Origin of the sequence: Amantichitinum ursilacus, assembly GCF_001294205.1 — a bacterium.
Classification (GTDB): domain Bacteria; phylum Pseudomonadota; class Gammaproteobacteria; order Burkholderiales; family Chitinibacteraceae; genus Amantichitinum; species Amantichitinum ursilacus.
On sequence record NZ_LAQT01000001.1, the window covers coordinates 346,029 to 403,699 of the forward strand.

The 57,671-nt window shown below is 60.7% G+C and carries 50 protein-coding genes and 1 tRNA gene (2 of these 51 cut by a window edge); 17 read left to right on the forward strand and 34 right to left on the reverse strand.

Annotated features, from left to right (window positions below; translation table 11 throughout):
* From cysS to WG78_RS01490, 3 genes are all read left to right on the forward strand, one after another.
* Nucleotides 1-558, forward strand: the 3' end of a protein-coding gene (gene cysS / locus WG78_RS01480) for a cysteine--tRNA ligase (protein ID WP_053936003.1). 819 nt of this gene lie to the left of the window's left edge; only the last 558 of its 1,377 coding nucleotides appear in the window; its start codon lies off the left edge, out of view; it ends in the stop codon at nt 556-558.
* Nucleotides 559-681: 123 nt separating this feature from the next.
* Nucleotides 682-1,434: an enoyl-CoA hydratase/isomerase family protein gene (locus WG78_RS01485; protein WP_053936004.1), complete on the forward strand. Its 753-nt coding sequence runs from the start codon at nt 682-684 to the stop codon at nt 1,432-1,434.
* Nucleotides 1,435-1,619: 185 nt separating this feature from the next.
* Nucleotides 1,620-3,935, forward strand: coding sequence for a serine/threonine protein kinase (locus WG78_RS01490; RefSeq protein WP_053936005.1), 2,316 nt, complete (start codon nt 1,620-1,622; stop codon nt 3,933-3,935).
* 308 nt (nt 3,936-4,243) lie between these two features.
* On the opposite strand, the gene oppF is transcribed toward WG78_RS01490, so the two are convergent.
* The 8 genes from oppF to WG78_RS01525 form a co-directional block, all read right to left on the reverse strand.
* Nucleotides 4,244-5,236, reverse strand: coding sequence for a murein tripeptide/oligopeptide ABC transporter ATP binding protein OppF (gene oppF / locus WG78_RS01495; protein WP_053936006.1), 993 nt, complete (start codon nt 5,234-5,236; stop codon nt 4,244-4,246).
* Nucleotides 5,229-6,227, reverse strand: coding sequence for an oligopeptide/dipeptide ABC transporter ATP-binding protein (locus tag WG78_RS01500; RefSeq protein WP_053936007.1), 999 nt, complete (start codon nt 6,225-6,227; stop codon nt 5,229-5,231). Before WG78_RS01500 ends, oppF begins: the two co-directional genes overlap by 8 nt.
* Nucleotides 6,228-6,234: 7 nt before the next feature.
* Complete coding sequence (locus tag WG78_RS01505) at nt 6,235-7,149, reverse strand: ABC transporter permease (RefSeq protein ID WP_053936008.1); 915 nt, start codon at nt 7,147-7,149, stop codon at nt 6,235-6,237.
* A gap of 7 nt (nt 7,150-7,156) precedes the next feature.
* A complete protein-coding gene (oppB, locus tag WG78_RS01510) occupies nt 7,157-8,092 on the reverse strand; it encodes an oligopeptide ABC transporter permease OppB (protein ID WP_053936009.1) in 936 nt (311 codons plus the stop codon).
* 144 nt (nt 8,093-8,236) lie between these two features.
* Nucleotides 8,237-9,853 carry a peptide ABC transporter substrate-binding protein gene (locus WG78_RS01515; protein WP_053936010.1) on the reverse strand — a complete coding sequence of 539 codons (1,617 nt, stop codon included), beginning with the start codon at nt 9,851-9,853 and terminating at the stop codon, nt 8,237-8,239.
* A 186-nt stretch (nt 9,854-10,039) separates the two neighbouring features.
* On the reverse strand, nt 10,040-10,252 hold the full coding sequence (locus WG78_RS22270) for a hypothetical protein (RefSeq protein ID WP_152969012.1): 213 nt from the start codon (nt 10,250-10,252) through the stop codon (nt 10,040-10,042).
* A gap of 284 nt (nt 10,253-10,536) precedes the next feature.
* Entirely contained in the window at nt 10,537-11,949 is a 1,413-nt protein-coding gene (gene gnd, locus WG78_RS01520; protein WP_053936011.1) for an NADP-dependent phosphogluconate dehydrogenase, read from the reverse strand.
* 525 nt (nt 11,950-12,474) lie between these two features.
* Nucleotides 12,475-12,548 (reverse strand) — tRNA-Gly (locus WG78_RS01525).
* Between the two features lie 166 nt (nt 12,549-12,714).
* Here WG78_RS01525 and WG78_RS22800 point away from each other — a divergent pair.
* A complete protein-coding gene (locus WG78_RS22800; protein WP_152969013.1) occupies nt 12,715-13,338 on the forward strand; it encodes a hypothetical protein in 624 nt (207 codons plus the stop codon).
* A 52-nt stretch (nt 13,339-13,390) separates the two neighbouring features.
* Nucleotides 13,391-15,580, forward strand: a complete 2,190-nt coding sequence (locus WG78_RS01535) for a prolyl oligopeptidase family serine peptidase (protein ID WP_161805047.1) — start codon at nt 13,391-13,393, stop codon at nt 15,578-15,580.
* Between the two features lie 21 nt (nt 15,581-15,601).
* Here WG78_RS01535 and WG78_RS01540 read toward each other — a convergent pair whose 3' ends face one another.
* Both WG78_RS01540 and WG78_RS01545 read right to left on the reverse strand, forming a co-directional pair.
* Entirely contained in the window at nt 15,602-16,390 is a 789-nt protein-coding gene (locus WG78_RS01540; protein ID WP_053936014.1) for a heme ABC transporter ATP-binding protein, read from the reverse strand.
* On the reverse strand, nt 16,390-17,379 hold the full coding sequence (locus WG78_RS01545) for a FecCD family ABC transporter permease (protein ID WP_236691960.1): 990 nt from the start codon (nt 17,377-17,379) through the stop codon (nt 16,390-16,392). Before WG78_RS01545 ends, WG78_RS01540 begins: the two co-directional genes overlap by 1 nt.
* Nucleotides 17,380-17,677: 298 nt before the next feature.
* On the opposite strand from WG78_RS01545, the gene WG78_RS01550 reads away from it, so the two are divergent.
* Nucleotides 17,678-17,971 carry a hypothetical protein gene (locus tag WG78_RS01550; RefSeq protein ID WP_053936015.1) on the forward strand — a complete coding sequence of 98 codons (294 nt, stop codon included), beginning with the start codon at nt 17,678-17,680 and terminating at the stop codon, nt 17,969-17,971.
* A gap of 247 nt (nt 17,972-18,218) precedes the next feature.
* Here WG78_RS01550 and WG78_RS01555 read toward each other — a convergent pair whose 3' ends face one another.
* The gene (locus tag WG78_RS01555) at nt 18,219-19,361 is read right to left on the reverse strand and encodes a metallophosphoesterase (protein ID WP_053936182.1); all 1,143 of its coding nucleotides are present in this window, start codon (nt 19,359-19,361) and stop codon (nt 18,219-18,221) included.
* A gap of 67 nt (nt 19,362-19,428) precedes the next feature.
* Between WG78_RS01555 and WG78_RS22275 the strand changes: the two genes are divergently transcribed.
* The 3 genes from WG78_RS22275 to WG78_RS01570 all read left to right on the forward strand — a co-directional run bounded on the left by WG78_RS22275 (nt 19,429) and on the right by WG78_RS01570 (nt 22,573).
* A complete protein-coding gene (locus WG78_RS22275) occupies nt 19,429-20,280 on the forward strand; it encodes a Rossmann-like and DUF2520 domain-containing protein (protein ID WP_053936016.1) in 852 nt (283 codons plus the stop codon).
* A 99-nt stretch (nt 20,281-20,379) separates the two neighbouring features.
* The gene (locus WG78_RS01565) at nt 20,380-21,387 is read left to right on the forward strand and encodes a LacI family DNA-binding transcriptional regulator (protein ID WP_053936017.1); all 1,008 of its coding nucleotides are present in this window, start codon (nt 20,380-20,382) and stop codon (nt 21,385-21,387) included.
* Nucleotides 21,388-21,406: 19 nt separating this feature from the next.
* Nucleotides 21,407-22,573, forward strand: a complete 1,167-nt coding sequence (locus tag WG78_RS01570) for a glycerate kinase (RefSeq protein WP_053936018.1) — start codon at nt 21,407-21,409, stop codon at nt 22,571-22,573.
* Here WG78_RS01570 and WG78_RS01575 read toward each other — a convergent pair.
* The 3 genes from WG78_RS01575 to WG78_RS01585 all read right to left on the reverse strand — a co-directional run bounded on the left by WG78_RS01575 (nt 22,555) and on the right by WG78_RS01585 (nt 28,343).
* Nucleotides 22,555-22,764 carry a hypothetical protein gene (locus WG78_RS01575; protein ID WP_053936019.1) on the reverse strand — a complete coding sequence of 70 codons (210 nt, stop codon included), beginning with the start codon at nt 22,762-22,764 and terminating at the stop codon, nt 22,555-22,557. The two genes, WG78_RS01570 and WG78_RS01575, sit on opposite strands and share 19 nt — an antisense overlap.
* A 3-nt stretch (nt 22,765-22,767) precedes the next feature.
* Nucleotides 22,768-25,386 carry a DNA ligase D gene (gene ligD / locus WG78_RS01580; protein ID WP_053936020.1) on the reverse strand — a complete coding sequence of 873 codons (2,619 nt, stop codon included), beginning with the start codon at nt 25,384-25,386 and terminating at the stop codon, nt 22,768-22,770.
* Nucleotides 25,387-25,538: 152 nt separating this feature from the next.
* Entirely contained in the window at nt 25,539-28,343 is a 2,805-nt protein-coding gene (locus WG78_RS01585) for a glycoside hydrolase family 3 protein (protein ID WP_169788451.1), read from the reverse strand.
* Between the two features lie 353 nt (nt 28,344-28,696).
* On the opposite strand from WG78_RS01585, the gene WG78_RS01590 reads away from it, so the two are divergent.
* A complete protein-coding gene (locus tag WG78_RS01590; RefSeq protein WP_053936022.1) occupies nt 28,697-29,557 on the forward strand; it encodes a PEP-CTERM sorting domain-containing protein in 861 nt (286 codons plus the stop codon).
* Nucleotides 29,558-29,691: 134 nt separating this feature from the next.
* On the opposite strand, the gene WG78_RS01595 is transcribed toward WG78_RS01590, so the two are convergent.
* From WG78_RS01595 to WG78_RS01635, 9 genes are all read right to left on the reverse strand, one after another.
* Nucleotides 29,692-30,030, reverse strand: a complete 339-nt coding sequence (locus WG78_RS01595) for a hypothetical protein (RefSeq protein ID WP_053936023.1) — start codon at nt 30,028-30,030, stop codon at nt 29,692-29,694.
* A 221-nt stretch (nt 30,031-30,251) separates the two neighbouring features.
* The gene (locus WG78_RS01600) at nt 30,252-31,619 is read right to left on the reverse strand and encodes a chitinase (protein WP_236691961.1); all 1,368 of its coding nucleotides are present in this window, start codon (nt 31,617-31,619) and stop codon (nt 30,252-30,254) included.
* A gap of 256 nt (nt 31,620-31,875) precedes the next feature.
* Entirely contained in the window at nt 31,876-32,964 is a 1,089-nt protein-coding gene (gene yjfF, locus WG78_RS01605) for a galactofuranose ABC transporter, permease protein YjfF (protein ID WP_053936025.1), read from the reverse strand.
* 3 nt (nt 32,965-32,967) lie between these two features.
* Nucleotides 32,968-34,005 (reverse strand): ABC transporter permease, encoded by a 1,038-nt coding sequence (locus WG78_RS01610; RefSeq protein ID WP_053936026.1) that lies wholly within the window; start codon nt 34,003-34,005, stop codon nt 32,968-32,970.
* Nucleotides 34,002-35,528 (reverse strand): sugar ABC transporter ATP-binding protein, encoded by a 1,527-nt coding sequence (locus WG78_RS01615; RefSeq protein WP_053936027.1) that lies wholly within the window; start codon nt 35,526-35,528, stop codon nt 34,002-34,004. The genes WG78_RS01610 and WG78_RS01615 overlap by 4 nt, the downstream gene beginning before the upstream one ends.
* 112 nt (nt 35,529-35,640) lie before the next feature.
* Entirely contained in the window at nt 35,641-36,603 is a 963-nt protein-coding gene (locus WG78_RS01620) for an ABC transporter substrate-binding protein (protein ID WP_053936028.1), read from the reverse strand.
* Between the two features lie 634 nt (nt 36,604-37,237).
* Nucleotides 37,238-37,633 carry a hypothetical protein gene (locus WG78_RS01625; RefSeq protein WP_053936029.1) on the reverse strand — a complete coding sequence of 132 codons (396 nt, stop codon included), beginning with the start codon at nt 37,631-37,633 and terminating at the stop codon, nt 37,238-37,240.
* A 133-nt stretch (nt 37,634-37,766) separates the two neighbouring features.
* Complete coding sequence (locus tag WG78_RS01630) at nt 37,767-38,153, reverse strand: type II toxin-antitoxin system VapC family toxin (RefSeq protein ID WP_053936030.1); 387 nt, start codon at nt 38,151-38,153, stop codon at nt 37,767-37,769.
* A complete protein-coding gene (locus WG78_RS01635) occupies nt 38,150-38,395 on the reverse strand; it encodes a type II toxin-antitoxin system Phd/YefM family antitoxin (RefSeq protein WP_053936031.1) in 246 nt (81 codons plus the stop codon). The genes WG78_RS01630 and WG78_RS01635 overlap by 4 nt, the downstream gene beginning before the upstream one ends.
* Before the next feature lie 215 nt (nt 38,396-38,610).
* Here WG78_RS01635 and WG78_RS01640 point away from each other — a divergent pair, with 215 nt between their 5' ends.
* The 3 genes from WG78_RS01640 (at nt 38,611) to otsB (ending at nt 43,275) form a co-directional block, all read left to right on the forward strand.
* Nucleotides 38,611-39,927 carry an Nramp family divalent metal transporter gene (locus WG78_RS01640; RefSeq protein ID WP_053936032.1) on the forward strand — a complete coding sequence of 439 codons (1,317 nt, stop codon included), beginning with the start codon at nt 38,611-38,613 and terminating at the stop codon, nt 39,925-39,927.
* A 354-nt stretch (nt 39,928-40,281) separates the two neighbouring features.
* Entirely contained in the window at nt 40,282-42,510 is a 2,229-nt protein-coding gene (locus WG78_RS01645) for an alpha,alpha-trehalose-phosphate synthase (UDP-forming) (protein WP_053936033.1), read from the forward strand.
* Nucleotides 42,511-43,275 (forward strand): trehalose-phosphatase, encoded by a 765-nt coding sequence (otsB, locus tag WG78_RS01650; protein WP_053936034.1) that lies wholly within the window; start codon nt 42,511-42,513, stop codon nt 43,273-43,275.
* Nucleotides 43,276-43,357: 82 nt separating this feature from the next.
* On the opposite strand, the gene WG78_RS01655 is transcribed toward otsB, so the two are convergent.
* The 11 genes from WG78_RS01655 to WG78_RS22615 all read right to left on the reverse strand — a co-directional run bounded on the left by WG78_RS01655 (nt 43,358) and on the right by WG78_RS22615 (nt 53,623).
* Complete coding sequence (locus WG78_RS01655; RefSeq protein WP_053936035.1) at nt 43,358-44,146, reverse strand: heme ABC transporter ATP-binding protein; 789 nt, start codon at nt 44,144-44,146, stop codon at nt 43,358-43,360.
* Nucleotides 44,146-45,168 carry a FecCD family ABC transporter permease gene (locus tag WG78_RS01660; protein WP_083458691.1) on the reverse strand — a complete coding sequence of 341 codons (1,023 nt, stop codon included), beginning with the start codon at nt 45,166-45,168 and terminating at the stop codon, nt 44,146-44,148. The genes WG78_RS01655 and WG78_RS01660 overlap by 1 nt, the downstream gene beginning before the upstream one ends.
* Before the next feature lie 6 nt (nt 45,169-45,174).
* Complete coding sequence (locus tag WG78_RS01665; protein WP_053936037.1) at nt 45,175-46,011, reverse strand: heme/hemin ABC transporter substrate-binding protein; 837 nt, start codon at nt 46,009-46,011, stop codon at nt 45,175-45,177.
* A 42-nt stretch (nt 46,012-46,053) separates the two neighbouring features.
* Nucleotides 46,054-47,121: a hemin-degrading factor gene (locus WG78_RS01670; RefSeq protein ID WP_053936038.1), complete on the reverse strand. Its 1,068-nt coding sequence runs from the start codon at nt 47,119-47,121 to the stop codon at nt 46,054-46,056.
* A gap of 105 nt (nt 47,122-47,226) precedes the next feature.
* On the reverse strand, nt 47,227-49,458 hold the full coding sequence (locus WG78_RS01675) for a TonB-dependent hemoglobin/transferrin/lactoferrin family receptor (RefSeq protein WP_083458692.1): 2,232 nt from the start codon (nt 49,456-49,458) through the stop codon (nt 47,227-47,229).
* A gap of 184 nt (nt 49,459-49,642) precedes the next feature.
* Entirely contained in the window at nt 49,643-49,828 is a 186-nt protein-coding gene (gene hemP, locus WG78_RS21955; protein ID WP_083458693.1) for a hemin uptake protein HemP, read from the reverse strand.
* A gap of 196 nt (nt 49,829-50,024) precedes the next feature.
* On the reverse strand, nt 50,025-50,570 hold the full coding sequence (locus WG78_RS01680) for a hypothetical protein (protein WP_053936040.1): 546 nt from the start codon (nt 50,568-50,570) through the stop codon (nt 50,025-50,027).
* Nucleotides 50,571-50,736: 166 nt separating this feature from the next.
* Nucleotides 50,737-51,192 carry a group III truncated hemoglobin gene (locus tag WG78_RS01685; RefSeq protein WP_083458694.1) on the reverse strand — a complete coding sequence of 152 codons (456 nt, stop codon included), beginning with the start codon at nt 51,190-51,192 and terminating at the stop codon, nt 50,737-50,739.
* 148 nt (nt 51,193-51,340) lie between these two features.
* Complete coding sequence (locus WG78_RS01690; RefSeq protein ID WP_053936183.1) at nt 51,341-51,778, reverse strand: carboxymuconolactone decarboxylase family protein; 438 nt, start codon at nt 51,776-51,778, stop codon at nt 51,341-51,343.
* 84 nt (nt 51,779-51,862) lie between these two features.
* Nucleotides 51,863-53,299, reverse strand: a complete 1,437-nt coding sequence (gene pdxR, locus WG78_RS01695) for a MocR-like pyridoxine biosynthesis transcription factor PdxR (protein WP_053936042.1) — start codon at nt 53,297-53,299, stop codon at nt 51,863-51,865.
* A 75-nt stretch (nt 53,300-53,374) separates the two neighbouring features.
* Nucleotides 53,375-53,623, reverse strand: a complete 249-nt coding sequence (locus tag WG78_RS22615; RefSeq protein ID WP_161805048.1) for a hypothetical protein — start codon at nt 53,621-53,623, stop codon at nt 53,375-53,377.
* A 64-nt stretch (nt 53,624-53,687) separates the two neighbouring features.
* Here WG78_RS22615 and WG78_RS01700 point away from each other — a divergent pair, with 64 nt between their 5' ends.
* The 4 genes from WG78_RS01700 to WG78_RS01715 form a co-directional block, all read left to right on the forward strand.
* The gene (locus WG78_RS01700; RefSeq protein WP_053936043.1) at nt 53,688-53,948 is read left to right on the forward strand and encodes a hypothetical protein; all 261 of its coding nucleotides are present in this window, start codon (nt 53,688-53,690) and stop codon (nt 53,946-53,948) included.
* Between the two features lie 69 nt (nt 53,949-54,017).
* Complete coding sequence (locus WG78_RS01705) at nt 54,018-55,007, forward strand: hypothetical protein (protein ID WP_152969015.1); 990 nt, start codon at nt 54,018-54,020, stop codon at nt 55,005-55,007.
* Nucleotides 55,008-55,053: 46 nt separating this feature from the next.
* Nucleotides 55,054-56,739, forward strand: coding sequence for a single-stranded-DNA-specific exonuclease RecJ (recJ, locus tag WG78_RS01710; RefSeq protein WP_053936045.1), 1,686 nt, complete (start codon nt 55,054-55,056; stop codon nt 56,737-56,739).
* Nucleotides 56,740-56,797: 58 nt separating this feature from the next.
* Nucleotides 56,798-57,671, forward strand: partial view of a chitinase N-terminal domain-containing protein gene (locus tag WG78_RS01715; protein ID WP_083458695.1) — the 5' portion only. The gene runs 389 nt beyond the window's last position; 874 of the gene's 1,263 nt are visible here — the first part of the coding sequence; the start codon lies at nt 56,798-56,800; its stop codon lies beyond the right edge, outside the window.

Sequence of the window (57,671 nt, forward strand, 5' to 3'; positions counted from 1 at the left end):
TTCTTTACCATCCGCGAAGTGCTGCAGAAATACGATGCCGAAGTGGCGCGATTCTTTATCCTGCGCGCGCATTATCGCAGCCCACTGAATTACTCCGATGTGCATCTGGACGACGCGCGCAATTCACTGACGCGTTTGTACACCACGCTGAAAAACGTGGCTCCCGCTGCGGTCACGCTTGATTGGAATAGCGCTTATCCAGCCCGCTTTAAAGCCGCAATGGATGATGATTTCAATACCGTGGAAGCCGTGGCGATTCTGTTTGAGCTGGCGCATGAAGCCAATAAACAACAATCCGCGCAATTGGCGGGCGAATTGAAAGCGCTGGCCGCAGTATTGGGCTTGCTGGAACGCGATGCGACGCAATTCCTGCAGGCCGGCACCAGCGCGGGTGAGGGCGAATTAAGCGCCGCAGCCATTGATGATTTGATCGCGCAACGCAAAGCCGCGCGCGCCGCAAAGAACTTTGCTGAATCCGATCGTATCCGCGATGCATTGACGGCTGCGGGCGTGGTGCTGGAAGACAGCGCGGCCGGCACCACCTGGCGTCGCGCCTAAGCGTCCGTTTTATTTCGTGAGTTCCATATCAAGCCAGCTCGCCGCGCCCGGCGTTTTAAACGAACAGGCGCGGCCGAAGCTGCCATAATCGCCGGCATTTCGCTTGCCGGACGTTAATTTCCCATGCTTGAAATCATTGAACACGATGGCGCGATCCGCGAGTTGCGGATGGCGCGGCCGCCGGTGAATGCGCTCAATCCAGCGTTGATCCGCGAGATTCGCCAGCAGATTCTGGCCGCGCCACAACAAGGCGTGCGTGCGCTGATCTTGTCGGGTGCGCCTGGTTTGTTTTCTGCCGGGTTGGACGTGCCCGCGCTGTTGGCGTTAGACACAGCGGGCCTCGAAGCGGCCTTCGATGATTTCTTCGGCATCTTTGCCGCGCTGGCGCATTGCCCCGTCCCCGTCGTTGCCGCCATCACCGGCCATAGCCCGGCGGGTGGCGCGGTGATGTCGATTTTTTGTGATTACCGCGTGATGGCGGAGGGTGATTTCCGCATCGGCCTCAACGAGGTCCAGGTGGGCCTGGTCGCGCCTGATTGCGTGCAGATCGGTTTGCGCCGTCTGGTGGGGCCATATCGTGCCGAGCGTTTGCTGGTATCGGGCAGCATGATCCCAGCCGCGCAAGCGCATCAATACGGCATGGTGGACGAGCTGGCCGCCGTCGAAGGCGTGGTGCCCGCCGCCCTGCGCTGGCTGCAGGCGCTGGACAAATTGCCGCGTGCCGCCATGCTGGCCACCCGCGCTATCGCTCGCGCCGATATCCGGGCGGTCTATGCCAACGGCCAAGTGCCTGATCTGACCGATTTTGTGACGCAATGGTTTGCCGAGAGCACGCAGGCATCCTTGCAGGCGTTGGTGGCACGGTTAAAGAAATAGTCACAAACGGCGTGCCAGTCAGGCCGTTGGTTGACGTCAGCATTAACGCACGGGAAATCATAAAACCCCTCATCCCCGCCGGCGCCACCGCTTGTAAGTTTTCTGCTTTCAAAGTGTTGCAACTGTATCGGCGCTACTCGCTGTAACGGGGCAACCCGTTATGATGGCGGCATAAGGGGAGCTTTATGCCGACGCTGTTACAAAATCGGTTCCAGTTGCAAAAACTCTTGGGCGAAGGCGCTCAGGGCAAGGTGTGGCTGGCGCATGATCAACGCCTGGACCGGCAGGTTGCCGTCAAACAAGTGCGCGCCAGCAGTTACAACGCCGCGCAGACCAAGCTTGCAAGCCGCTTGCAACACGCGCACGTGGTGGCGCTGCATGATGCGTTTGATGCCGAGGGCGAACACTGGCTGGTGTTCGAATATGTGCAAGGCCAGACGCTGGCGGCGTATCTGAAGAGCGCGGGCCGGATGACGCCGTCCCAAGCGGTGGACGTGGCCATCGGCGTGCTCGATGGCTTGGCCGTGGCGCATGCTCAAGGCGTTATCCATCGCGATATCAAGCCGCAGAACATCATGCTCGACGGCGAACTGCGTCCGCGCATTATGGATTTTGGTATTGCCGCCGCGCGTGGCGCGCAAGCCAGTGCACAGGGCACGGCCGCGTATATGGCGCCGGAAGTGATCAACAATCTGCCGGTGGATGCGCAGGCCGATATTTTCGCGGTCGGCATGACGCTGTATCAGATGTTGACCGGGCAACAGGCGGTGGCGGGCGAATCGGCGTGGGCGATCATGTATCGCATTGCCACGCAGCCGATCGCACCGCCGTCCTCCATCGAATCCGCGATTGATGAAAAGCTCGATCATCTGGTGATGGTCGCCTTGTTCAAAGACCCGCGCGAACGCTTTACCGACGCCGCTGCCATGCGCGATGCGCTTAAAACCTGGCGCGGCGAACATGCGGCGCAAGAAGGACACGACGATCGCCAGAGTACGCTGGATTTTTTGCTGCGGCGCATGCGCCATACCAGCGATTTTCCGGCGTTGTCGCAGGCCATCAGCGCGATCAACAAGATCAACGAATCGGATGCCGAGCGGCTGCAAGTGCTGTCGGGCGTCATCCTGAATGATTTTTCCCTGGTCAACAAACTGCTGCGCATCGTCAATTCAGCCAGCTATGGCCAGTTTGGCGGCACCATCAGCACGATCTCGCGCGCGATTGTGATTCTGGGTTTCGACACGATCCGCAACCTGGCCATTACCTTGTTGTTGCTTGAGCATATGCACAACAAAGCGCAGGCCAACAAGCTGAAAGAGTCGGTGCTACGCGCGTTTTTTGGCGGCGTGCTGGCGCGCGAGATCGGCCGCAAAGCCGGTGCGCGCGATATGGAAGAGGTGATGATTTGCGGCATGTTCCATCACCTGGGCAAGCTGCTGACCATCTATTACTTTCCGGAAGAGCAGCAGGAAATCAGTCGCAAAGTGGAAGGTGGCGCGAAAGAAGATGTGGCCGTGGTGGCGGTGTTGGGCTTGTCTTATGACGAGTTGGGTATCGGCATTGCCAAACATTGGTTGTTCCCTGATCGCATCGTCAATGCCATGCGGCCGTTGCCGGACGGCATGCCGCGCGAGCCAAATAATCAGAATGAGCGTTTGCGGGTGTTTGCCAATCTCAGCGCACGGCTGGTGCCGCTGGTGGGGATGGGTGCGAACGAGCAGCAAAAAGAAATGACCACGCTGCTGCGCCAGTACGGCGGGGCCACCCGACTGGGCGCACGCGAGCTACAAGATGTGCTGCGCAGCGCGGCTGATGTGCTGTACTCACATCTGTCGGCCATTGGCGTGGATGCGCGCAGTTCGGTGTTCTTGCGACAGTTGGCCAAGCAAAACGCGCGCGATTTGCCCGATGGCAAAGAAACCGCGCACGGGGACTCGCTGGAAGAATCGGTGCTGCATAACGACACCGAGCAACGCGCAGATATTGCGAGCGTGCTGTCGGCAGGCGTACAGGACATTACCAATACCCTGGTCAGCAGCTTTAATCTGAACGACGTGCTGCGCATGATTCTGGAAACGATGTATCGCGGCGTGGGCTTTGAGCGCGTGCTGTTCTGTACGCGTGACGCCAAAAAGCCGCTGATGCTGGCACGCTTTGGCTTTGGTAGCGATACGGCAGAGATCATTCCGCAGTTTCAGCTGGATACCACCAAAACCGGCGACGTGTTTCAGGTGGCGCTGGAACGCAATCTGGATATTCTGATTGACGATATTGACGCGCCCGCCATCGCCGAACGCGTGCCGCGCTGGTATCGCGAGAATATTCCGGCGGCCACGTTTATCATTTTTCCGCTGAAAGTGGGCGAACGCATGATCGGGTTTTTCTATGGCGACAAGCTGGAAGCCGGCTCGCTCAAGTTTGGGCCGAATGAGCTGAATATGCTGAAGACGCTGCGCAACCAGGCCATTCTGGCGATCCGGACCAAACAAGCCGGTGGCTGAGCTTTGATAGGGTGGGTCTAGACCCACCACCCAATGCCGTAGAGGAGCATGCAACAGCAAATCTCTCGCTGGCTTTGAGTGGTGGGTCCAGACCCACCCTATGCGTTTACGCGCGGATGCTCCCGCCCCGCAGGCCGGGCCGCGATTCGTGCTGCGGCGAGATGGGTTGGCGCGATCCGGAATTAAACAAGCCGGTGGCTGAGCTTATATAGGGTGGGTCTAGACCCACCACCCAATGTAGCAAAGAAGCATGCAACAGCAAATCTCTCGCTGGCTTTGAGTGGTGGGTCCAGACCCACCCTATGCGTTTACGCGCGGATGCAGGCGACCAGCGTGCCGGGCTGCGATTCGTGCAGCGGCGGGATGGTTTTGGCGCAGTCTTCAATCGCGCGCGGGCAGCGCGTGCGGAACACGCAGCCTGATGGCGGATTGATCGGCGAGGGCAGATCGCCCTGCAGAATCTGGATGACCTTGGCCTTTTCCAGTTCCGGGTCCGGCAGTGGAATCGCCGACATCAGCGCTTGCGTATACGGATGCGTTGGCCGCGCATACAGCGCTTCCTTGGTGGCCAGTTCCATCACATGGCCCAGATACATCACCAGCACGCGATCGCTGATGTGCTTCACCACCGCCAGATCGTGCGCGATAAAGATCAGCGCCAGGCCCATCTCCCGCTGCAGTTCTTTCAGCAAGTTGATGATCTGCGCCTGAATCGACACGTCCAGCGCCGACACCGGCTCATCGCAAATCACCAGCTTCGGCTCCAGGATCAGTGCGCGGGCGATGCCGATACGCTGGGCCTGGCCGCCGGAAAACTCGTGCGGATAGCGATTGATCTGCTGCTCACGTAAACCCACGCGCACCATGATCGCACGCACGCGTTGCATCACTTCGTCGTTGGACAACTCGGGCTTATGCGTACGCAGTGGCTCGGCGATGATTTGTGCCACGGTCATGCGCGGGTTGAGCGACGCCAGCGGATCCTGGAAGATCATCTGGATATCTTTGCGCGCGGTTTGCCAGTCGCCATGGCTGGCGCCACGCATTTCCTTACCCAGCCAGACGATGCTGCCCGCCGTGGCCGGAATCAGATTCAGCATCGCGCGCGACAGCGTGGATTTGCCGCAGCCCGATTCGCCCACCACGCCCAGCGTTTCGCCGGCGTACAAGTCAAACGACACCCCGTCCACCGCCTTCAGCGTGCGCGAGGGCTGCCACGGCCACGTATTGCCCTGGCGTACCTGAAAGTGCACTTTAACGTCGCGCACCGACAGGATCAGTTCTTTGTTTTGCTCAGCCATGGGCCACCTCTTTCAAGCGCAGGATAGGCTCACCGGTTTTGTGACAGGCGCGCAGCACGTGCGGCTTGCCCTCGGCCGGCAGCAGCGCCGGCAGCACCTGGTGGCAATGTTCGTCAGCCAGGCTGCAGCGTTCGCAGAACGGACAGCCCGCTGGCATATGCGCCATATTGGGTGGATTACCCGGAATCGAAATCAGCTCAGCGCCATCGTGGTCCAGACGCGGCAGGGCGTTCAGCAAACCGATGGTGTACGGGTGGGTGGCGTCGTAGAAGATGTCGCGCGCGCCGCCGTACTCCATGGTGCGGCCGCCGTACATCACCATGACCTGGTCGCAAATGCCGGCCACCACACCCAGATCGTGCGTGATCATGATGATGGCGGTGCCAAAGTCGCGCTGCAGTTCTTTCAGCAGCGTGATGATCTGCGCTTGCACGGTGACGTCCAGCGCGGTGGTGGGCTCATCGGCGATCAGGATTTCCGGTTCGCACAACAGGGCCATCGCGATCATCACGCGCTGACGCATACCGCCGGAGAACTCATGCGGATACATATCCACGCGGCGGGCGGCTTCGGGAATTTTGACCGCGTCGAGCAACTGGATGGCACGCACGCGGGCGGCCTTGCGGCTGAGGCCCTTGTGCAGTTCCAGTACCTCGGTCATCTGGCGTTCTACCGTCAGATACGGGTTCAGCGACGTCATCGGATCCTGGAAGATCATCGAGATGCGGTCGCCGCGCACACGGTTCAATTCTTTGGCGGGCATGGTCAGCAGGTTTTTGCCTTCAAACAGCGCTTCGCCATTGGCGACGCCGTTTTTGGCCAGCAAACCCATCATCGCCAATACGGTCTGGCTTTTGCCCGAACCCGATTCGCCCACGATGCCGATGGTCTGGCCGCGTTCCAGGCTGAAATTGACGCCATTGACGGCACTGATTACGCCATCGGGCGTACTGAACTTCACGCCCAGATTTTTAACTTCAAGCAGACTCATGGCGTCCTCACCGGTCTTTCGGGTCAAATGCATCGCGCAGGCCGTCGCCAATATAGTTGGCACAGCTCAGCGTGGCGCACAGGAACAAGGAAGGGAACAGCAGCATCCACGGTTGCTGGTCCATTTTGCCCACGGAATCACCAATCAGCGCGCCCCAGCTGGTCATCGGCTCTTGCACGCCCAGGCCCAGGAAAGACAGCACCGATTCGGTGAGGATGACGCCAGGTACGGTTACGGTGGTGTAGATGGCCACGATGCCCAGCAGATTAGGCACGATATGGCTGAAAATGATGCGATGCGTCGGCACACCGATGGCGTGCGCGGCTTCGACAAATTCGCGTGACTTGAGCGTCAGCGTCTGGCCACGCACCACGCGGGCGGTATCCAGCCACGAGAACACGGCAATCGTAATGATTACCAGATAAAACTCGCGCCCGAACAAGGTCATCATCAGGATGGCGATCAGCAGATACGGCACCGCGTACATCATGTCGACGATACGCATCATCACCGAGTCGGTTTTGCCGCCAAGAAAACCCGCGACCGCGCCCCAGGCAATGCCCAGCGCGACTGACGCGATGGTGCCCAGCAGGCCCACCAGCAGCGAGATACGGCCGCCAATCAGCGTACGCACCAGGATGTCACGGCCGAGCTCATCCGTGCCAAACCAGTGTGTGCCCGCCCAGGTGGGTGGCAAGCTGATGGCGCCCCAGTCGGTGTCGTCAAATGAATGCGGCACCAGCCACGGCCCGACAATACAGGCGACGGTAATCAACACCAGCAACACTACGCTGAACACGGCGGCTTTGTTGCGGGCAAAACGGTTCATGGCATCGCGCCACGGGCTGCGGCCCTTTACGGATTCGAGTGGCAGGTCCGCGACGGTGCCAGCCAGCGCAAGCTGTTTGCGTTTGGAGAACATGGCTACCTCAGTAACGGATGCGCGGATCGAGCAGCGCGTACGCCAGATCGACAAGCAGGTTGAACACCACGGCAATCACCGTGATCAGCACGACCAGACCCAGCACCAGCGTGTAATCACGGTTGGAGGCGCCGTTGACGATCAGCTTGCCCAGGCCGGGCAGCGAAAACACGGTCTCGGTGACGACGGCCGCGGTAATCGCACTGATGGCCACCGGGCCCAGCACTGACGCCACGGGGATCAGCGCGGGCTTGAGCGCATGGCGGAACACGATGGTGCGCAGTGGCAAGCCCTTGGCGCGCGCGGTGCGGATAAAGTTGCTCGACATGGTTTCGATCAGGCCGGCGCGCATGATGCGGCCGATGGTGGCCACGTTGATCAGCGTTAACAGCGCCACGGGCAGGATCATATAGATGGCGTGGCCGTCCCAGCCGCCCGCGGGCAGCCAGCCGTTACCGTCCGGATGCTTGAGCCAGATCGCAAAGATCAGGATCAGCACCGGGCCCATCACAAACGACGGAATGGTGTTGCCGATATTGCCCAGAAACATCACCACATAATCAATGATGCTGTTCTGGCGCAGCGCGGCGGCGATGCCAAGGATGACGCCGATCACCAGCGACAGGATCACCGACAGACCGCCCACGGTGGCCGACACGGGCAGCGCTTGCGCCACCAGCGAGTTGACGCTCCAGTCGGCGTAGCGGAAAGACGCGCCTAAATCGCCGTGCAACAAATCGTTCAGATAATACAAATACTGGCGCCACAAGGGCTGGTCCAGATGGTATTTGGCTTGAAGGTTGGCCAGTACGGCCGCGGAGACTTGGCGTTCACTATCAAACGGGCCACCCGGGGTCAGGTGCAACATCAGATAGCACAGCGTAATGACGGCCAGTGCGGTGGGGATCGCCCACAGCAGCCGTCGCAAAATATAAGACCACATGTGTATTTATCTTCCTGGACGGAACGAAGAAAGGCGCGCCCTCTCGGGACGCGCCATTATTCCAGAAATAAAGCGCAATTGGGGGCTTCTACTGACAGAGCGAGTACGGTGTTCCGCTTATAAAAAGCCCCGAATTTCAAACGCTTAATGTTTGATGATGTAGAAATCCTGGCTCAGGTAATCATCCAGAAAGTTGGTGGTGGTGTAGCCCCCAACATACGATTTAACCAGGCGCGCTTTGGCGTACTGGAACATCGGGATGACCGCGTAATCGTCCATCGCAATGCCCATGGCTTTGGAGAACGACGCGTTGCGCTTGCCGGCGTCGGTTTGCTGGCCGCCTTCCTTGATCAGGTTATCGACGGCGGGGTTGCAATAGAACGTGTCGTTTTGCGCGCTGCCGCAACGCACCAGGTCGAGGAAGGTGGTGGCGTCGTTGTAATCGGCGATCCAGGCGTTACGCGCAATCTGATAATTGCCGTCGTGACGCGTCTTCACAAAAACCTTGAACTCCTGGTTTTCCATGGTGGTCTGGATGCCCAGTTTGTTCTTCCATTCCGAACCCACAAACAACATCACTTTTTTGTGCATTTCGTTGGTGTTGTAGCTCAGCTTCAGGCTCAGCGGCTTTTTGCCCGGGCCATAACCGGCATCCGACAGCAGCTTTTTGGCCTCAGCCACGCGCTGCGCCATCGGCTCTTTTTGCCATGCGTAAACGCTGGGGGTGCCGCCGTCAGTGCCCTTTACAAACAGGCTGTATGCCGGGGTTTCGCCGTTGCCGGTGACTTTTTGCGTGAGGATGTCGCGGTCGATCACCATCGTCAGCGCCTGGCGCACGCGTTTGTCTTTGAACTCAGGCAACTTGTTGTTCATGTTGAGGTAGTACACGCCCAGCCATGGGGTGTTACGCAGCTCTTTGCCAAAGTCTTTTTGCAGCGAGGCGTAGATGCCGGTCGGCAGTTGGTCGGTCCAGTCGATCTCGCCCGATTTGTACATTTTGAGCGCGGTATCGTCGCTCTCGGTCGGGTTGTAGGTCACTTTGGTGATCTGGACGGTTTTGGCATTCCAGTATTGCGGGTTCTTGGCCAGTACCACGCGGTTGTTGGGCACCCATTCGGCCATCGTGTACGCGCCGTTGGAAACCATCTTGCCCGGCTTGTTCCAGTCCTTGCCGCCTTTTTCCACGTTGGCTTTGTTCAGCGGGGCCATCGTGCTCATTGCAGCCAGACCCGGGAAGAACGGCACTACGTCGTTGGTTTTGACTTCGAGCGTGTACTTGTCAGTGGCTTTTACGCCCAGTTCTTTCGGCGCTTTTTTGCCGTCAACGATGTCTTTGGCGTTGGTGATGAATTCCAGCAGGATGGTGTACTTGGAACCGGTTTTCGGGTCGACCGTACGTTGCCACGAATACACAAAATCATCGGCCGTTACCGGCGAGCCATCCGACCACTTGGCATCTTTGCGCAGCTTGAACACCCACGTGTGCGGGTCAGTCTGCTTCCAGCTTTCGGCCACACCCGGCAGGATCGCGCCATCGGCGCCGTTGCGCGTCAGACCTTCAAACAGGTCGCACAGGATGTAGTTGGATTGCTTGGTTTCGGCCAGGCTGGGGTCCAGCGAGTCGGGTTCGGTGCCGTTATGGCGAACCAGCTCTTGTTTGGCGGCCAGTTGCACGCCAGCGGGAACATTGGCAGCACTGGCTACCAGAGCGGCCAGGCCAAATGATGCTGCCAGTGCGGCGGCGATGATCTTGCATGTCATTAAGGCTACTCCTGCCAATCGTGTTGGCGTTCTGGTGCGATAACTCCCGGTATGCGGGTAAACCAGGTTGTTATCGCTGCTTCGGGTCTGGATACAGCCGCAGCGGTGGGCTGAGATCGGCTGGGGGCATAGCTTAGAACAATTCGGGCGATCCTACACAGTTCACTTTGCTGCCGCGCGCAAGCGTTAATACCGTTTGCGCGTGGCGGAATCGTCCATCAAGGCCGCCCGGCTGCTGTGGTTGGCGCGGACTAACTTGATATAACGCAATGAATGCTTGGCTGGATTGCGCTCGAAGCCGATTTCAAAGAGCAGCAAGAGAGCAACTTCCATGCCACTGTAAGCATACTCGGCAAAGTGATGCGCATATCCAACAGATGTAAGCGATGGCGTCAGCACGGCTGCATGTTTGATAGCACAAGAATGCGGACGCGATAGGCATGTACGCACAATTTTGGGTCGTTGTGTCCGGAATGATCCGGCTTGTGGGGCGTTCTGGTGCATAGGGTGGGTCGAGACCCACCATTCAAAGCCATCGAGAAGCATGCACCGCTGAATCTCTTCGTGCCTTTGGCTGGTGGGTCTCGACCCACCCTATGGGCGTAAAAAAGCCGACCTTGCGGGTCGGCTTTGGGGTTTTAACGCCGCATCGGGCACACGCTAGCGTGCGCCCCACGCCACAATTAGAACCATTCGGCGTGGAAGATGCCTGGCTTGTCGGTGCGCTCAAACGTGTGAGCACCGAAGTAGTCGCGCTGAGCCTGGATCAGGTTAGCGGGCAGGCGAGCCGAGCGGTAGCTGTCGAAGTAGCTGATGGCCGAACCGAAGGTCGGAACAGCAACGCCAGCTTGTACAGCCGCAGCCACCACATCACGCAGAGCCGCCTGGTATTCGTTGGCGATCTTGGCGAAGTACGGATCCAGCAGCAGGTTGCTCAGCTGCGGGTTCTTGGTGTACGCGTCGGTGATGTTCTGCAGGAAGCCCGAGCGGATGATGCAACCGGCGCGGAAGATCTTGGCGATTTCGCCGTATTGCAGATCCCATTTGCTTTCTTCGGATTGCGCGCGCATCTGGGCAAAGCCCTGAGCGTACGAAGCAATCTTCGACAGGTAAAGTGCGCGACGTACCGATTCAACAAAGGCAGCCTTGTCAGCGATGGCAGGCTTGTTGGCCGGGCCATTCAGCACCTTGGCAGCTTCTTCGCGTTCGGTCTTCAGTGCGGAGATGAAACGTGCAAACACCGATTCGGTGATCAGGGGCAGCGGCACGCCCAGGTCCAGCGCGGACTTGGAAGTCCACTTGCCGGTGCCTTTCTGGCCGGCCTTGTCCAGAATCACGTCGACCAGTTCCTTGCCGGTTTCTTCGTCTTTCTTCTTGAAGATGTTGGCAGTGATCTCGATCAGGAAGCTGTCCAGTTCGCCCTTGTTCCAGTCGGCAAACACGTCAGCCAGTTCGGCGTTGCTGAGGCCAACCACATCTTTCAGGATGGCGTAGGCTTCGGCGATCAGTTGCATGTCGCCGTATTCAATACCGTTGTGCACCATCTTGACGTAGTGACCTGCACCATCCGGGCCGATGTAGGCCACGCACGGTTCGCCATCCGCCGGGGCTTTGGCGGCGATCTGGGTCAGGATCGGAGCAACCAGGGCATAAGCTTCTTTCTGGCCGCCCGGCATGATCGACGGGCCTTTCAGCGCGCCTTCCTCACCGCCGGATACACCGGTGCCGATGAAGTTGAAGCCGAGGTCCGACAGCTCTTTGTTACGACGGATGGTGTCGGTGTACAGCGTGTTGCCGCCGTCGATAATGATGTCGCCCTTGTCCAGCAGGGGCTTCAGTTGGTCGATGGTGGCGTCGGTTGCGGTACCGGCCTTCACCATCAGCAGAATACGACGCGGGGTTTCGAGCGAAGCAACGAACTCTTCCAGTGTGTGGTACGGCACCAGCTTCTTGCCCGGGTTTTCTGCAATCACTTCGTCAGTCTTGTCTGGCGAGCGGTTGAAGATGGAAACCGTATGGCCACGGCTTTCGATGTTCAGTGCCAGGTTGCGGCCCATTACCGCCATACCAATTACACCGATCTGTTGCTTGGACATTTCTTCTGCTCCTGTCGGATGCGCGAAGTCGTTGCGACGCGCCTTGTACTCACTATGGAACCAGCCTCTGGGGCTGAACTTGCTATGCGCAACTGGAGTCCAGTTGCACCGGATATGAGGGTCTGACCGCGTCAGTACAAGCACGCGGTGGCCACTTTTTCATCTTTTCCGGGATGTTTTGCACGTATGCCGCAGATGAGCGCGGCCAAGGCGGCGATCCTGCACGGCGTAGCGCCGACATACGATACATGCGCGCGGACGAACCGCTGGCGATGTAAAACCTTGGCATCTTACACCTGCAATCAAGTTCGTTCCACGCTGCTAAGCCTGGACGGAGCGCTGGCAAACCGCAAATTGAATCGGAAATTGCTTAAGCGACTGAGTTTTATGAGGAAATCCTCAGTTGATTAAATGGTGCGCTGGCGGCGGTCTGCGTGCGGATGAGTGGGTGGGCGTGGCACGCGGTCGGCGGGGCGGCAAACAAAAGGCCGATGCGGGTTACGCATCGGCCTTTTGCATGAAGACTGGAGCGGGTGAAGGGAATCGAACCCTCGTATGCAGCTTGGGAAGCTGCCGTTCTACCATTGAACTACACCCGCAAAGGAGCGCCATTGTAGGGGGATTCGCGCGGCGCGACAACCGTGGCTTGCGGGCAGGCATGGCATGCAGGCGCGGCGCAATCATAATGCCGCCCCTTGCAAATTTTGCCATTTGAAAGCATAAATTCAGCCCGGTGCCAGTGCGTTACACGGGCAGGGGTGGCGGATGGCTTTGGTGTTGGCTTGGGCGGGCATGAATCAACCGGCGCAGCGTTCGCGCTGGATCGGCGCATTGGCCACGATTGTGTTTAATGCGGCGGTGATTGCCTTGCTGTTGTCGATCCGGCAGCGCGCGCCGTTGCTGCAGTCGGCGCAGGGCGTGATGGTGCGCTTGTTGCCGGCGGAGCGGTCCGCCGCGCAGATCAAGCCGCAACCGGCCATCCATGCTGAGCTGCCCGCCACCCGCGTAGAAAAACCATCACGACTGCACGCCAGACCGCGCTCGAATACAGTCGTTGCGCCACCGGGTGCGCTGCCAGCGCCCACGCCGGACAGTCCGCCCGATATCGCCATATCGCAGTCGCTGTCCGCGCCCGATGTCGCGCCGTCCCTCAATCTTGATGCCTTGCGGGACCACGTGCGCAAAACACTGCGCCGCGCGGACGCCAGTGCGCCGTCAATTCCCGATCTGGGCCCGCCGCGCAAAGAGCCGCAAACTGCGCTGGCCCGCGAAATGGCCAAAGCGATACGGCCATCCTGTGGCAGTGCGCACGCCGATCTGATGTTGCTGGCGCCATTGGCGATTGCCAAAGATGTCATCACCGGCACGGGTTGCACGTTACAGCCCTAGGGCGCTGTTTAATCCCGACAATTATCCCGTTCATATTCTGTGGAGTTACCGCATGTCCCGATCTGGTTGGCAACGGCGCGATGTTCTTAAAATGCTGGGCGCAATACCCGTAATGACGGCGTATCCGTGGATGGCCGAGGCGGCCACTGGTCCGCGTCGCCCGCCGGTGGCGCGCGTGCAGCCGGTAACGGAAACGCTGTGGGGCGAAAAGATTACGGATAACTATCGCTGGATGGAAAACGCGGCGGACCCGGACTGGGAGCCGTTTATGCGCGGGCAGGGTGCCTACACACGCAAGGTGCTCGACGCCATTCCGGGTCGCGCGGCGCTGGGCAAGCGGCTGAATGCGCTGTCGTCCGGTGCGGAGTCGATTTCCGCGCTCAATCCCAGTGGCGGGCGGGTGTTTTATAGCAAGCGGCCGCGTAACGGCGACAATTTCAAGCTGTACGTGCGCGATGCCGCCGGCGGCCCGGAAAAACTGCTGCTCGACCCCACCGTCATCAAGCTGGAAGGCTCGCATGTCTCGCTGGATTGGTGGGTGCCTTCGCCCGACGGCAAGCTGGTGGTGTATGGCATGTCGCCCGCAGGCTCCGAGAACTCGGTGGCGCAGATTCTGGAAGTCGATACCGGCAAGCTGCTGCCCGAAAAAATCGACCGCACCGAATACGCCAGCCCGTCGTGGCTGCCCGATAGCTCGGGTTTCTTTTATAACCGCCTGGCCAAAGGCCCCAAGCCGGGCGATCAGGATTTCTTCTTGAATAGCGCTGCGTGGCTGCACAAGCTGCGCACCGATCCCGATAAAGACCAGCTCATCCTCAGCCAGAGCCAGTACGCCGAAATCCAGTTTGAAGCGGCCGATTTTCCCGCCGTGGCGGCCGACGTAACCTCCGAATATGTGATCGCCAGCCCGCTGGGTGGCGTGCGGCCGAATAACCCGTGGTTTTCGGCCAGGCTGGCTGATGTGCTGGCTGGCAAGCCGCAATGGCGCAAGATTTGCGATGTGGCGGACGACGTCACCAATATCGCGCAAGCGGGTGACGACCTGTATTTGCTCAGTACGCACGGCGCGGACAACGGGCAGATCCTGAAAGTGTCGGCGTCCGCACCCGATCTGGCCAAGGCGCAGGTGGTGCAAGCGACCAGCGACGTCATCATCCAGAGCATCGCCGCCGCGCGCGATGGTTTGTATGTCACCTTGATGGATGGCGGCTATAACAGCCTGCAAAAAATTGATAAAGCAGGCGTCAGCAAAGCGGTGCCGCTGCCGTTTGAGGGTTCGATCAGCTCGCTGGGCGTTGCCACATCGGAAGATGGCGTGTGGCTGCTGGGCTCGGGCTGGTTGACGCCGTTTGCGGTGTTTCATTTTGATCCGGCCGGCAACGTCGCCAGCGACACCGGCATTTGCGCCAGACCGGCGATTGATCTCAGCGTGTACGAAGAAATTCGCACCTTTGCCACCGCGCGTGACGGCACCAAAGTGCCGCTGTCGATTGTGGCGCGCAAGGGTCTGAAAAAAGACGGCAAGAATCCGACGCTGGTCGACGCTTATGGCTCGTATCAGGTGGTGAGCCAGCCGTATTTCTCCACGCGCTTTATTGCATTTCTGGAGCAAGGCGGCGTGATGGCGACTGCGGGCGTGCGCGGCGGTGGCGAATATGGCAAACGTTGGTGGCAAGCGGGCAAGGGCCTGACCAAACACAATACCTGGCGTGATCTGATCGATTGCTGCGAAAAGCTGATCCAGGACGGCTGGACCGATAACAAGCATCTGGCGATTCAGGGTGGTTCGGCCGGTGGGATTACGGTGGGGCGTGCGCTCACTGAGCGGCCGGATCTGTTTGCGGTGGTGCTGTCGGATGTGGGCGCGTCAAACACGTTGCGTGCCGAGTTCTCACCCAACGGCCCGCCCAATATCTCGGAATTCGGCACGATCAAAGAACACGACGGATTTCTGGCGCTCAAGGAAATGGATTCGATCCAGGCCGTCAAAATGGGCACCAGGTATCCGTCGGTGCTGTTGACCACCGGCCTGCATGATCCGCGCGTATCGCCGTGGGAAGTGGCCAAGATGACCGCAGCGTTGCAACGCGCCACGGCGTCGCATAACCCGGTTCTGCTAAAGGTGAATATCGATGCGGGCCACGGCATCGGCTCCACGCGCTCGCAAATCGATGAAGAGCTGGCCGACCAGTACGCCTTTGTGTTCTGGCGCACCGGCAAGGCCGGGTTTCAGCCGCGTTAAACGGTGCGACGCCGAGCGGTGCTAGAGATCAAACAGCACCAGCACGCGACCGTCCGTGTCGGGATGTTCGATGACGCGGGCGGACGTGTCGTACGCCGCTTGCAGATGCTCGGGCGTGAGTGCGGCGCGCGGCGCGCCATAAGCCACGACGCGACCTTGCGCCAGCAACAGCAACTGATCGCAGGCGCTGGCGGCCAGGTTGACGTCATGCAGGATCACAACGATGGCCAGCGCGCGGGTATCGGCCAGTAGGCGCAGGGTGCGCAACAACAGCAACTGATGGCGCGGGTCGAGATTGGCCGTGGGCTCGTCCAGCAATAACAAACGAGGTTCATCGGCTTGGCGCGCAGCCAGTACCTGTACCAGGACGCGCGCCAGATGCACGCGTTGCTGTTCGCCGCCCGAAAGGTGCAGATAGCTGCGCTCGGCGTAATCGCTGGCATCGGCCAGTTTCAGGGCTTGCTCGACCAGGTCGGCCACGGCGGCAGGGGTGAGTTCGGCAAACGGATAGGCGCCTGCAGCCACCACTTCGCGCACGTCCAGATCAAACGCCAGCGTTGCCGCTTGCGGTAATACGGCGCGGCAACGGGCGAGGGCCGCCGTACTCATCTGCTGCACGTCTTTGCTTTGCCAGAGGATGCGGCCGCTCGCGGCGGGGAATTCGCCCGCCAATGTGGCCAGCAAAGTGGATTTGCCTGCGCCATTTGCGCCGAGGATGCCCAGAATCTGGCCCGGTGCAACATCCACGCTGACGTTGCGCAACAAAGTGCGCCCGTCGCGCGCCACTGCGATTTGATCGACTTGCAGCATCAACGCGCCTTTCTAGCCAAAAGCCACAAAAAGAACGGCGCGCCAACCAGGCTGGTGATAACGCCGATCGGTAATTCGGCCGGGGGCAGCGCCACGCGCGCCAGCCAGTCCGCCAGCGTTAATGCGATCGCGCCACCGACCCATGCGTTGGGTAACAACTGGCGATGCTGGGCGCCGCTTGCCAGGCGCACCAGGTGCGGCACCACCAATCCGACAAAGCCGATCGTGCCGGTTACCGCCACCAATGGGCCCACTAATAGTGCAACCAATACAATAAGACGTCGGCGTAAAGGCTTGAGCGCAAAGCCTAAATGCGCGGCCTCGCGCTCGCCTAACAACAAGGCGTTCAGCGCGCGCCATTCGCGCCACAGCAATGCACTGAGCCCGATCACCCAAGGCGCGAGCGCCGCCACGCTGGGCCACCCCGCACCGCCCAGGCTGCCCATGGTCCAGAAGGTCAAGCCGCGCAACTGACTGGGATCGGCGAAATAGGTCAGCAGATTGATCAGACTGCCGCACAAGGCATTGATGGCGATACCTGCCAAGAGCAGGCTGGCCATGCCTTGCTGACGGCGGCCCAGAACGTAGCACGCCGCGGTTGCGACCAGGCTGCCAACAAAGGCGGCCGGCGCGATGGCCCATGCGCTGCTTGCCCCCAGTACGATCGCCAAAACTGCACCCAATGCACCGCCCGCCGAAATACCGACCAGTCCAGGTTCGGCCAATGGGTTGCGAAACAGCGCTTGCATCACCGCACCACACAAAGCCAGTGCGCCACCGGCCAGTATCGCCAACAGCGCGCGCGGCAGGCGCACGTCCAGCACGATGCTTTGCCAAAGCGCCTGATCCGCGTTTTGCGGGTGCAGCAGGTATGGCCATTGTTTAAGCGGGATCGGCAGTGCGCCACTACCCAACGAAAGCAGCAGCAAGACCAGCAACAAGGTGGTCAGGGCGGGTAGCAGAAGGAAGGTACGGCGCGGTTTGGGCAAGATCAGGCAACGGTGATGGCGTGGCGCGATTATCCGGTGCGATCTGGCTGGCCGCCAGCATGCCAACGTCACGGAATATCGTGACCAGGTCACATATTTTACCAATTCGTTTATTAATCAATGCATTGAAATTGTTTTTGAATGTTTGTCTTTAGATTGAAGAGGGGTTTGGTGCAGGTTGGAATGTGCCGCTGCAGCCCGCATTCCGCCTCAATAAAGTCACACATATGGCTTGCTTAATTTCGTGACTTGGCACATAATAGAGGCATCCCTCAATCGACCGCCGGATAATCCAGCCATGAAGCACACCGCCGATTTCGTGACCGCAGAATTGCCAGGTATGCCCAAAGCCACGCGCCGTGGTCGGCCCTGTGTGGGTTTGCGCCCGATGACCAGTGCAGAGCGCAAGCGGCGTAGTCGGCAAAACCGGCTGCAGCTGGCGTTAAAGTCAGGGGATGTGGCGAACGTGCAAATTCCGGTACAGCTGAATGCGGTGGTGGATGAGCGCACGCGCCGTTTGCTGAAAGAGAAGGCCGAAGCGCGCGGCGTTACCATTGGCGCGCTGCTCGACGAATGGGTTGCCACCCTCTGAACGGGGGGCGGATTCTATCCAGGTTTGCGCCTGCGCGCATTAGCTAAGACGGTTGTGAGGTGGGCGCGGCGTTCGCGGTAGGGTCCGCCCATCAAAGTGGCATTGCCTGGTCGCATGCTCACTTTGAGGTTCTGTCGAGTTTGCGGCTGTGCTGGGGCCGTGGTGAAGACTGCCAGTCACGGTGGCATTGCGATCTGCGGGCGTATCGATTGGCGGCTTTGAAAGGTGGGTCTTGACCCACCGTATGTCACGCGCGCACTAAGCGCAGCCGGGTGATTTCCGAAGGCGCCCCAAAGCGTTTGGGCGGGCCCCAGTAGCCAGTGCCGCGGCTGGTGTAGACCCACAGCTTGCCCAGGCGGTGCAGCCCGGCGGTAAACGGCTGCTGGAATCGCACAAAATGCCCCCACGGCCAGAACTGGCCACCGTGGGTATGGCCCGACAGCTGCACATCAAAACCCGCCTGTTCTGCCGCCGGCGCGCTGCGAGGTTGATGCGCCAACAAGATGCGCACCGCCGCATCGGCAGGTGCATTCAATAAAGCGCGCACCGGATCACTGGCGTTGGCCGGGTCAAAATGCCCCGCGCCAAAGTCGGTTACGCCGGCCAGCACCAAAGGCGCGGCGCCGCCATTCAATACCACGTGCTCATTCATCAAAACACGCACGCCCAGACGGCGCAGCTCGGCCACCCACGCCGCTGCGCCCGAATAATATTCGTGATTACCGGTCACAAAATAGCTGCCGTAGCGCGCCTTCAGATCGGCCAGTGGCGCGGTGTGCGGCGATAATTGCGCCACGCTGCCATCGACCAGGTCGCCCGTAATCGCCACCACGTCGGCGTCCAGTGCATTCACTGCCGCCACAATCGCGCTTAGATAGTTGTTCTTGATGGTAGGGCCGACGTGGATATCGCTGATCTGCGCGATGGTAAAGCCCTGCAATTCAGCGGGCAGATTGGCCACGGGGATATCCACGCTCACCACGCTGGCGGTGCGGCGCGCGTTGAAGAAGCCAATCACGCTAATCAACAAGGCGAGTGCGGGTACAAACACCGCGCTGTCATGCAAGACGGCCGGGGTGATCGGGCCGGGTAACAAGGCCAGCACCAGCAGCACCACGTCACGCACAAAAGTAAACACCAGTAGCGACGAGAACCAGCCCATCGCCAGCATGCCCGCCCAACTGACTCGATCCGCCAAGGCATGGTCTTCAAAATTACGCGACATCATGCCCAGCGGCATCAGGATTAATGAGAGCAGCAACACCGCCCCACCCAGAATCCAGGTGGCGACGCCCCCGTCCAGATAGGGCAACAAGCGCACGCCGATATAAGCGTGGAGCGCCAACAGCATGATGATGACAAAACCAAACGGACGACGGCGTGCGGACATGGCGGGCTTCATGGTGATGATCGGGGAGCGGCATAATGCAGGCCTTTGCCTTACATGGGTGGTTGTGATGGACAAATCAAGGCAGGACAACGGCATAGCGCGTCTTAATCTGATTGGTCCGGGCCGATTGGGGCAAACGCTGGCCTTGTTGTGGCAGCGCGCAGGCCTGGTGCAGCTGCAGGCGGTGTGCGGACGCGATGCGCAACGCGTGGCTGCTGCCTGCCAGCGGATCGGTGCTGGGCAGCCCGCCCGCATCGACTTGCTGCCGCCCGCCGAATTAACGCTGATTGCTACGCCCGATGCCGCGATTGCCGAAGTGGCGCAGCAGCTGACCGCCGCTGGCACGCTGCGGCGCGGCGACATTGTGCTTCATTGCAGTGGCGCTACCGCCAGCAGTGTGCTTGCGCCAGTGACAGCCGCGGGTGCGGTCATCGCTAGCGTGCATCCGCTGAAATCGTTTGCCGACCCGCTCAGCGCCGCCGCCAGTTTCGCGGGCACGTGGTGCGGTGGCGAGGGCGACCGCGCCGCGCTGGCCGTGCTGCAACCGCTGTTTGAAGCGGCGGGTGGCCAGTGGTTTGCGCTGCAGGCCGAACACAAATTGCTGTATCACGCCGGTGCGGTGTTGGCCTGTAATCATCTGGTGGCGCTTATGGATACGGCGCTGCAATGCATGGCGGTCGCCGGTTTGCCGCGCGCCGCCGCGTGGTCGGCGTTGCAGCCGCTGGTGCAGGGCACGCTAGCCAATATCGCAGCAAAAGGCACGGTCGAAGCGTTGACTGGCCCCGCCGCACGTGGGGACCTGGCCATCCTGCAGGCCGAGCAAACGCTGACCGAGCAACTGTCGCCCGAAGTCGGTGCGGTGTATGCGGCGCTTACCGCGGTGGCATTGCAGCTGGCGCAGCGTCAAGCTGAGCTATAAAGCTCGCATGTCTCGTAAAAGAATCAACCACCCGCAAGGAGGGTCGACGCCAGTGGCGCGCGCTTGACGCGCTGCTGCACTGCGCCAAGAATCGCCGCCATGAATACATCTCCTGTCACTCTGGCGCAGGTGGCTGCCGCCGCCGGTGTCTCGCCCAGCACGGTGTCGCGCATCCTTAACGGCAGCGCACGCGTTGACGACGCCAAGCGCCAGGCCGTCGAAACCGCCATCGCGCAGCTCGACTATCAGCCCAACGCCATGGCGCAAGGGCTGGCGCGCGGCCGCACCATGACCATCGGCGTGTTGACGCAAGATATCTCCAGCCCGTTTTACAACGAGATTCTGCAAGGCGTGGAGGACGGCCTGGTCGGCACCGGCTTTGCCCCCATCTTTGCCAGCGGCCACTGGAATGCCGATGAAGAAATCCAGCGCCTGACCATGCTGGCGCGCCGTCCGGTTGATGGTTTGATCGTGTTGACTGGCGCGATTCCCGACGATGTATTAACCGGTTTCGCCGAGCGCGTGCCGATGGTGACCATGGGCCACCGCGTGGTGCGCGATAACGCGGTATATCTGCAGCTTGATAACGAACACGCGGCGTATCAGGCCACCTGCCATTTGCTTGATCTGGGCCACGTGGCCATCGCGCATATCGCCGGGCCGCCGCACATGGGTGATTCGACTGCGCGCCTGGCCGGCTATCAACGCGCTCTGGCTGAACGCAATATCGAATTCAATCCAGCGTTGGTTGTGCAAGGCGATTTCAGAGATGACTCCGGCGTGGTGGCCGTGGCGCAGTTGCTGGAAAGCCGCCAGCACTTTACCGCGCTGTTTGCCGCCAATGACCAGATGGCGATCGGCGCGCGACTGGGCTTTTATCGGCGCGGCATCCGCATTCCGGAAGACGTGTCGTTGATTGGCTTTGACGATCTGCCCGCGGCCTCGTTCTGCACGCCGCCGCTGACCACCGTGCGCCAACCGGTGTACGAAATCGGCTTTCAAAGCGCCAGCGCGCTGATGCGTTTGTTGCGCGGCGAAAAATGCGACCCGATTGCCTTGCCGCTGACGGTGGTGGTGCGCGAATCCACGCAACGCCGCCGTTATTGATCGCGCTGCCGCCGCCCTGATGAAACTCGTCATCGCCCCCGATTCATTTAAAGAAAGTCTTGGCGCTGCCGAAGTAGCGCGCGCCATTGCGCGCGGCTGGCAACAGGCGTGGCCCGAGACCGAATGCATCTTGCTGCCGGTGGCCGATGGTGGCGAAGGCACGGTGGATGCGCTGGTCGCCGCCACCCAAGGCCAACTGATAAGCCAAAGCGTCACCGGCCCGCTGGGCGAGTGCGTCAAGGCCAGTTGGGGTCTCAGCGGCGATGGCCAGACTGCGTTTATCGAAATGGCCAGCGCCGCAGGGCTGATGTTGGTGCCGCCGTCATTACGTGACCCTGGCATCACCACCACCTACGGCGTGGGCGAACTGATTCGCGCCGCGCTCGACCACGGCGCGCGCCATATCGTGCTGGGCCTGGGCGGCAGTGCCACCAACGACGGCGGCGCCGGCATGTTGCAGGCGCTGGGCTTGCGCTGGCTGGATGCGGCGGGCAAATCGCTGCCATTTGGGGGACTCGCTCTGGCGCGGCTGGCGTCGATCGATGTGTCCGGATTAGACGCACGCCTGGCGCAGTGCCGCTTTGAAGTCGCTTGCGATGTGGACAATCCATTGATCGGCGCGCAAGGCGCGAGCGTGATTTTCGGCCCGCAAAAAGGTGCGACACCCGCGCAGGTGGCGCAACTGGATGCGGCACTCACGCAATACGCTCGCGTCATCGAACAACATCTGGGCCGCTCCATTGCCCATACGCCGGGCGCGGGCGCAGCTGGTGGCATGGGCGCGGCGGCGCTGGCGTTTTTGCAGGCGACTTTGCGCCCCGGCATCGCGCTGGTGCTGGACACGGTGGGCTTGGCCGCTCACCTGGCTGATGCTGACTTGGTCATCACCGGTGAAGGCAAGCTGGATGGCCAGACCCTTCGCGGCAAAGCGCCGTTGGGCGTGGCGGCACTGGCGCGGCATCACGGCGTGCCCGTGCTGGCCTTGGCTGGCAGCGTTGCGGCGGATGCCGCGGCATTGCAACAGCACGGCATCACTGCGCTATTCAGCATCCAGCCCGGGCCGGGTTCGCTGCAAGACGCGCTGGCCGATGCCAGTGCGCGCCTGGAAACCACAGCGCGCAATCTGGCCACCGTGTATCGCCTCGGTCTGCACCACGCCCCGCGCGATCACAGCTCGGAATCGTAATCCGCCGCCAGACTAGCAAACTCGTCCAGCACGGCCGCCGTCGCCCAGGCTTGCGAACGCAGCTCGTTGGCACGCGCCAGCAATTGCTCGTGGGTTTTGCAATGTTCCTCGCCGATGCGCAGCAGGCTGGTGCCACTTTTGTGGAACACGTACTCGCCGTTTTCCTTCACCACGCTGACTTGTTCTTCCATTGTTTACTCCTTGGTCGGGCCCGGTTTCATGCCCAAGCGTGCGCGCATATCGGGCGTAATCAATTGCTGAGTATTGGCGTACTCGGCCCACGGATCGACGCCATCCAGTTCCGCCAGCCGTTCGTGCAGATTGTGGATGTTCCACTGGTTGGCGCTTTTCAGGTCATGGATTTCCTCACGCCAGATTGGCACCGACACCGGCAGATTTTCGCGCGTGCGCGCAGCGTAGGCGCAGATGGTGGTCGCGCCCTGGCTGTTGCGCAGATAGTCGATAAAGATTTTGCCCACGCGATTTTTGGGGCCGGACACCGCCGAAAAGCGCGACGGAATCTGCCGCGCCATATGCTTGACGATGGCCTCGCTGAACGCCTTGATGTCGGCCCAGCCATCACGCGGCGTCAGCGGCACCACAATGTGCAAGCCTTTGCCGCCACTGGTTTTGATAAACGACACCAGGCCCAATTCATCCAGCACCGCCAGCGTTAACTGTGCGGCTTCCACCATCGTTTTCCAGGGCAAGGCCGGGTCCGGATCCAGATCGAGGATAAAGCGGTTGGGTTTGGCCAGTTCATCGCTGGTGGCATTCCAGGTATGGAATTCGATGGTGCTCATCTGCACCGCGCCCAGCAAGGCGTCGGCGTTGTTGATGATCATCACCGGCTGACCCGAATAGGCCTGATCCAGCGACTGGATGGCGGGGATGCGCAAGGTGCTGGCGTTTTTCTGAAAAAACAATTCGCCCGCGATGCCTTCCGGCGCGCGTACCAGCGCCACCGGCCGGTCTTGCAGGTGCGGCAGGATGTAGGGGGCGACATTGGCGTAGTACTCGGCCAGTTGCAGCTTGGTGGTGCCGCTGCTGGCGTCGATCACGCGTTCGGGGTGAGTGATGCGCAGCGCGCTGCGCGCCGCGCTCGATGCGGCTTTGGCGGTGGTTTTGGCGCTGCGCTTGCCGGGCTTGGCCGCCGCAGGGGCAGGCGGGGCGGCTGCGGCAATGTCCTTCGCCTTCACCGGCTTTTCTGCCGTGACGCCTGCCGCGGGCTTGTCATTGCGTAAACCATGGAACACCGCATGTCGCACCGAGCCCTCGCGCGTCATTTCGGCGTAGGCCACTTCGGCCAGCAGCTCGGGCTTGATCCAGTGCACGCCGCGCGCGTCGGCCCCGGTGGGTGGATTGACCACGACGGTTTTGCGCGTTTCCAGCGCCTGCAATTGCTGATAAATCGTGCGTAGTGTGGTTTCGTTAAAGCCGGTGCCCACCTTGCCGGCGTAGCGCAATTCCTTGCTGTCGGCATCGTACAAACCCAGCAACAGCGCGCCAAAACCGCTGCGCGCGCCTTTGGGCTCGCTATAACCCACCACCACAAATTCATGCCGCAATTTGCATTTCAGCTTTACCCAGTCGCTACTACGGCGTGACACATACGGGCTGCCTGCGCGCTTGCCAATCAGGCCTTCCAGTTTCATCTGGCAGGCGCTGTTCAATAAGGCGTCGGGCGCTTCGGCAAAGTCTTCCGAGAAGCGCAGTACATCGTCTTCCGCGTTTTCCAGCGCCTTGGCTAGTGCCGCGCGACGTTGTTCCAGCGGCGCGCTGCGCAAATCCACACCGTTCAGATAAGGCAGGTCAAACAGGTAATACACAATCTCGCCATTGCGGCCGCTCTCAAACGCGTTTTGCAGCAACTGGAAATCCGGCACGCCGTTTTCATTGGCCACGATGACCTCGCCGTCCAGCCACGCCGATTCCAGCCCCAAGCTCGCCAATGCCTCGGCTTGCCGCGGCAGTTTGCGCGTCCAGTCGTGGCCATTGCGGGTCAACAGTTTGACCTCGCCATGCTCAATGCGCGCCATGATGCGGTAACCATCAAACTTGATTTCGTAACGCCAGTCGCCATCCGGCACCGATTCCACCAGCGTGGCCAATTGCGGGGTCATGGTCTCGGGGATGGGCGTGGCGGCCAGTTTCGGTGTGCGTTGCGCGCCAGCTTTGGCGGTGCGTTTGCGGGGTTGGGCCGGGGGCACTTTCACTGGCTTGGGTGTGGCCGCTTTACCGCCGCGTTTTTTCGGCACGATGCTGCGCTCGCTGAGCACGCTGTCGGGTAAGGCGGCGACCACGTCGTACTCGTTTTCCGGTCGCGCGGCCTCGTCGCGGTGCTTGATCAGAAACCATTGTTCCTGGCGGCCCGCGATGGTGGTGCGCACCAGATTCCACAGGCCCGCCAGCTTTTCGCCTTCCAGCGTAAATTTCAGTTTGCCCTGGCGATAGCCTTCTTCCGGGTCGCCTTGCGGAATCCACACGCCGCGATCCCACACAATCACATCGCCCGCCCCGTAGTGGCCTTCCGGGATATGGCCTTCAAACGAGGCATACGACAGCGGGTGGTCTTCCACCTGCACCGCCAGGCGGCGTACAGCCGGGTCCAGACACGGACCCTTGGGGATGGCCCAGCTTTTCATGGCGCCATCCAGTTCCAGCCGAAAGTCGTAGTGCAGGCGCGTGGCGTCGTGCTTTTGTATGCAGTATTGCAACGCGTGGTCGGGCCGCGGTTTGACCGCCTTGCCCGCAGGCTCGGGCGTGGCCTGAAAATCACGCTTGCGGTTGTATTCGTCCAGTGTTGCGGCCATTGCCCACGCTCCGGATATGGATGCTCCGGTTGTACGCGCGCGCGGGGCGTAAAGCCGTCGGCGCAATGCGCAAAATGGCATCGGCGCTTGCTGCGCAAGCAATAAAAAAAGGGCCGCAAGAGTGCGGCCCGTACAAGGAGAGTCTGGTCTGGCTACTTGGCGGTGCCCGCGCAAGTAATGTTGCCGGCGTTGTTGGGTTCCCAGCGGATATTGCCCACCGAAATCTCGAACTGCCCGCCGGTGTACAGCAAGAACGGCGTGTTGACTTGTGTAAAGTCAGTGCCCGCCGCCGCGAAGCACGCCAGCGGAATCGCCAGCGTTTTCCACGTATTCAGCGGTTGCGCCACGATGGCGCTCTTGATGCTGATCTGGCCCATGCACGGATAGCCGCAATCCACCCGCGCAATCACGTCATCGGTGGGGGCGTGGCTGATTTTGGCATCGAACACCAATGCGCCGGTGGCGAGATAAGGCGTCAGATCGGTGCCGGTGGCCTGCATATACGCCTGGCCGGTGCCGTTCCACGTCAGTTTCATCGCACCCCACTGAATGCCGCCCTGGTCATCGACCGGTGTGGCCTTCAGTTCGCCGCCCGGTGTGGCGGTGGCATTGGCCGTGGCCTGCGCCACCGTTACGCCACCCCAGTTGGACGGTGCACCCAGATACATGGTCCAAGGCGCCTGATTGCCGTGGAAATACACTTCCAGCGGATCAGTCGCGCTTGGGCCGCCGCCACCACTCTGGCCGCAACCATAGGCCTGGCTGGTTTCGTCGTATTGCGGCTGGTTCGGCGTAAACGCATAGGTCAGACCATAGCCATAGGCGTACAACGGGCTGTAATCAGCGTCGCCAATATTAAGCGGGGTCTGGCATGCCGATTTGGGCCACGAGTACGACAGCTTGCCGTGGAAGTTGAAGTTGGTGGTGCCATCCGCCTTGCGGAACAGCACATCGGTGATACCGCCGCCTTCCGAACCCGGCAACCATGCGGCCACAAACGCATCCGAACGGTTGATTTCGCGGCTGGTAAACAGCGGACGGCCCGAATACAGCACGGTGACGATCTTCTTCACGCCCTTGGCTTTCAGGCTTTCGATCAGCGCAATGTCTTCCGGATGCAGACGCGCCAGTTCCAGCGTCTTGGTCTTGCCGATATCACCTTGGCCCTCGGCATACGGCGTTTCGCCAATCACGGCGATGGCAACGTCATAGGTCGAATTGGCCTTGTCGCCGGTGGCGCTGGTATCCAGCGTGGCGTTAGGCGCAATGCTCTTCACCGCAGACCAGAAGCTGGTCGCGCCCGGGAAGTCGGCCGAAGTCACGCCCGTGCCTTGCCAGCTGATGGTCCAGCCGCCGGACTGATTGGACACGCTATCCGCGCTCTTGCCCGCCACCAGAATTTTGGCGTTACGGCTTAACGGCAAGGTCTGGTCGTTGTTTTTCAGCAAGACCAGCGATTCGCGCACGGCCTGACGCGCGATGGCGCGGTTGGCCGCTGTGCCAATGGCATGCGACTTGGTGCGGGCCGAGGGGCGCGGTTTTTCAAACAAGCCCAGGCGCACCTTCACGCGCAGAATGCGGCGCACCGCGTCATCAATCCGCGCTTGCGGGATGGTGCCGTTTTGCACTTCCGCAATGGTGTTGCTGATAAATGCTTTCCAGTCGTCGCGCGCCGGCACCATGATCATGTCCACGCCCGCATTGATGGCCCACGGACAATCGCCATTGCTGCAATTGGTGGGGCTATCGCTATTGGCGGTAGTGATCTGACCAATGCCGTTCCAGTCCGACACCACAAAACCATCAAAGCCCATTTTGGTTTTAAGGATGTCGGTCAGCAGGTACTTGTTGCCGTGCATCTTGATGGCTTTGGCATTGGGGTCGGCCGAGTTCTGCCAGCTGCTGAACGACGCCATCACCGTTTGCACGCCGCCTTCCAGCGCGCCGACATAACCACGGCCATGGATATTGCGCAGCGTGTATTCATCGGTGACGGTTACGCCCTGATCGGTGCCCAGCGTGGTGCCGCCATCGCCCAGAAAGTGCTTCACCGTAGCGACCACTTTTTCGTTGCTGCCATCCAGACCCAGATTGCCCTGCATGCCTTCGACGATCTCGCGGGCATAGGCTTCGGTTACTTCCGGATATTCGGCATAGCCTTCGTACGTGCGGCCCCAGCGGTCATCGCGCACCACGGCCACGGTCGGGCCGAAGGCCCAGTCGATGCCGGTGTGGGTGACTTCTTGCGCCACTGCCGCGCCAATCTGCCGCAGCAAAGCCGGGTCGCGTGTGGCGCCCAGGCCAATGTTTTGCGGGAACAGCGTTGCGCCGCGCACATTGTTGTGGCCGTGCACCGCATCCGTACCCCAGATCAGCGGAATCGGATGCGCATTGGCCGAGCTGGTGGAGGCCGCCCACAGGTTATCCGCCAAAGTCAGCCAGTCTTGCACGCTGGCCGCTTGCTTGCCGCCCGGCCACGAGCCGCCACCATTCAGTACCGAGCCGATGTGGTATTGCGTGATTTCGGCCGGGGTAACCGATGCGATTTCCACTTGCGTCATCTGGCCGACTTTTTCTGCCAGCGTCAGTTGGCCCAGCAGTGCGTTCACGCGCTGTTCGACCAGCGCATCGTTGGCCCGCGGATAGCTGATTTTGGGCCAGTCATTCAGTTGGGTCAGCGGTGGTGCGCCGTTGTTGCCGGGGGCCGGGGTTGGGGTCGGCGTTACCGGGGTGGGCGTCGGTGTAGGGTTGGTCGGGTTCGGGGTGGGCGTCGGGTTGCCCGGGTTGGGAGTTGGGGTGGGGGCGGCGGCCATCTGGTTGGCGCTAAGGCTGCTGCCGTCCTCACCGCCACCACACGCCGCCAACGCCACGGTCATCGCAACGGCCAGGCCGCTGCGCACCAGATTGGGGTGCCATTTCGATGCAAAGGGGTGCATCGGATTTGTTGCGCGCTTCATCGTACCTCCTGCTCCATTTGTGCGCGGTTGCGCATGAAGATGCTTTCTGTGTTGTGTACCAATGCGTTTTTTCTTTGAACCCAAATATCAGCAAACTATTGTTTTGATGAAATTTTCGTGTATCCACTTGGCATATTTGTGAAAGCGGTTTCATAATAACCCCGAAACAAAAAGTTACAAGTAGGGTAAGACGATTAATACCGCACTGTAGGTTTATTGCTTACGAGGGGCGCAGCGGCCTGGTCGCTGCCCCGCTGCGGTGCACCATAAAAAACGATGGGTGTAGTGATGGGAAAGCGATAAGGGCGGCCGGACTAGGCCGTATTTTGCGGGTGATCTGAGGAGAGGCAGGAATGCATAAAACAGTATTGGCATTAAGCTTACTGGCGGCGCTAAGCGCACCGCTAGCCCATGCAACCGTGTTACAGAACGGCACGCTGCAGGTCGGCATTGATGACGGCGGCGCCATCATCGACCAGACCGCGCTGATCGGCCTGGCTTACGACCCCAGCGGCAAGGGCAATTACGCGAATGACCTGCTGTGGCCGGGCGTGGCGTTTGGCTTTACCTCGGTGGGCGTGGGCGGCAGTTACGATACGGCCGGCGGCGAGTTTTATCAGGGCGCCAATCCTTTCGGCTATAGCCTGGTCAGCACCTCGGCCACATCGTTAACCCAGGCGGGCGCATATAACGGCCTGGGCTTGCTGCAAACGGTAAGCCTGAGCGGCAGCACGGTGCACTTTACGGTGACGTTGACCAACACCACCGCAGCGTCGATCGATGGAGTGACCTATGCGGTCGGCGCGGACCCGGACCTTAACTACTATTCGGGCGGCGAATTCGAGACCACCAACAGCAAAAACAGCAGCGGCAGCGGTTCGGCGTTTGGCGCGCTCAGCGGCATTACGCTGACGCTGGCGGACGTCAGCACCGGCAGTATCAAAGGGCTGATTTCGTCGCAATACCCGTGGAGCGTGGACCCGTATGCGCTAAGCGGCGCGTCCGACTTTACCGCGGGCACCGATGATCTGGACCTGGCGCTGGGCTTTAATCTGGGCTCGCTGGGGGCGGGGCAATCGGTGACGCTGGCCTACGATTACACCCTGGCGGCCGTGCCGGAACCGGAAACCTACGCGATGATGGGTTTGGGTCTGGTGGCGTTGATGGCGGCGCGTAAAAAGCGTGCTGGCCGTAGCGAACTGACGGTGGCTTAAGGCGGGGTGCGGGATTCGGCCGCTGTTAAAGTCGGCGTTGCCGCAAGCGGCAAGAACACACGGGCGTGGGTTAAACCGCGCTCGTGTTTTTTATGATTTGCTGAATGGCCGGCGTGGCGGTGCGCGAGGCGCGCTTATTTGCCCCCCGATTTGGTCGGCTCGCGCAGTGGCGTGGGCAAGGCGGGCATGTCTTTGCGTAATGATTGCGCGGTGGGTGTAAACAGCGCGCTGCGATGCGGAAAGTTGTACCAGTCGATCTTGTCCGCCATGGGGTGGCTGTCAGTGAGATAAACCGGCGGTGCGTCTCTCACCAACCGCAATTCCACGGCGTGCAATGCGCCATTAAACGGTGTTTCCACCATCCGCGCCCGCCACATCCCGCTTAACGACTCGGTCTGCTGACCCTGTTCATTGATCGCCCGCACCTCGAAATACGGGTTGATCACCACATTAAAATACTTGTTCACTGTCATCTTTTTCTCCGCACCGACTTCGATGCTTGTTGATGACAATGGTATGTAAGCTTGCCCCTTGGCTGAACTGGTAGTGCTACTAGGTTTGGTTGCGTGCAATCTAATTAAGGGGACGCATAGGGTGGGTCAAGACCCACCGCCCAAAGTGGTCTGCCAAGCGCTGTTTTACTTGGCGTGCGGCTTTGAAGGGTGGGTCACGACCCACCCTATGCGGTTGCTGCTTAGTTGCCGTAGCTGTTCAAGTACGTGCGGTACGGTTTCGAGAACCCGAAGTTGCTATACGCGTCCCAGTTGATCGACCACGTCATCAAGCCGCGCAGCGTGGGCGTGACTGCTTTGGGCTTGTAGCTGCCGCAATTGCTGCCCTTCATCAAACAATCCAGCGCGCTTTCCACGCCGGTGGTGTCGACAAAGCCGTTACCCGCGTTGGCGTTGGCCGGAATGCCCACTGCCACCTGATCCGGACGCAAGCCGGGCCACGTTTTGCCGGTGCTGGCCACGGTAAAGCCCGCCAGTTCCATATCGGTCATCGCGGTCAGAAAGTCCGCGCCGCCCATGGTGTGATACTGATTATCCAGGCCGGTAATCGGGCCCGAGTTGTAATCCTGCACCATCAACAAGGTCAGCTCGTTACGCATGGCGTAAATCACCGGCAGGAAAGCGCCCGAGCGCGCATCCGAAGAACCATTCGGGCCCGGGCCATAGAAGCTGTAGCCCAGTTGCACAAAGAAGGTTTCCGGTGCCATGGTCAGCACAAACTTGCTGCCGTAATGGCTGGTGATCTGTTTGAGCGCCGAAATCAGATTCACCACGATGGGCGTGGTGGGCGCGGTGAAGTCGTTATCGCCCTGGTTAAGCATCACCGACTGGTTTTCGAAGTCGATATCCACGCCATCCAGGCCCCAGGTATCGATGATCTTCTCGACCGAAGTCACAAAGTTGGATACTGCCGCCGCGCTGGTCAATTGCACCAGGCCATTCGCGCCACCCACCGAGATAATCACTTTTTTGCCGAGCGCCTGTTTGGCTTTGATGGCGGCTTTAAAGTCGGCATCGCTTTCCACATTCGGGCATTCCGACGGTTTACAGCGCGTAAACGTGATATTGCCGCTGGTATCGGAATCGCCAAACGCCAGCGCGATCACATCCCAATCGTTCGACACATTCGCCATCGGGATATAGCCCGAGCCATTGGCGAAGCTGGAGTGCAGATAGCCCACCAGCACATGCTTGGGCAGGCTGCTGGACGGGGTCGGCGCAGGCGTCGGCGTTGGGGTGGGTGCAGGCGTCGGAGTCGGCGTGGGCACCGGCGTTGGAGCAGGCGTTGGCGTCGGCGTGGGCTTGGGGGTTGGCGCGGGCGTTGGGGTAGGCGTCGGTGTGGGGGTCGGCGCCGGGGTCGGTGTGGGCGTCGGTGTGCTGCCGCCAGTATCTACGCCGAGGTCTTGCCACAACGCGGGCGTCGCAGCCGGGTTCCAGCCTGCGCCGGCGTAATCGGTTTGCGTGACCAGTGCCTTGTAATCATGGCCGTTGTAATACACGACCGTGCCGGCGGAATAAGTGCCACCGTCTTGCCAGGTGGGATAAGCCATGGCCATGGCAGCTGCAAATGCGGCAGGAAGCGCGACGAGCGCAAGCTTCCGTTGTCCGCGTGCGAACAAAGGGTTCTTCATTAACGTCTCCATCCATCCAGTTTTGATAAGCGCCCGCCTTATTGACGGGTCGCGAGCTAGTTTAACGACATTGTCATGGTCGTCAACCTGTTGAATGGAAACGTTAATTCAGTTCACTACTTTGCCCGCTTTACACCTACAGCCACCTACACGCGCCAGGCATTGCCGATAGCGCTCAGGCCAGTTGGTCCAGCGTGCCGGTGCGCGCCGTCGCGGCAGTAGCGGGCGTGGTTTCGCGCCGTCCGCCCGACACGGGTGTGATGTCGGAGCGATGCTTTTGCCGGCCCGTCGTGTGCTTTTCCAGCAAACGCTGCATGACACAGAACACGCACAACAGCGCGCCGATCACAATGCGGGTCCACCACGAGCTGAGCGTGCCATCAAAGGTAATCAACGTCTGGATAACACCCAGGATCAGCACGCCAAACAAGGTGCCAGTCAGATAACCCACGCCACCGGTTAACAGCGTGCCGCCGATGACGGTGGCGGCGATGGCATCCAGTTCCATGCCTTGCGCGTGCAGGCCGTAGCCAGAAAGCATATAGAAGGTAAACGTAACGCCCCCCAGCGCCGCGCAAAAGCCCGACAGCGTATACACCAGCACTTTGGTGCGCGCCACCGGCAAGCCCATCAGCAAAGCCGATTTTTCATTGCCACCAATGGCATATACATAACGCCCAAACGGGCGGAAATGCGCCAGCCAGATCGCTGCCGCAAAGGCCACGGCGGCGATCAAGACATTGGTGGTAATGGCGTATTCACCCAGATGCACGCGGAATTCAGAAAGCTGGGTATAGGCCGGATCGGTAATCGTGATCGATTCGATATTGACCAGAAAACACAAACCGCGCGTTAAAAACAAGCCGCCCAGGGTAACGATAAACGGCTGCAAGCGAAAATACTGGATCAGCACGCCCTGAAATGCACCAAATAAAGCGCCCAACGCCAATACCAGCGGAATGACAATCCAGATCGGCCAATGATGGTTTTGCGCGAGGGTCGCCGAAATCATGGTGGTTAAAGCCACCAATCCGCCCACCGATAAATCAATGCCGCCTGAAATCACCACAAAGGTCATCCCGATGGCCACAATCAGCAAAAACGCGTTGTCGATAAACAGATTTAAAAACACCTGCAGCGAAAAGAAACCGCGATAGGCCAACGAGCCATAGGCAAACATGGCAATAAACAAAGCCAGCGTAATCAAGAGCGGCAAGGTGCGCGGGTCGGTCAGGCGGCCGGTACGCCAGAGTGGCAGGTTCATCGATCAGGCCTCCAGCGGTTTACGAACCAGCCATTGCCGCAACTGGTCGGATTGAGTAACGCAAACAATAAACACCACCACGGCTTTAACCACCAGATTGGCTTCGGGCGGCACGCCGAGTGACCACGTTGTATAAGTCAGCGTCTGGATAATCAGCGCGCCAATCACGGTGCCGATCAAACTGAATTTGCCGCCGCCCAATGACGTGCCGCCTAAGGTCACGGCCAGAATGGCATCCAGTTCCATTAACAAGCCCGCATTGTTGCCGTCGGCGCTTTTGACGTTGGAACTGATCATCAAGCCGGCCATGGCCGCGGTTAGACCGCAAAAGCCAAACACCCATAAAGTAATGGCGCGCGCTTTAACGCCGGCAAAATACGAGGCCACCGGGTTGATGCCGATCGCGGTAATAAACAGACCTAAAGCGGTACGTTGCGTTAACAGCCACAACAGCAATAACACCGCCGCCACAATAAATAGCGAGAAGGGCAGGCCAAACAAATAACCCGCGCCAAGAAAGAAATAAGGCTGGTAATAAATGGTGATGATCTGGCCGGAAGTCAGCAATTGGGCAATGCCGCGGCCTGCCACCATCAGGATCAACGTGGCGATAATCGGTTGCATGCCAACCACCGACACCAGCGTGCCATTCCATAAACCGCAAATCAGCCCCACCGCTAATGCGGCCAGAATGGCCAGCGGCATCGGTACATTGGAAACATAAACTTCCACGCCGTTTTCGACATGCATTTGCCCGCCAATCAACACCGCGGCCACTGCGGCGCAAATGGCCACCACCGCGCCCACCGAGACATCGACGCCGCGTGTGGCAATCACGGGCGTCATGCCCAAAGCCACCAAGGCCAGCGGCGACGCGCGATTAAGGATATCGATCAGGCTGCCAAACAAATGGCCGTCTTTGCTTTCAATATGAAAAAACGTGGCATTAAAAGCGCGATTAACCACTAGCAACACAATCAGCGCAATCAGCGGCAATGCCAATGGGTGGCGCGCCATCGCAGCCAGACGGGATGTGTTCATGCGCCACCTCCGGCAATCATATGAAACACCGCGCGTTCATCGGCCTGGCCCGCGTCCAGCTCGCCGATTTTTTCGCGATCGCGCAATACGGCAATGCGATGGCTAACGCGCACCACTTCGCCCATTTCGGAAGAGATAAACAAAATGGCCAGCCCTTTGCGGCATAACGCCAATACCTGATCCATGATTTCGAGTTTGGCCGCCACATCAATACCGCGCGTGGGTTCGTCCAGAATCAGCATGCCGGGCTCAGTGGCCAGCCAGCGCGCCAGCAAGGCTTTTTGCTGATTGCCGCCCGATAACAAACCGATCGGCTGTTCGGCATCGGGCGTTTTAATGCCTAAGGCCTTGATGTATTCGTTGGCGATGGCATCCTGGCGTTTGCGCGATAAAAAGCGGAACAAACCGCGCCGGGCCTGCAAGGCCAGAATGATGTTCTCGCGCACCGATAATTCGGCCACGATACCTTCCTTTTTGCGGTCTTCCGGGCAATAACCAATGCCGTGTTTAATGGCATCGCGCGGCGAATTAAAGCGGGCGCTGTGGCCATTAATACTGACCGCGCCGCTATCGCAACGATCCACGCCAAATAACAAACGCGCGGTTTCGGTACGGCCGGAGCCTAACAAACCGCCCAGGCCCAATACCTCGCCCGCATGGATCTCCAGATCCAGATCATGCACGGTGCCTTTGTGGCCCATGCCGTGCGTGCTGATAAAGGTGGCGCCCGGTTGCGCCATTTGCGCGGCTTGCGGCTGGGTGAGGCTATCGACGTCAATTTCGCGGCCGACCATTTTGTGGATCAGCTTGAGCTGCGGCAAATCGCCGGTCAGATATTCGCCTTCCAGTTCGCCATTGCGCAGCACGGTAATACGGTCGGAAATGGCATAGGTTTGCGCCAGAAAATGCGTGACAAACAAAATCGCCATGCCGCGCGCTTTAAGTTGGCGCAGCAGGTTAAACAAACGCTGCACTTCGTCTTCGTCCAGGCTGGAGGTCGGTTCGTCCAGAATCAGGATTTGCGCTTCGGTACTTAAAGCGCGCGCAATCGCCACCATTTGCTGGATGGCAATCGGATACGAATCCAATGGGCGCGTAACATCAATCTGCAGCGCTAATCCGCTTAATAATCTTGCCGCCGCCGCATTAAGGGTTTGCCAATCAATGCGGCCATTTTTTTGCGGCAGATTGCCGATATAGATATTTTCAGCCACCGATAAATTGGGGCACAGATTTACTTCCTGATACACGGTGCGGATGCCCGCCGCTTCGGCCGAGCGCGGCGTGTCGATGGTTAGCGCCGTGCCGTTGAGCGTGATCTGGCCCGCATCGGTGGGGTGTACGCCGGTCAGCACCTTGATCAGCGTGGATTTGCCCGCGCCGTTCTGGCCCATGATGGTGTGCACTTCGCCCGCAAACAGCCGGAAGGTGACGTCATGCAGGGCGCGCACGCCGGGAAACGATTTGCAGATGCCCGTCATCGTTAAAATCGGGACGGCGGCGCTAGCGGTGGCGGTCGTCATGAATGCTCCTTGGCGCGCGCCGGGGTGGCGCGCGGGGTATGCGGACGGGTTCGGTCAGCGCGGATACGGCCAATCGGGGCGTGGCCCAGCGCCAGCCCCGGTCGTAGCGCGATCAGTACTTACGCGAAGGGAAGGTGGCCGCCGCGGTTTCCATCGGGAACACGGTTTCTTTGGTCACGATGCGCTTGGGTACGGACTTGCCTGCCGCCACCAGTTTGGCGGTGTCCATCAGTTGCGGGCCCAGCAGCGGGCTACATTCAACCGACACATTCATCTTGCCGGCCATCATGGCCTGGAAGGCGCCCTTGGTAGCGTCAAACGACACGATGATGATGTCCTTGCCCGGCTTGAGGCCTGCTTCTTCGATGGCCTGAATCGCGCCGATGGCCATGTCATCGTTATGCGAATACACCACATTGATTTGCTTGCCATATGCCTTCAAGAAAGCTTCCATCACCTGCTTGCCACCCGCGCGCGTAAAGTCGCCGCTCTGGCTGGCAATCACTTTAAAGCGATCGTCATTCTTGATGATTTCGAGTAGACCATTGCGACGATCAATCGCAGGGGCAGAACCCACGGTGCCTTGCAGTTCGGCGATATTGATCGGACCTTGCTGGCCTTTGTATTTGTCCTGCAACCAGCGGCCACCACGACGGCCTTCTTCCAGAAAATCGGAGCCAATAAACGCGGTATACAGGCTGTCATCGCTCACCTTGACGGCGCGGTCGGTAAGAATGACCGGGATTTTGGCCGCTTTGGCTTCGCGTAAAACCGGTTCCCAGCCCGATTCCACCACGGGCGAAAACGCGATCACATCCACTTTTTGCGCAATATAAGAACGGATGGCCTTGATCTGGTTTTCCTGCTTTTGCTGCGCATCAGAAAACTTGAGGTCAACGCCCGCTTCTTTGGCGCTGCTTTTAATCGATTCGGTATTGGCGGTGCGCCATTCGCTTTCGGCGCCCACCTGGGCAAAGCCAAGCACCAGTTTATCGGCGGCCACCGCCATCGAGCTGTACAGCCCCGCGGCAGCCAGTGTGATTACGGCAAGAACTTTCAGTTTTGCAGATCGCATGTCGCTCGACTCCTGTTGAACGCTATCGTTGCTGGCTCGTTCTGTGCGCGGCCAGTGTGTATCCGCAGGTCGCGGAATGAGCGGAATCGTGCGTCATGCCAGAGCGGATAGGTATGTCGTTTTCTGCTGTGTTCATGCACATTCTGGACAGGTTGCATTCTGCTGCACTGCAGCAGCCAATACCGTCGTAACCCGCGCCGATACTGGTATTGCGCCGGAAACGTTTTAAACGCGGATGGATTAAAGCGGTAGATCACGCGCGCGGCATGCAAAAATCGGTCTGATCGCTCAGTCAGCCGGTGGTCGCCTATGTAGGCGTCGCGACACAAACTGTGGGGCCAGTGGCTGGCAAGGGCGTGAGTGATTTCTTTGCGTACAAAGCCAGCGTGGTCTGGCTTAAAGCGCCTGCATGAAAGCGCAGGATGAAATCAAGCTCATCGCGGCACGTTAATCGCGTGTCGGATCAGCCTCCTGGTGCCTTGTAGCCTCGACTGCCCAAATCGACGTCGAGGCGTTTTTTTGCCTGCAATCCGGTGAAGGCGAGGGCGGGCTTTAGCAGTTGCGCAAATCGCGGACGAAAAAAAACGGCATAAAACACCGGCTGTGTTTTATGCCGCCACAGGGTTCTTTGCGTTTAGTGGCGCGTGCCCGATTTCGCGTTGGGGTTGGCCGCAGCATCGCCGGTATTGCCCTCGCCAAAGTGGCGTGCATATTCTTCGCCGTCGCTGCGTTTGCTGACCGACGCCGGAATATTTTCACCGGCGGCCGGGCTGTTTTTGGCAGCGGGGTCGAGTTCGGGCGGGCGAATCTGGTCGCGCGGTGGCGCCGGACCATATTCGTCATCGTGATGCGTGGTGGGCTTGCCGATTTCCTTGCCGTGCAACTGGCTGGCATCGCGCTGGCTGCGCTTGTCCTGGCCCGTGCTGGCCGCCGCGCCATCCGGGTAATTCGATTCAAAATTGCTCTGGTTTTTCTGATTGGACGGCGGTGCGTCGGCAGAATGGTTATGGCTATCGCGCGGTTGGCTCATGGTGCCCTCCTTGTTGCCGCATTGGTGCGGCGGGATTGTTGCTGGAGTGTGGGCGAGCGCGCTGTCGGCGGTTATCAGCCGATAACTGATGTCGGTGTGGGTGGGAAGCCTGGGTGCAAATCCAGCGTGGATATCAGATGTGGCGAATCGGCCCAGGATATTGGGCAACCAGCGCGTCGGCTGTCAGCAGGATGATTCCTTCCACGAAAGATTGGGCAATTAAAATGCGATCAAACGGGTCTTTGTGGATGGGGGGAAGGGTCTCGACCATCATCGCGTGCTCGCTGGTAATGGGCAACTCGCTATATCCGTTGTCGAGCAATCCTCGGCGTAATACCCTCGGGTCCACCTGGAAATCCGCACGCCCCAGATTTCGTTTAATGGTGATTTCCCAAAGGCTGGCCGCACTAAAAACCAATTCATTGTTCACGTCTTCGATCAGCGTCCGTGCGGTGGCGGACAATTTTTCGCCAGGGCCGGCCGCCCATAACAGCAGATGAGTATCAAGTAGCAGTTTCAAAGCGAGCCCCCAAACAGGGCTTCAATTTCCTGGCTACCCATGGTGTCGAAATCGTCAGGCACCATGATCTCACCCGCCAGAAAGCCAATGCGTCTGACTTGATTGGCTTCGGGTGCATTGAGCGGGACCACTTTGACCAAGGGTTTGCCTGCTTTTGCAATCACAAACCCTTCCCCTAGAGCAGCCTTTTCTACGAGACGTGACAGATGTGTTTTTGCTTCATGAATGTTTACGGTGTGCATGGCTGGGCTCAGTGGACTAAGTTCATCTAGTTTGGTTGAAATCTTCGTATAAAGATAGCCCGATGATCAGGCACGCCACCGACCCCAACACGATGTTCTAGCCGGCGCCCATTCTGTTTTAAACTCGGTCGCGGCGCGGGCCTTGTACTTACACCGCGCGCCCCCGTGGCATCGTTTTTGATCGCCGTTGTATTTATATTTTGCCTTGCAGGTTTATGCGTTTACCCACTACCGCCACCGCGCCGTTTTGCCCGACTGAAGTGAAGGGCAGCATCACCATTTCCGCTTCCGCATCGGTATTGGCCAAGCTGAAACGCTTTGCCGGCCCCGGTCTGTTGGTGGCCATTGGCTATATGGACCCCGGCAATTGGGCTACGGATATCCAGGCGGGCTCGCAATTTGGCTATGCCTTGCTGTGGGTGGTGGCGTTTTCCAGTCTGGCGGCGATCTTTTTGCAAATGCTGGCGGCGCGGCTGGGCTTGATTGCAGGCAAAGATCTGGCGCAGGCCAGTTACGAACGCTACGGTCCGTTTGGCAAAGTGCTGCAATGGATTACCGCAGAAATCTCGATTATTGCTTGCGATATCGCCGAAGTGATCGGCTGCGCGCTGGCATTCAAACTTTTATTCGGCATTCCATTGGCGTGGGGCATTGTATTGACGGCCTTTGATACCGTCATCGTATTAGGTATGCAGGGCAAAGGCTTTCGCCAAGTCGAGGCCATTGTGTTGGGTTTGATTTCGACCATGGCGCTGTGTTTTTTAATTCAGGTGATCATGGTCAAGCCGGATTGGCACGCGGTGGCGTTGGGGCTGATTCCGGGTAATCCGGGGCACGATCACAAAGACGCCATTATTCTGGCGCTGGGCATTATTGGCGCGACCATCATGCCGCATAACCTGTATCTGCATTCGTCGGTGGTGCAAACCCGCCGCGTAATCGGCGCGCAATCGGTCCACGATGTGGAGTCCACTTTGAATATGGTGCGCATTGATACCTGGGCGGCGTTATTGATTGCCATGCTGGTTAATGGCGCCATTCTGGTTTTGGCCGCTACCGCGTTTCATTATTCCGGCCACACCGAAGTGGCCGATATCGAACACGCCTATACCCTGATTACGCCGATTGCGGGCGCGGCGGCCGCCTGGTTATTCGGCATTGCGCTGCTGGCGTCGGGGCAAAGCTCCACGCTGACTGGCACCATTGCGGGTCAGGTCATCATGGATGGCTTTTTTCATCTCAAAATTCCGTGCTACCAACGCCGCTTGATCACGCGCGGTCTGGCCTTGGCCCCGGCGCTGGTCGGCGTACTGTGGCTGGGCAATGATTCAGCCGGCAAATTGCTGATCTGGAGCCAGGTATTGCTTAGCCTGCAATTGCCGTTTGCGATGTGGCCGCTGATCCGCTCGGTGAGTGATCCCAAAGTGATGGGCCGCTACACCATCAATCGGCCGTCACGCTGGGTGGCGTGGAGTTTGTTTGCCGTCATCACGGTCACCAATCTGTGGCTGGTTGAGGGCGTACTCGGCTAGGACTCAACACGCATAGGGTGGGACTCGGCGTCCCCGTCTGGACTCACCGCCCAAAGCCATTGACGAAGGCGCTGACGTTGGCATTCTTGGGTATGGCTTTGTAAGGTGGGTCTAGACCCACCCTATCTATCAGTGGCTAAGGCCAGCAGCATGCATACGGTGGGACTCGGCCTGCGCCGTTGCAGGGACGATGGCGCACCCGTTTTTTTTATGCGAAAGCCGGACTTTAGCCGTGCGCCCGCGGACATTTCTATTTGTGTAAATGTAGTTTTGCGGTTTATCTTAAAAACCGTCTTGCCTTGTGCCAGGCACCCACGCGCCCGTCCTTTCCACCGTCCGCATGGAGGCCCAGATTTGAAGTTTCTGCCTTTGCCGCTGCGTTTTTTCTTGCCACTGCTTTGCGTTTTGCTGCTGGCTGCCTACATCACCGTTCCCATCGTCGACCAGCTCACCCTGCGCTGGTTTGTCAAAGATCTGGACACCCGCGCCAGCCTGATTACCACCACGTTTAGCGAAAGCATGGGCGACACGTCGCCGCCGCAACGGCCTGCGCATGCCCAGACGCTACTCGATCGCATCGTGCGCGATGAGCGGGTGTTGGGGGCAGGCATTTGCACCTCCGAAGGCACGTGGAGCGTGCGCTCTGTGGGTTTTCCCGCGGCCGGTTTTGATTGCGCCACGCTGGCGCAGCTGGCGCGCAAACGTCCGCCGCTGGCACAACTGCCGTATGGGCTGGCCCACGTGGCGATGCTGCCGTTAAGCGCGGATCAGGGTGGCGACCAGTTGGTGTTGCTGCATGACATGAGCTTTGTGGAACGCCGCAGCCAGATCACGCGGCAATATCTGATCATCCTGTTTGTGGTGCTGGGCAGCGTGATTGCGCTGATTACGTTGATCATCGCGCAACTGACCTGGCGCGGCTGGCTGGCAGGCGTGCAGGCGTTGCTGCGCGGCGAAGGTCTGGTGCGGCCGTTTGGCATGGGCAATCGCGAGCTGATGCCGGTGGTGGAAGAACTGCGCGGCATGTTGCGCGAGCTGGAAGACCAGCGCCGCGTCCTGCATCGCGCCAACAATATCTGGACGCCCGAACGGCTGCGCAGCCTGCTTAAAAGCGATTTGCGCGGCGATGAAATCATCGTGGTGTCCAACCGCGAACCGTATATCCACGAGCGCACGGCGGAGGGGCAGATCAAGATCAACCGGCCCGCCAGTGGCCTGGTGACCGCGGTCGAGCCGGTGATGCGCGCGTGTTCCGGCATCTGGATTGCGCATGGCAGCGGCAGCGCTGACCGCGATACGGTGGACAAGCTCGACCAGGTGGCGGTGCCGCCGGAAGACCCCAGCTATCAACTCAAACGCGTGTGGCTAAGCGAGGAAGAAGAGGCCGGTTATTACTTCGGCTTTGCCAATGAAGGCTTGTGGCCGCTGTGCCATATCGCGCATGTGCGGCCGGTGTTTCGCGCCAGCGATTGGGAACACTATCGCGCGGTTAACCAACGCTTTGCCGATGCGGTGGTGTCCGCCGCGCGCACCGAAGACCCGGTGGTGCTGGTGCAGGATTATCACTTTGCGCTGGTGCCGCGCATGGTGCGCGAGAAACTGCCGCGCGCCACCATCATCACGTTCTGGCATATCCCGTGGCCCAATAGCGAGTCGTTCAGCATTTGCCCGTGGCGCAGCGAGATTGTCGATGGCTTGCTGGGCAGCACCATCCTCGGCTTTCACACGCCGTACCACTGCAAGCATTTCACCGAGACGGTCGACCATTTGCTTGAAGCCAATATCGAGCAAGAGCATTCCACCATCACTTATGGCGGCCATCAGACGCTGGTTAAAAACTACCCGATTTCGATCGCCTGGCCTGAAGGCGCCATGCCGCCGGTGGAGGCCTGCCGCCAGGAACTGCGTGAACGTATCGGTGTGGGGGCCAGCCATCTGATCGCCATCGGCGTGGACCGCTTTGATTACACCAAGGGTTTGATCGAACGCGTGAGCGCGGTGGCGGTGATGCTGGAGCGTCATCCCGACATGATCGGCCGCTTTAGCCTGGTGCAGGTTGCCGCGCCCACGCGCAGCTCGCTGGAGGAATACCGTACGTTTCATGAACGCATGGACAAGCTGGTGCAAGACGTTAATGCGCGCTTTGGCCAGCCCGGTTACCAGCCGGTGCATCTGTTTGCCACGCACCACGACGCGGTCACGCTGCAGCGTTATTACCGCGCGGCCGATGCCTGCATGGTGACCAGCCTGCACGACGGCATGAATCTGGTGTGCAAGGAATTTATCGCGGCGCGGGATGACGAGCGCGGCGTGCTGTTGCTCAGCCGCTTTGCCGGCGCCGCCGATGAATTACCCGACGCGCTGATCATCAATCCCTATTCGATTGAAGACACCGCCGACGCGCTGCACGAAGCGCTGACCATGTCCGAGGCCGAACAGCGTGACCGCATGCGCAGCCTGCGTTCCACCGTGCAGCACAACAATGTGTATCTGTGGGCCGCCGACATGTTGGTCGACGCCGCGCGCACGCGTTTGCGCGAACGCATCGAGGCGCGTATTTCCGCCAACCGCAAGGAGCCCTGAATGCGCTATCTACTCAATACAGCGGGCCTGCAGGAAGTTGCCGCCGCCGTCGCGCAACAGCCGTTGCTGGCGTTTGATTTTGACGGCACGCTGGCGCCGATTGTGCCGGTGCCCGACAACGCCTATGCGCCGATGAGCGTCAGCACCGCCATGCAGCGTTTATGCGCGATTGCGCCGGTGGCCATCGTCACCGGGCGCAGCATCGACGATGTCAGCGCGCGGTTGGCGTTTGAACCCAAATACATCATCGGCAACCACGGTGCGGAAGGCATGGCCGAGGTCGATACCGACGCGCTGGACCAGGTGATGCGGCAATGGCTGGCGCAGTTCGAGGCGGGCTCGATCACGCTGCCTGAAGGCGTAACGCTGGAGCGCAAACGCTTTTCGCTGAGCCTGCACTACCGGCTGGCGCGCGACCGGGATGCGGCGCAGGCGGCGGTGCTGCAACTGGCGCAAACGCTGCAGCCCTTGCCTGATCTGATCGGCGGCAAGTGCGTGCTTAATCTGCTGCCGCCGGGCGCGCCGAACAAGTTTTCGGCCATCCAGAGTTTGTTGCTGCGCGAAGGGCGCAGCGCCGCCGTGTTTGTGGGCGACGATGAAACCGATGAGATCGCATTCCGCCAGGCGCCACCCGGTTGGCTGACGGTGCGGGTGGAGCATGCGGACCATTCTGCCGCGCGCTTTTATCTGGGCCACCAAAGCGAGATGGCGCATCTGATCCAGATTATTGAAGAACAGTGGCGCGCGGCCTTCGGTCCGCGTTAGCGGGATGGGTCAACCAGCCTGGATCTGGTAGCGCGGGCCCGTCTTTCATTGATGGGCCTGCGACTCCCAGGCTGCGGCCGGCTTAGCCCACAAAGCACACCATGCGCCGCCGCGCATCCACCGGGTGCATCACCACCTGCGCCGCCATGCCATAGACGCTCATCATCGCGGCCGGCGTTAGCACCGCATCGGGCGGGCCGTGGGCGACCACGCTGCCGCCCGCCAGCAGCAACAACTGATCGCACCACTGCGCCGCCAGGTTGACGTCATGCAGGATGACCAGCACCGCCAGGCCTTCATCGCGCGCCAGTTGCGCCACGGTCTGCAACAACAACCATTGGTGCTTGGGGTCGAGGCTGGCGGTGGGTTCGTCCAGCAACAGAGCGCGGTAGTCGCCTGCGGCGCGATGCGCCAGTACTTGCGTCAGCACGCGGGCAAACTGGATGCGTTGCTGTTCGCCGCCGGACAAGGCCGTGTAGCGGCGGCTGGCCAGGTGGCTGGCGTCGGCCAGTACCAGCGCGCGATCAATCAAATGCTCAAGCTGGGCCGGGCTGACTTCGGGAAAAGGATACGCACCGGTGCCGACCACAGCGCGCACCGGCAACTCGAATGCCAGTGATGGCGATTGTGGCAACACGCCGCGGCAACGTGCCTGGGCAGCGGGGCGCATCTGGCTTAATGGCTGGTTGTGCAAGGTCAGGCTGCCGGACATGGCCGGCAATTCGCCCGCCAGCGTGGCCAACAGCGTGGACTTGCCCGCGCCGTTGGCGCCCAGCACACCCAGCAACTGGCCCGGCTGCAGCGTCAGCGATACGCCCCGCAACACCGCCACGCCGTGGCGGCCGCAGCATAGATTTTCAGCGCGCAACATTAGGCGACCCTCCGCGTCAGTATCCACAAAAAGAACGGCCCACCGATCAAGCTGGTGACGATGCCGATGGGTAGCTCGGCCGGAATGACCACCACACGCGCCAGCCAGTCGGCCAGCGACAAAGCAATCGCGCCCGCCACCAGGGTGTTGGGCAGCAGCCAGCGATGGTCCGCGCCCAGGCTTAGCCGCACCAGATGCGGCACCACCAGCCCGACAAAGCCGATGACGCCGGTTGCCGCTACCAGCGGGCCGACAATCAAAGCCACCAGCACAATCAAGCGGCGGCGCAGGGGGTTGAGCGCAAAGCCCAGATGCTGCGCTTCGCGCTCGCCCAACAGCAGCGCATTCAGCGCGCGCCATTCACGCAGCAATAACAGGCTGAGCGCCAGGGTCCACGGGCCCAGAAACGCCAGTTGTGTCCATGTTGCGCCTGCCAGACTGCCCATATTCCAGAAGGTCAGGCTGCGCAGTTGGGCGTCGTCGGCCACATAGGTAAACAGGCCGATGATGCTGCCGCAGATCACATTGATGGCCACGCCAGCCAGCAACAGGCTGCTCATGCCGGGGCGACGTTGGCCCAGTTGGTAGCACAGCGCGGTGGCGGCCAGGCTGCCGATAAAGGCGGCGGGCGTTAGCCAGAACAGGCCGGGCGCGCCCAGCACAATCGCCGCCACCGCGCCCAGCGCGCCGCCCGAGGCGATGCCAATCAGACCCGGTTCCGCCAGTGGATTGCGAAACAGCGCCTGCATGGCGGTGCCGGTGACGGTCAACCCGCCACCGGCCACAATCGCCAGCGCCACGCGCGGCAGGCGGATCTGCACCAGCACATTGCGCCAAAGTTGTTCCTGCTCGGTCAGATCGTGCGCCAGCAGCAAGCGCGGCAAGGCGTGCAGCGGGATGGCCACCGCGCCGTGGGCGGCGGCGATCAGCGCCAACAGCAGCAAGCAGGCCAGTAGCGCCAGCAACAACATGGCCGGATGATGCGGCGCGCGGGGCCGGCGTAAAGAAAGCACCGTGGTCATCGTGGCTTATTTCGCGGCGGCGGGGCTGGGGGCGTCGAGACCGGCTTTCAGCGTTTTGAGCGCCTCGGGCAGACGCGGGCCAAAGCCCAGCAACAGCAAATCGTCCATCACCACGACCCGCCCGTTGCGCGCGGCGGGCGTGCCCGCCACGCCGGGCAGCGCCAGAAACCGCTGCAAGCCGCCCGAAGCATCGATCGACATGCGGGTGGTGACGATGGCGTCGGGCGCGAGCGAAAGCGCGGCCTCAGCCGACAGCGGTTTGTAGCCGGTCTGCGCCGCCAGCACATTGCGCGCACCCGCCAGCGCCAGCATGGCATCGGCGGTCGACTCTTTGCCTGCACCTTCCAGCTTGCCACTGCGGTTCATCACAAACAGCGCGCGTACATTGCTCGGTGTGGCGGTCAACGCGGTCACTTGCTGGCGGATGGTGGCGACCATCTTGCCGCCGTCATCAGGCAGGCCCAATGCCGTGGCGACGCCGTGCACGCGTTGCTCCAGCGCATCCAGCGTCGCGCCTGCAGGCAACACCACCACTTTGACGCCCAATTGCTTGAGCTGCGCCATCGCGGCTGGCGGCCCAGCCTGGTCGCTGGCCAGGACCAGATCGGGATGCAACGCCACCACGCCTTCCACCGAAAATGCGCGGTAGTAGCCCACTTGCGGCAGCTTGGTGGCGGCGGGCGGATACAGGCTGGAGGCATCATCACCCACCAGCCGATCGCCGGCGTTCAGGGCGTAGATCACTTCGGTCAGTGGGCCGCCCAGGCTGACCACGCGCTGTGGCGGCGCGGCAAGGGCGGTCAGGCTGGCCAGGTAAAACACAACAGACAGCAACGATTTCATTGCGATTCTCAGGGTCGGGATTCGGGTAGGGAAAGACGCGGATCAGGCGGCCAGCGGTTGTGCGCACAGATCAGTCAGCAGCGCGCGCCATGCCGGCAGTTCGGGCTGCCCAGGTTTACGCACGCCAAAGAACTGCACAATCAGCTCGCCGGCCGCGTTGTAGATTTCCAGCGAAGTCACCCAGCCATCGCGCGTAGGCTTGTTAACCACCCAGCTGCTGTGGATGGCGGTGGTTTGCAGATGCAGATTAAAGGTGGGATCAAGCACGTTAAACCACGGGCCGGTACGCAACAGCTTTTGCACCGGGCCGCTATGGATCTGCACAATGCCGCGGTTGCCCACAAAGCACATGATGGCCAGGCCCGTATCGGCGGCGCGTTGCAACAGCGTTTCGACCGCGTCGTTATCCACGCTTTGCGCCAGATCCGGCCCGGCTGCGCGCAACGCGCCCAGGCGTGACAGCTTGAACTTGCGCAACATCGGGAAGAACGCATGCGTGTCGTCCAGCGCCAGCCACGCGTTGCGTACGGCGTTGGCGTCGGCGGCTTCATGCGCTTCGTCCAATGTGGCCAGGGCGCTGAACTGCGGCACGCTGCGCTCCGTCTGCGCAAACGCTGCCACCAGCGCTTGCCACGCCCGCGCATCGGTCTCGTCGGTGCGATAGACCTTGTGCACCGCGCTGCCATCGGCGGCAAAAAACTGGATACTCTCGCGGCCATGAGTAGGGTCCGTGACGTGCCAGGCAAATTGCCAGCAGCTAAAGAACAGGCGCAAATCAATATCCGGGCCCAGCACCATGCCGACCGGGCCTCCGGCGTGGATGTCTTCGTAACGGCCGTGGCGTTCGTGTACACATGCATCGTTGCGGGATAGCGCCAGCACGCGGCCCAGGCTGCCCAGTTGCTTGAACAGCGTTTGCGCGCCGCCCGCCAGCGGTTGCGATTGCACGCCACATTGCGCCGCCACCAGCGCGGCCTCGGAAACACCCAGCTTGTCCGCCAGATCGCGGATGCGCAGTTTGGGTTCGGCGGCGATCAGTGCGGCGTAGCGGGTTTGCAGCTCGGCGGCAAAGTCGGCGTAAGTGGGGGCGATTGCAGTTTGCTCGGTCATGCGGTGTTTCCTTGATGAAAACAGCGCCCGGCCGTCGCGCGAGGCGAGGGTCGGGCGCTGTGGAGAGACGAGTCTCGCGGTTGACTGGAGATGTGGTTTTATCTTTTAGAACAGATAGTTGGCAGAGACGCGGAAGCTGCGGCCCGGCTCGGTGTAGCGGTCCAGCGCCGGGTTGCTGGCTTGCAACAAGGTGCCGGGGCCGCCCGCGCTGGTTTGCCGCGTCTGGCTATCCCAATACTTGTGGTCAAACAGGTTGAACACGCCCGCGGACAAGCGCAGGTCTTTGGCCAGCACATACCAGCCGGTGAAATCGATGACGCCATAGCCGGGCGCCTGGTACAGCGTGTTGGCGGAGACGTGTTTCTTGGCGCTGGCGGTGGTGACGGTGCCGTCTACGCCCCATTGCTCGCGCGCATAACCGACGTTGAACACGGCTTTAAATGGCGCGACCGAATCCAGCCATTCGTCATCGGTTTCATTGCGGCCCACGGTATAAGCCAGCGCGGCATTGCTGTGCCATTGCGGCAAGAACACCCAGTGGCCCGCCACTTCGGTGCCCGAAATGCGCGCCTTGCTGATGTTGACGTTCTGGAATACGCCAGCCGGGTAGCCCGCAATCCAGCCGCTATCGCCTTGCTTGAGCGTCACTTGCTCAATGAAGTTGTGATAGCGGTTGTCGTACACCGTGGCCGAGCCGCCCAGATCATCGGTGCCAAAACGCGCGCCGAATTCCACGCCCGAGCTGGTTTCCGGCTTCAGGCCCGGGTTGGCCACCAGCGTGTAACCCACTGCGGCGTTGGTGAACTGACCGTTGACTTCGACCACGGTCGGCGCGCGGAAACCCTGGGCGTATTGGCCAAACAGCGTGACGTGCTCGGCGGCCTGATAGCTCAGCAGTAACTTGGGCGACCATTTGCTGTCGCTCTGATCCTTGGGCGCGATGCCGGCACCGGCGGCGATCTGCGCGGCCAGTACGGCATCAATTTCGGGATTCTGTTTGTAGCTGTCATAACGCAGGCCGGGGGTAACGGTAAAACCGCGGCCAAGGCCGATTTCATCCTGCGCAAACACGCCCCATTGCGACGCAGTGGTGATCGGTACGGTGCGCACGTTGATGGTCGAGGTGGCGGGTTTGCCTGCGGCAAATTCGGTGGTTTTGCTGCGCCACCATTCGCCGCCAAACACCAGTTGCTGCGACACCGCGCCATCAATGTTCTTCACCAACTGGCCATTAACGCCATACATGTCTTCCTGGTACTGGCCATCGCGTTGGTAATCGGCCGCAGTGGTGCGTACTTGGTAACGATGCTGGTCGCTATCCAGTTGTTGCCACCACGCGCGGGCGCTGGCGCTGTCAAACCAGCGCGCGTTATCGGGGGCGGTGTAGTCATATTCCAGCGAGACGCGTTTGCGGCTTTGCGTGTCTTCGGCGCGGCTGGATTTGATGGCGCTGGTGATGTCGCTGGGCATGTCCGAATCGGTGCTGGTATGGCGGTATTCGCCAGTTACGCCCAGCTTGTGGCCGCCATCAAAGTAATGCTGCAGCTTGCCAAGAAAGTTTTCGGTTTTACTGTCTTGCGGATCGGGTTCGGTGCGATTGACGCCGGTGCCGCCGGTTTCGCCTTTGTTGTCCATTTCATGGCCTTTGCGACCGCCGACTTGCGCCAGCCACACCGTGCCCGGCGCGGCTTCTCCGGCCACCGTGCCGCGTGCGCCAAAGCTGTTGTCGGCACTGTCGTAATCAGCGTCGATCTTGCCGGCGAATTTTTTACCGCCTTTCAGCAAATCAGTGGGGTCGAGCGTACGCAAACCGACGATGCCGCCCAGCGCGGAGGAGCCATATAGCGTGGAGCCGGGCCCGCGCACGATATCGATAGCGGCCAGTGAGCCGAAATCGACCATATCCTGGCCGATAAAGGTATCGCGGCCCGAGAACGAAAAGGTGTCGGGCAAGCGGATGCCATCCACCAGCATCAGGATGCGATTGCCCTCCAGGCCACGGATATTGATGTTGGTGGCGCCATAGCGCGGCTGTCGGGTGATGCTGATGCCAGGTTCGGCGCGGTCACCCAGGTCGGTAAAGTCGCGGATAAAGTGCTGGTCCATGTCGGCGCGATCGGTGCTGGTTACCGACGGCGGCAACTGGTCCAGCGTTTTATCGGTACGGGTGGCGGTGACCACTACGGGCGACAGCGCGCTGTCGGTGGCGGCCGCCGCGACGGTGGTGGCGGCGGTGGCCACGGCGTCGGCCGCGGCCGCATGGGCAAACGCGCTGCTGAGCGCGCACACCATCAATGAAAGTGCCGCCGCAGCCGGGCGATGCGGAATTCGATTCATGCCAGTTTCCTTGAGCGTAGGGAAGCACCGGTCGAACCTTGAGCGAGGTGTGTTTCGACGGTGACTTTCCCGGCGCGGCTGGCTGGCAGGTGCTGCGGGCAGCACAAAATAACGCGGCTGGCTGGCTTGCGCGGTTTGTGATTGTTATGGGCAGGTATGGATGGCGCTGATCGGGCAGACCGGCTTACTTGGTCAGGATCAGCTTGCTCTGTCGCGTCTCGCGCAGGGTATAGCGCACACCGTTGTGTTCGATCACCACCGAATGACCGGCATGCAGCAGATCACGGCTATTGATGACCGGCGTGTGCTCGACCACGCGGCTTGCAGGCGTGGCGGGCGTGGGGGACGGGTGAGGGCGACGGGTATCCATGAGTCGGAATATAAACGAGAACCGTTCTCATCTGCAAGATATGTCCGACAGATAAACCGCCGACCGTCGCGCGATGCATAGGGTGGGTCAAGACCCACCAAACAATGTGACCGGAGAAGGAGGCGAACGGCTGGTTTCTAATCGATGGTTTTGGTGGGCGGGTCTCGACGGGGCCTCCACGTCCCACCCTCATGCGTCAGCGCCGTAGCGGCACAAAATTAAACTCCGCCAGCAGCGCATCTACCAGCCGTTGCGACACATGCGCCGCATCGGCTTTGCTCAGCGGGCTGTCCGAGCGGCGGATATTGCGTTCCAGCAAGCCCGTCAGTTGGTTCTCGGGGCTCACGCCGCTTTCAGTCAGCGGCTGCTTGGCCACCCAGGCAAAGTCGCCAATGATCGAGGCGTAAACTTGCGGCGGCTGCGGGCCGGTGGGCGTCTTGTCGTCGGCCAGCAAACCGCGCATGACGGCCTGGCGTAATCCGGTGCGCAGCGTAATCAAATCGCTTTCAAGCGCGACAGGTTTGGTGGTTGGCGTGGAGGCGTTGTGCGCAGACGGCAGCGCGGCCACCGCGTCGCGAAATTCATCCAGCGCGCTAAGCACATGCGCCTGTGGCACGTTATCAAACAAGAACAACAACGTGCGTTCGCGCCGCTTGAGCGCCACGGACACCGCATTGGTGCCCGCGCGGTTATAGACTTCCAGCGTGATGCCCAGCGGCAATTTAACGGTTCTGGTTTTCATGTAAAACACCCCTTGCGACGCGACACAATGCCGTGTGACGGCAAATTTATTGTGATCAATCGTGCACGCCCCGATGCGCGCATGCTGTCCAGTCTAGACAGCTACGCGCATGCATGCCAGACAGCTTGCACGGCAAGCGCTGACCTGCGGGATATTTACAACAGATTTACAGCTCGCGATCGGCGCGAGTGGGATCCTGCTGCCATACATACAGAATACGCAGCGATTTACCGATGCGCTGCGCGCGCTCCAACCACGCATCGGCCATCTCGGTCGGCAGCATTTCGTGCGCGGTTTGCGTAAACAACGCCAGCCAGATATCCAGCAAGGCCGGGGTAAAGCCGGCGGCCAGATGGCGCTCGGTCACTTCGTAGCGATGGCCCAGATATTTTTCGCCGCCCAGCGTTACCCACCAGAAATGCGTGAGGATATCCAGATGGTGCGGCCAGTCGCTAACGCGCTGAAACGGCACGCCCAGTTCGGGGTGCGCACGCACGCGGCTATAAAATTCGGTGACCACGGCGCGGACTTGCGCCTGGCCGATCTGTTGGGCGACGGCTTGCATGGTGATGGCTTTATGCGGATGAGGTAGGAAACCCGCGGCGGGACGTGATCGATGCATCAATCAAGCGCTTTGATCGGGACTTGATACGTCGCCAATCAAAAGCACCGCGCGGGCCAGTCCGGATTACATCCAGACAGCCCGATCGGCGCAAGCGTAATACCTGGCAATCTGCCTGGCGGCACGCTTTATGGCACGGCGCAAACGCTTACGGCAACGGCTTGCGGAACGCGATGGCAAAGCGGTTCCACGTATTGATGCTGCCAATCAGCAGGGTGAGATCAACGCGCTCGGCTTCCGAAAAATGCGTGGACAATTCGTCATACAGTTTGTCGGTAACCGGCTGCGTGGCGATGCGCGTCAACGCTTCGGTCCAGGCCAGCGCGGCACGTTCGCGGTCGGTAAACAGATGGGTTTCTTGCCACACGCACACGGTGGCCAGACGGCGCTCGTCTTCGCCGCCTTTGCGGGCGTCGGCGGTGTGCATGTCTACGCAAAATGCGCAGCCATTGATTTGCGAGGCGCGTAAACGCACCAGTTCGGCAAGCGATTTTTCAATCGACGATTGCGCGATGTATTGCTCCAGGCCGCGCATGGGCTTAAGGGCGGCGGGGTTGGCTTGATTGAAGTCGAGACGTTCAGACATGGCGTGCTCCAGCGGTGGTTGCAGAATGTGAGCCACAGCTTAGGCCGCGCATTGGTCGCAATAAATCGCCAATTTTGTGAGATTTCAGGTGACCACTGGCACTTGCTGCCGCAACGCAGTCGCCAGTCGCGTAAGTGCCTCATCAATTTGTGCGACATCAATCTCGCCGTAGCCAAATAGCAGCGCCGGTTGTGGCGGGCTTTCGGCATAAAAGCGCTGCGTGCCGTACAGGCCAATCTGCACCGCATCGCCGGAGGCGATCACCGCCGCTTCGTCGATGCCGGGCTTGAGCAACGCGGTCATATGGATGCCCGCCATCGCCACAATCGGCGTAAACCATGGTGCCAGCGGTCCGGTCAGATGCCGGATCAGCATGGCGCGGCGCGCCTCGTACAGCTTGTGGCTACGGCGCAAATGCCGTGCGAAGTCACCATCGAGCATAAAGCGCGCTAACGCCGCCTGGGTGAGCGAGGCACTATGCCAGTCCACCAGTTGCTTGGCTTTGACCAGCGCGCCATAGAGCGATTGCGGCGGCACCAGATAGCCCACGCGTAATTCGGGAAAGATGGTTTTCGAGAAGGTGCCCACATAGGCCACCAGCCCGGCGCGGTCCAGGCTTTTAAGCGCGTCCAGCGGTCGGCCTTCAAAGCGGAATTCGCCATCGTAGTCATCCTCGGCGATCACCGCGCCGGTGCGCTGCGCCCATTCCAGCAAGGCGATGCGGCGGTCCAGGCTGAGCGGCATGCCCAGCGGAAACTGATGCGACGGCGTGACATACACCAGCCGCGCCTGCGCGGGCAGCGCATCCACCACCATGCCGTGCGCGTCCACCGGCACGCTGACCACGCGCGCACCCATTGCCGTAAAACAGGCGCGGGCGGGCGGGTAACCGGGTTCTTCCATCGCCACGATATCGCCCGGTTGCAGCACCACGCGCGCCAGCAAATCCAGCGCTTGTTGCGCGCCCTGGGTGACGATCACGTCTTGCCACTGGCTGGCCACCGCGCGGTTAAAGCCGAGGTAACGTGAGATGCCCAAGCGTAGTTCCTGTTCGCCCGCCGGATCGTGATACGCGCCGCGGCCACGCGCCTGCAAGCGCAGGGCGTGGTTCATGCAGCGTCGCCATGGCTCAAACGGAAAGCGCGTTTTGTCGGTGACGCCGCCCATAAAATCATGCGGATGCGTCGAGCGCGGCTGCAGCGCCTGCGCGGGTGGCATGGCTTGCCACAGCGGCGACGGCTGCGCCTGTTGCGGCGCGGGCTGGGTCTGCGGCATGCGCTGCGGCCCATCGGCCACAAAGGTGCCGTGTCCCGGTTTGCTGAGCAAAAAACTTTCGGCCAGCAAGCGTTCGAACACATCCAGCGTGGTTTTACGCGATACGCCCAGTTGCGCCGCCAGATCGCGCGTGGACGGCAAGCGCTCGCCCGCGGGCAGGCGGCCATCCAGAATCGCGGCGCGAATCTGCCGGTAAATCTGGCCGCTGAGATCGGTGCGGCCGTGCAAGGTGACGTGAAGATCCATAGGTTTTGGGGGCGGCGAGGGCGCGGGCAGGGTGGTCTGGCGCGATGATAACGGGCCAGCGCGCAGCGTAGCGCATCATCCCGAGGCCAGTTTCTGATTATGCAAGCGCTTTTGATGGCGCGCCGCCGCAAAAACCTGCAATGAAACAATCACATCGGCGCGAAGTGCATGCATGGCCTTGCTTGCCGCGCGGTGCCCGGAAATCGATCCCGACCTTTTATCGGGCGGCAGATGCGTAAGGTATTCCCATTTGCGACATTCGGTTTGCCCGGCGTTCTGCCCCGCGGCGCCCCCTGATAAAAAGGCGCCCAAAGTGGAACCCATCGCCGCGGCAAGGTTGAAACTGGCCCTTGCCGCACCCCCCAGACTTCTGCACCTGGAGAAAACGATGAGCCTGTTAACCCTGGACCAGTTTCCTGAGCAAGAACGCACTGCGTTTGCCGCAATTTGTCGCGAGTTCGGCTTTGAGCCCGACGACTTTGTGGTGAGTGCCGATGCTCACGTCGCCGACACCCTGTGTGACGGCATCGAGGTGGTCACCGTATTGCGTGATCGCGGTTTTCAACAATATTCGCCGCCGGAATGGATTGCGGAGTTTGAAGATTCGCTGGCGCACGGCGAATTTGGCGCGCCCGGCGTGCAGCATTAAACCGCTGCGGGCAAAAGCGGCGGGGCGTGCGCATGCACGTGCGCCCCTGCCCATGTAAAATTCCGCCGCATGAACCCGCATCTCGTCCTTCCCCACGCCAGCTGGCCCGACCCGGCCATGCAATCGCAAATTACCGCGCAACTAACCCTGCCTGCCCTGGCCACGCTGTTTGGCAAAGGCCAACGCCAGTCCACGCCGCCACAACCGTGGCTGCACTGGCTGCAGACCCAGTTTGGCAATGCCGCCGTTGCGCCGCTGACGCTAGCGCTGGATATGCCCGATGCCGCACCCGGCTTCTGGTTGCGCGCCGACCCGGTGCATCTGCATGTGGGGCGCGATCAACTGAGCCTGCAAGACGCGCGCACGCTGGATATCAGCCAGAACGACGCCAATGCGCTGGTGCTGGCGCTTAACGGTTTGTTCAAGGATGACGGCTGGACCTTTTACGCGCCGCACCCCACGCGCTGGTATCTGCATCTGGCGGCCGACCCGCAACTGACCTTTACCCCGCTGGATGAAGTGATCGGCCTGAATATCGATCCGTTTTTGCCGCGCGGCCCCAATGCCATGAACTGGCACCGCGCGCTTAACGAATTGCAGATGCTGCTGTACACCCACGCCACCAACGATGTGCGCGAAGCACTGGGCAAACTCAGCATCAACAGTATCTGGCTGTGGGGCGGTGGCCAGTGGCCGATGCCCGCGCTGCCGCAACAAGCGGGCCGCGTGGTGTGGAGCGATGATGACATCGTGCAAGGACTGACTCGCGCCAGTGGCGGCGACGCGCTGCCATTGCCGTTGGGCGCGCAGGATTTGCCAGCGCGCGACGGCCTGGTCATTGTCGACTGCCTGGCCGCCGCCGTGCGCGCCAACGATGCGCAAGCCTGGTACGCCGCATGGCAAGCGCTGGAGCAACACTGGTTTGCGCCGCTGTTGGCCGGTTTGCAGGACGGCAGCGTGCACAGTGTGACGTTGTCCGCGCCCGACGCCGGTTGGCGCGTACGCACCGATGCCAGCTTGCGCTGGCGCTTCTGGCAAGGCCGTCGTCTGCCATTCTGATTTCGCCACGGCGAATGTTTAACACGTTGTAATTACCTGGTCTGCCATGCCCCGAATCCAGCCCCGATCCATTCCTGCCGACCTGGAAGCCCGCTTGCTGCAAAGCGGGCTGTCGGCGCTGGAAGCGCGCCTGTACGCCGCCCGCGGTATCACTGAACCGACTGATCTGGAACACGAACTAGCGCGCTTGCTGCCATTTGGTGGGCTCAAGGGCATCCACGAAACGGCGTTTCGCCTGGCCAACGCCATTGCCGCGCGCGAACGCATCCTGATCGTCGCCGATTACGATGCCGACGGCGCCACCGCCTGCGCGGTCGCTGTACGCGGCCTCGGTCTGTTTGGCGCGATTGTCGATTTTGTGGTGCCTAATCGCTTTGAATATGGCTACGGCCTGACGCCGGAAATCGTCGAGCTGGCCGCACAAAAAAATCCTGATCTGCTGGTGACGGTGGATAACGGCATCGCCAGCGTGGCCGGGGTGGCCGCCGCCAAAGCGCGTGGCATCGACGTACTGATCACCGATCACCATCTGCCCGGCGATAGCCTGCCCGACGCGCTGATCGTTAACCCCAACCAGCCGGGCTGCACCTTTGCCTCGCGCAATCTGGCAGGTGTGGGGGTGATGTTTTATGTGCTGATGGCGCTGCGGGCCGAGTTGCGCCAACGCGGCACGTTTGGCGACCAACCCGAGCCCAATCTGGGCCAGTTGCTGGACCTGGTGGCGCTGGGCACGGTGGCCGATGTGGTGAAGCTGGACGGCAATAACCGCATCCTGGTCGAGCAGGGCCTTAAACGCATGCGCGCCGGCCGCGCCAGTCCGGGTGTGATGGCGCTGTTTGCCGCCGCCGGGCGCGATCCCTACAAGGCCACTTGTTTTGATCTGGGCTTTACGCTGGGTCCGCGGCTGAATGCGGCGGGGCGACTGGACGATATGAGCCTTGGCATCGCCTGCCTGTTGGCGGGCAGCGTCGACGCGGCTTTGCCCCTGGCGCAAGAACTCGACCAGATGAACCGCGCGCGGCGTGATATCGAAGCGGGTATGCGCGATGAAGCCGAAACCGTACTCGCTACGCTGGACTGCGAAGCCAGCTATAGCCTGGCGTTGTATCGCGCCGACTGGCACCAGGGCGTGGTCGGCATCGTGGCCTCGCGCGTTAAAGATCGCTTTCATCGCCCGACCATCGTGTTTGCCGATGGCGGCCCTGACGAGATCAAAGGCTCGGGCCGCTCGATTGTCGGGCTGCATCTACGCGACGCGCTCGACCTGGTCTCCAAACGCCACCCGGGGCTGATCCTTAAGTTTGGCGGCCACGCCATGGCGGCCGGACTCAGCTTGCGGCCCGGTGATTTCGATGCGTTTCAGCGCGCCTTCGAAGCGGTCTGCCGCGAACTGATGCCCACCAGCGCACTGGAACGTGTTATTGAAACCGATGGCGCCTTGCCTGAAGACGGCTACAGCATGGCCGTCGCTGAAAAACTGGATCGCCAGGTCTGGGGCCAGGGTTTTCCCGCGCCGCGCTTTCATGATGAATTTCGCGTGCTGGAACAACGTGTTGTCGGCGAACGCCATCTAAAGGTTAAACTGCGCACACGCTATGGCCACGTGCTGGACGGCATCCGCTTTCAGCACCCGGATACGCTGCCGCAAAACGTCATCGCCGTGTTTTCGATCTCGGTCAACGAATTTCGCGGCGAGCGGATTTTGCAGCTACAACTGGAGCATTGCGAATAACACGGCCCGCCCCCGGCGATGAACGGGGCGCGGCAATAACAAGAAAGAGGACGCACGGATGCGAGCAGGATGGCGCGCTGCACTCAGCGCAATCGGGCTGGGCGTAACAATGACGTGGGCAGCCTGCGCGCACGCCGCCTTGCTGACGCCCGAAGAAGCGCAACAGCCGGGCAACCGCGTGTGCAAACCGGCCAAAGGCGGCATGCTGGATTGCACCGATCTGGCCGAGCCTGACCCCGCGCCCTCCAACGACGCCAGCATCCAGCCTCTGCCTGCCATCAAATACAGCGGCGAACACTTCCCCGCCCCGACCGCCGAAGCGCCGATCAAACCCGCCCTCGATACCATCCCCGAAAAACTCGACAGCGATAGCGTGCGCATCGGCTGGGACATCAACTTCGGCACCACCGCGCAATATTGGGAGATCTACGACAACGGCGTGCTGGCCATGCGCAGCCAGGAATTTACCCAACGCACGCTGGTGTCATCCAGCAAACAAGACATCAGTGCCCGTGCCGTGTCGGTACAAAGCGGCGAGTACACACTGCGCCGCCTGGCCGCCGGCCGCCACCTGTTTGAAGTGCGCCTGTGCAACGCCAATGTGGATGGCTCGCCGCTGTGCACCAGCGTTACTGGCAATACCTGGGTGGGTGACGTCGACCAGACCCTCGGTAGCCCATCGACGCCTGAAATTGAATGGTTGCCCAGCGTCAGTACCGGCGAACCGGTGGAGCTGACCTGGCATATGTGGTGGGGCGTGCCTGGTCACTACTGGCAAGTGCTGGACCAAGGGCGCGTGGTGTACGAATCCACCACCTTTAACGAAAACACTGACCACACCCAAAGCGCCAGCACCCAATTGCGCGACCTGGCCGCAGGCACGCACGCGCTGACGGTGCGGCTGTGCAGCAAACTGGACTGCGCGGACAGCG

Bases quoted from the DNA above. Each gene is read 5' to 3' on its own strand.
- WG78_RS01485 (WP_053936004.1), top strand. From the start codon at position 682: ATGCTTGAAATCATTGAACACGATGGCGCGATCCGCGAGTTGCGGATG.
- WG78_RS01490 (WP_053936005.1), top strand. From the start codon at position 1,620: ATGCCGACGCTGTTACAAAATCGGTTCCAGTTGCAAAAACTCTTGGGC.
- oppF (WP_053936006.1), bottom strand. From the start codon at position 5,236: ATGGCTGAGCAAAACAAAGAACTGATCCTGTCGGTGCGCGACGTTAAA.
- WG78_RS01500 (WP_053936007.1), bottom strand. From the start codon at position 6,227: ATGAGTCTGCTTGAAGTTAAAAATCTGGGCGTGAAGTTCAGTACGCCC.
- WG78_RS01505 (WP_053936008.1), bottom strand. From the start codon at position 7,149: ATGTTCTCCAAACGCAAACAGCTTGCGCTGGCTGGCACCGTCGCGGAC.
- oppB (WP_053936009.1), bottom strand. From the start codon at position 8,092: ATGTGGTCTTATATTTTGCGACGGCTGCTGTGGGCGATCCCCACCGCA.
- WG78_RS01515 (WP_053936010.1), bottom strand. From the start codon at position 9,853: ATGACATGCAAGATCATCGCCGCCGCACTGGCAGCATCATTTGGCCTG.
- gnd (WP_053936011.1), bottom strand. From the start codon at position 11,949: ATGTCCAAGCAACAGATCGGTGTAATTGGTATGGCGGTAATGGGCCGC.
- WG78_RS22800 (WP_152969013.1), top strand. From the start codon at position 12,715: ATGGCTTTGGTGTTGGCTTGGGCGGGCATGAATCAACCGGCGCAGCGT.
- WG78_RS01535 (WP_161805047.1), top strand. From the start codon at position 13,391: ATGTCCCGATCTGGTTGGCAACGGCGCGATGTTCTTAAAATGCTGGGC.
- WG78_RS01540 (WP_053936014.1), bottom strand. From the start codon at position 16,390: ATGCTGCAAGTCGATCAAATCGCAGTGGCGCGCGACGGGCGCACTTTG.
- WG78_RS01550 (WP_053936015.1), top strand. From the start codon at position 17,678: ATGAAGCACACCGCCGATTTCGTGACCGCAGAATTGCCAGGTATGCCC.
- WG78_RS01555 (WP_053936182.1), bottom strand. From the start codon at position 19,361: ATGTCCGCACGCCGTCGTCCGTTTGGTTTTGTCATCATCATGCTGTTG.
- WG78_RS22275 (WP_053936016.1), top strand. From the start codon at position 19,429: ATGGACAAATCAAGGCAGGACAACGGCATAGCGCGTCTTAATCTGATT.
- WG78_RS01565 (WP_053936017.1), top strand. From the start codon at position 20,380: ATGAATACATCTCCTGTCACTCTGGCGCAGGTGGCTGCCGCCGCCGGT.
- WG78_RS01570 (WP_053936018.1), top strand. From the start codon at position 21,407: ATGAAACTCGTCATCGCCCCCGATTCATTTAAAGAAAGTCTTGGCGCT.
- WG78_RS01575 (WP_053936019.1), bottom strand. From the start codon at position 22,764: ATGGAAGAACAAGTCAGCGTGGTGAAGGAAAACGGCGAGTACGTGTTC.
- ligD (WP_053936020.1), bottom strand. From the start codon at position 25,386: ATGGCCGCAACACTGGACGAATACAACCGCAAGCGTGATTTTCAGGCC.
- WG78_RS01585 (WP_169788451.1), bottom strand. From the start codon at position 28,343: ATGAAGCGCGCAACAAATCCGATGCACCCCTTTGCATCGAAATGGCAC.
- WG78_RS01590 (WP_053936022.1), top strand. From the start codon at position 28,697: ATGCATAAAACAGTATTGGCATTAAGCTTACTGGCGGCGCTAAGCGCA.
- WG78_RS01595 (WP_053936023.1), bottom strand. From the start codon at position 30,030: ATGACAGTGAACAAGTATTTTAATGTGGTGATCAACCCGTATTTCGAG.
- WG78_RS01600 (WP_236691961.1), bottom strand. From the start codon at position 31,619: ATGGCTTATCCCACCTGGCAAGACGGTGGCACTTATTCCGCCGGCACG.
- yjfF (WP_053936025.1), bottom strand. From the start codon at position 32,964: ATGAACCTGCCACTCTGGCGTACCGGCCGCCTGACCGACCCGCGCACC.
- WG78_RS01610 (WP_053936026.1), bottom strand. From the start codon at position 34,005: ATGAACACATCCCGTCTGGCTGCGATGGCGCGCCACCCATTGGCATTG.
- WG78_RS01615 (WP_053936027.1), bottom strand. From the start codon at position 35,528: ATGACGACCGCCACCGCTAGCGCCGCCGTCCCGATTTTAACGATGACG.
- WG78_RS01620 (WP_053936028.1), bottom strand. From the start codon at position 36,603: ATGCGATCTGCAAAACTGAAAGTTCTTGCCGTAATCACACTGGCTGCC.
- WG78_RS01625 (WP_053936029.1), bottom strand. From the start codon at position 37,633: ATGAGCCAACCGCGCGATAGCCATAACCATTCTGCCGACGCACCGCCG.
- WG78_RS01635 (WP_053936031.1), bottom strand. From the start codon at position 38,395: ATGCACACCGTAAACATTCATGAAGCAAAAACACATCTGTCACGTCTC.
- WG78_RS01640 (WP_053936032.1), top strand. From the start codon at position 38,611: ATGCGTTTACCCACTACCGCCACCGCGCCGTTTTGCCCGACTGAAGTG.
- otsB (WP_053936034.1), top strand. From the start codon at position 42,511: ATGCGCTATCTACTCAATACAGCGGGCCTGCAGGAAGTTGCCGCCGCC.
- WG78_RS01655 (WP_053936035.1), bottom strand. From the start codon at position 44,146: ATGTTGCGCGCTGAAAATCTATGCTGCGGCCGCCACGGCGTGGCGGTG.
- WG78_RS01660 (WP_083458691.1), bottom strand. From the start codon at position 45,168: ATGACCACGGTGCTTTCTTTACGCCGGCCCCGCGCGCCGCATCATCCG.
- WG78_RS01665 (WP_053936037.1), bottom strand. From the start codon at position 46,011: ATGAAATCGTTGCTGTCTGTTGTGTTTTACCTGGCCAGCCTGACCGCC.
- WG78_RS01670 (WP_053936038.1), bottom strand. From the start codon at position 47,121: ATGACCGAGCAAACTGCAATCGCCCCCACTTACGCCGACTTTGCCGCC.
- WG78_RS01675 (WP_083458692.1), bottom strand. From the start codon at position 49,458: ATGAATCGAATTCCGCATCGCCCGGCTGCGGCGGCACTTTCATTGATG.
- hemP (WP_083458693.1), bottom strand. From the start codon at position 49,828: ATGGATACCCGTCGCCCTCACCCGTCCCCCACGCCCGCCACGCCTGCA.
- WG78_RS01680 (WP_053936040.1), bottom strand. From the start codon at position 50,570: ATGAAAACCAGAACCGTTAAATTGCCGCTGGGCATCACGCTGGAAGTC.
- WG78_RS01685 (WP_083458694.1), bottom strand. From the start codon at position 51,192: ATGCATCGATCACGTCCCGCCGCGGGTTTCCTACCTCATCCGCATAAA.
- WG78_RS01690 (WP_053936183.1), bottom strand. From the start codon at position 51,778: ATGTCTGAACGTCTCGACTTCAATCAAGCCAACCCCGCCGCCCTTAAG.
- pdxR (WP_053936042.1), bottom strand. From the start codon at position 53,299: ATGGATCTTCACGTCACCTTGCACGGCCGCACCGATCTCAGCGGCCAG.
- WG78_RS22615 (WP_161805048.1), bottom strand. From the start codon at position 53,623: ATGGGTTCCACTTTGGGCGCCTTTTTATCAGGGGGCGCCGCGGGGCAG.
- WG78_RS01700 (WP_053936043.1), top strand. From the start codon at position 53,688: ATGAGCCTGTTAACCCTGGACCAGTTTCCTGAGCAAGAACGCACTGCG.
- WG78_RS01705 (WP_152969015.1), top strand. From the start codon at position 54,018: ATGAACCCGCATCTCGTCCTTCCCCACGCCAGCTGGCCCGACCCGGCC.
- recJ (WP_053936045.1), top strand. From the start codon at position 55,054: ATGCCCCGAATCCAGCCCCGATCCATTCCTGCCGACCTGGAAGCCCGC.